This is a genomic window from Paenirhizobium naphthalenivorans, from assembly GCF_007992095.1.
GTDB lineage: Bacteria > Pseudomonadota > Alphaproteobacteria > Rhizobiales > Rhizobiaceae > Allorhizobium > Allorhizobium naphthalenivorans.
Genome location: NZ_BJZP01000005.1, coordinates 169,440 through 225,720, shown reverse-complemented (window position 1 = coordinate 225,720; position 56,281 = coordinate 169,440). Strand labels below are relative to the sequence as shown.

Genomic DNA, 56,281 nt, shown 5'->3' with positions numbered 1-56,281 from the left:
CGGTGATAAACCGCCTGAACCGGCATCCAGAGCGAATCGGGATCCACAATGTCGAATGGGTTGTCGACGCGGCCAAGCGCGGGCCTGTGATCTTTGTCGGAATGCATCTCGGCAATTGGGAAATCGGGCCCATTGTGCTGCACCGTGTCGGGCTCGTGCCCTACATCAACTATACGCCGCCACCGGGACGGGCCAAGGCTTGGATCTCGGAGCGCGTCCGGCGCAAGAACTGGCTCAACTTTCTGCCACCCGGCCTGCAGGGCATCCGCCCCGCCGTCAGCGTGCTGAAGAAGGGCGGCATTGTCTCGGCTTTCTGCGACGAGGGTGTAAACGGCAAGATCCGTGGCCCGCTGTTCGGCCGGCCACCGCATCTTGAAGGCAATCTGGCGATGACCATCCGGCTTGCGCGAATGACCGGGGCGACAATCTGCCCGTGGTACAATCTGCGCACCGAGGGATTCCGGTTCGAGGCCTATGCGTTGCCGCCAATCGTTCTGCCGCCGGAGGCCAAGTCCGGTGCCCGCCTGCTCGACGATATCCAGCTGCTCAATGACGCCATCGAGCCGGTAATCCGCGAGCACCTCGACCAGTGGTTCTTCCTCGACAACGCCTTGCCGAAAGCCTGATAGACCGGTTTGCAAAAAGCCCCGGAAGCGACAGCTTTCCGGGGCTTTTCGATTTCTCGACCTGCAGGCCGGATCAGTCTTTCTTCGGCTGCGGCACGACGCGGAGCGCCAGTTCCCGTAGCTGAGTCGGCGTTGCCGGCGACGGCGCGTTCATCAGCAGATCCTGCGCCTGCTGGTTCATCGGGAAGATCGAGATCTCGCGCAGGTTCTTCGCGCCGACGAGCAGCATGACCACACGGTCGATACCGAAGGCGCAGCCGCCGTGCGGCGGCGCGCCGTACTGGAAGGCGCGGTAGAGGCCACCGAATCGTTCTTCCACGTCGGCCTGGCTCAGGCCAACCTTTTCGAAGGCCTTGACCATCAGCTCCGGCGACTGGTTACGGATCGAACCGGAGGCGATTTCGAAGCCGTTGCAGACCGCGTCGTACTGATAGGCCTTGAGCGACAGCGGGTCCTGGCTTTCCAACGCTTCCAGACCACCCTGCGGCATCGAGAAGGGGTTGTGGGCGAAGTCGATCTTCTTTTCTTCCTCGCTCCATTCGTAGAACGGGAAGTCGACGATCCAGCAAAGCTCGAAACGGTCGCGGTCGACGAGGTTCAGTTCCTCGCCGGCGCGGGTTCGGGCTTCGCCGGCAAACTTGTAGAACTTCGACGGTTCGCCCGCGACGAAGAAGCAGGCGTCGCCTTCTTCCAGACCGAGCTGCGTGCGGATAGCCTCAGTGCGCTCCGCGCCGATGTTCTTGGCAAGCGGACCGGCACCTTCGAGGACGGCGCCTTCCTGGCGCCAGAAGATGTAGCCGAGGCCCGGCTGTCCGGTCGACTGCGCCCAGGCGTTCATGCGATCGCAGAAAGCACGCGAACCACCGGTCTTGGCCGGGATCGCCCAGACCTCGACCTTCGGGTTGGAGGCGATCATGTTGGCGAAGACCTTGAAGCCGGAACCGGCGAAATGCTCGGTAACGGCCTGCATCTCGATCGGATTGCGCAGGTCCGGCTTGTCGGAACCGTATTTGCGGATCGCCACGTCGTAAGGGATGCGCGGCCACTGCTTGGTAACCGGCTTGCCTTCGGCGAACTGCTCGAAGACCTGGGTCATGACCGGCTCGACGGTTTCCCAGATGTCCTCCTGGGTGACGAAGCTCATTTCAAGGTCGAGCTGGTAGAATTCGCCCGGCAAGCGGTCAGCGCGCGGATCTTCGTCACGGAAGCACGGCGCAATCTGGAAGTAACGGTCGAAGCCGGCGACCATCAGCAACTGCTTGTACTGCTGCGGGGCCTGCGGCAGGGCGAAGAACTTGCCTTCGTGGATTCGGCTCGGCACGAGGAAGTCACGTGCGCCTTCCGGCGAGGAAGCCGTGAGAATTGGGGTCGTGTATTCGGCAAAGCCGATATCGCCCATGCGGCGACGCATGTCGGAGACGATCTGCGTGCGCTTGACGATGTTCCTGTGCAGCGTCTCGCGGCGCAGGTCGAGGAAGCGGTACTTGAGGCGCACGTCTTCCGGATAGTCCGGCTCGCCAAAGACCGGCAGCGGCAATTCCTTGGCGGCCGACAAGACCTCGATATCCTGGGCATAGAGTTCGATCTCGCCAGTCGGCATGGCCTTGTTGACCGTGTCTTCCGTGCGGGCCTTGACGAGGCCGTCGATGCGGATCACCCACTCGCCGCGCACGGTTTCGGCCATCTTGAAGGCCGGGCTATCCGGATCGGCCACCACCTGGGTGATGCCATAGTGGTCGCGCAGGTCGATGAAGAGAACGCCGCCATGGTCGCGGACACGGTGGACCCAGCCTGACAGGCGGACGGTCGAGCCGACATCGGATTTTTTCAAGGCGGCGCAGGTGTGGCTGCGGTAACGGTGCATGGTTTTATCCTGCATATTCATTGAGGGAGTTCCGGCAACGGCACGGATTCTCGGGCTTTAAATCGCGCGGACAAGCGCATGGCAGGCCCGATTTGTCAAGGCTGAAGGCGTGTTCGGGCTCCACGGGATCTTCGGACAATCGATTTCGGTGATGACTGCATTCACGACGTGAACTGTTATCGCCGCACCGGCGCAGATACAAGAATATTGGCGCCCGGGAGGATCCGAGTCGTGCCGCACCAGCCGGGATGCACCCTCCATGTCGTCGATCCGTCCACTCATTCCCCTGCTCGCCACCGCCGGCATCCTGATCGGCGGCAACGGTTTGCAAGGCACGTTCATCTCGCTGCGAGCACTCGAAGAGGGCTTCTCGACCTCGATGATCGGCGTGGTCGGTACTGGCTATAATATCGGCTTCGCCCTCGGCTGTATCTACATCACCCGATTGATCCGAGCGACTGGGCATATCCGAACCTTCTCGGCGCTCGCCGCTATCGCTTCGGCCGCTTCCATTTTGATGCTGCTGTTCATCAATCCGACCGCCTGGTTCCTGATGCGGCTGGTCCAAGGCGTATGCTTCGCCGGGCTGTTCGCAGTGGTGGAAAGCTGGCTGAACGCCAAGGTCACCAATTCGACCCGCGCCCGGACGCTGTCGGTCTATCGCTTCGTCGACCTCGGCGCCGTCACGCTCGCGCAATATGCCATTCCAGCCGTCGGCATAGGCGGCTTCGAGCTGTTCGTCATCATCTCCATGGCGCTGACGCTATCGCTCGTGCCGATCTCCCTGACCGACCGGTCCAGCCCCGAAGCGCCGGAGGACGTCCGCTTCGACATCCGCGTGCTGTGGAAAGTATCACCACTCGCCACGGTCGGCTGCATCGTCGTCGGATTGACCAATTCCAGCTTCCGCTCGCTCGGGCCGATCTATGCCGACGGAATCGGCATGTCGATCACCGAGATCGCCACCTTCATGAGCGTCGGGATCTTCGCCGGCGTCGTGCTGCAATATCCGCTTGGGCATTATTCCGACAAGCTCGACCGCCGCCTGATCATCCTCGTCGCGACATTCGGCGCCTTTGCCGCCGGGCTTTTCCTCGCCTTTGTCGCTGGCACCAATCAATGGCTCAATTTTGCCGGCATCTTCGCCTTCGGCGCCTTCGCCATGCCGCTTTATTCACTCTGCTCGGCCCACGCCAATGACCACGCGGCACCTGGCCAGCATGCGCTGGTCTCGGCCGGCACGCTGTTCTTCTGGTCTCTGGGCGCGGTGATCGGCCCGCTGTTCGCCTCCTTCATGCTCGACCTTTTCGGCCCGAGGGCGCTTTTCGTCTACATGGTCGTCGTGCTGGCCGGCTTCATGGCATACACGCTGAGCCGCATGATGGTACGCGAGGGTGTACCGACCGAGAAGCGTAGCATGCGGTTCCGCTCTCTGCTCAGAACCTCCGCCTTCTTCGCCAAGCTTGCCGGCCCGCAGCAGAAGAAGCCGAAGGGTCATTGACGCCGGTCTGCGACAAGATGGAGGACCGGCACTGATTGATGAAAGTAACAATCAGGTTTAAGAGCTCGGAGACATTCTGAACGACAGGAGGCCAAGATGGCTTTGCTCACCCGACGCAACCTGCTGAAGGCAACAGCTGTCGCCGGCGCCTACGGCGCGGGTGTTGGCTTTGCGGGGCGCTTCGGATCGGCGCAGGCAGCCGGTGATCCGACCCTGCTGGAAGCGGTCATGCGGGAGGCCGCCATTACCGGCAATGCAGCGACGCAAGGCGTTCTGACCTATCAGGCATCATTGCCCGGCGCCGGCGTCATGCCCCCCGCGCTGCGGCTGAAACGCGGCGAACCGTTTGCGGCGCAGCTCAAGAATTCGATCGATGAGCCCACAACGATCCACTGGCACGGGATGAGGATCGACAACGCCATGGATGGCGTACCCTTCCTGACACAGCCCTATGTCTATCCCGGAGATACATTCGACTACAGGTTCACGCCACCGGATGCCGGCACCTTCTGGTATCATCCGCATTGCAATACGCTGACGCAAATGGGGCACGGCCTCACCGGCCTTCTGATCGTCGAGGATCCGAAAGATCCGGTCTTCGATGCGGAAATTGCGCTCAACCTGCGCGACTGGCGGCTTGGCGGCAACGGCCAGTTCATCGAGCAGTTCAAGGCCCGCGACGCGGCCAAGGCCGGCACCTATGGCACGGTTCGGACCGCGAATTGGCAGGTCGAACCGGTTTACGATGCGCCGGCGGGCGGGCTGGTGCGTGTTCGCATCGCGGTGACGGACGTCACCCGTATCTACAATCTCCAGCTTGAGGGCGCCGACGCGCTGATCGTGGCGATCGACGGCCAGCCAGTTCCCGTCGCCATGCCACTCGACTTTGCCGTGGTGTCGCCCGGACAGCGACTTGATCTCGTCGTACGCATGCCCGACAGCGAGGGAACGGTTGTTCAGCTCGAGGACATTCGCCCCTCCACGCCCAAGACGGTCGCGAGCTTCCGCAGCATTGGCGCATCGTTGAGGCGCAGCCTTGACGACGTGCCGCCGCTTGCCCCCAACCCGCCGGTGGAGGCCGACCTTTCAAGCGCCACCGAAATCCCGCTGGTCCTGAGCGCCACGGCTGAAAACGCGGCCAAGGACTCGATCTGCGGCTCGCTCGGCTATTCCTTCTGGGCGATCAACAAGAAGCCCTGGCCCGGAGACACTGAAGATCCGACCGCCCCCATCGCGGAGCTCAAGCTCGGGCAAACCTATCTGCTCAATCTGGAAAACGTCACACCGCACGCCCATCCGATCCACCTGCACGGGATGAATTTCCAGGTTGTTTCATCGTCCACCCGGCAGGTCCTGCCCCTCGTGTCCGACACCTATCTGATCCTGCCCGACGAAAAGGTGCAGCTGGCGCTCGTTGCCGACAATCCGGGCGATTGGGTGTTCCATTGCCACATCATCGAGCATCAAAAGACCGGCATGACAGGCTACCTACGGGTCGCGTGAAAGGAACATGACGTTGACAAGCGGCACAGCATCGCGCGGGATATGGTCATAGGCGGCCAGTCAAGCCGCAGCCCCCATGAGGAACAATCCAGTGCCCAATCTCGCCGCCACGATGACAGTCCTCGAGCCCTACCCCGGTCTCTATGCCTACTACGATGGCCGGATCCCGGGAAAACGACTTTATTCCGAAGCCAAAAACTGGCTCGACGATGGCGCCTATTCGCTCGGAATCGCCACCTATGCGCTGGTCTCCGGCCATGAGGCGATGCTATACGACAGCCATACCTCGCTCGACCATGCCCGTGCGGTGCGTAATCATCTCGAGGGGCTGGGTGTCATATCGATCCGCCTCGTGCTCAGCCACTGGCATACCGACCATATCGCCGGCAACGCGATCTTCGCCGATTGCGAGATCATCGCCAACAAGCTGACGGCCAGGACACTGATCGAAAACGTCAAGACGCTCGCCCACAAGACGCCGCCGATCAATCCGGTGGTGATGCCCAACCGCCTGTTTGAGGGGCAGATGACGCTCCAGCTCGGCGAGCGGACGGTCGAACTTCTGCAATTCGACATTCACAGCGCCGACGGCACTGTTCTGTTTCTCCGCGACGAAGGCATCCTGCTGGCGGGCGACACGCTGGAAGACCCGATCACCTATATCTCTGAGCCGCAACATATCGCGACGCACATCGCTGAGCTTGACCGCCTGAAAACCCTGCCGATCCGTCGCATCCTGCCCGATCACGGAGAACGCGAACGGATTGCCTCTGGCGGTTATGCGCCAAGCCTGATCGATGCCAATCGCGACTATCTGCAACGCCTGCTCGGTCAAGTGGAAGACCCTGCGCTCGATAAACAGACCCTTCGCGATTTCGTGGCGCAGGACACCGCCGCCGGCCACATCATCTATTTCGAACCGTATGAAACAGTCCACCGGGCCAACATCGCTGAAGTCCGGCAGGCGCATGGCATTGGCGCGGATCACGCCTGACCCCGGCGTTCGACCGGAATGCCGCAGAGCAAAGGCCGCCGGCATCGCGCAAAAGCCTCCTTGTATTGACATCGCCGGTCGAAAGGGGAACTAAGGTTGATCAACTCTATTTCATGACCGAGCCACAATGATCGAGACCACTGCCGCATTAGAAGAAGCCTGCCTCAAGCTGGCCCAATCGGATTTCATCACCATCGATACCGAGTTTCTTCGGGAAACGACGTTCTGGCCGGAGCTCTGCCTGATCCAGATGGCGAGCCCGGATCTCGAGGTGATCGTCGATCCGCTGGCGAAGGGCATTGATCTGGCGCCTTTCTTCACGCTGATGGCCGATACCTCTGTGATCAAGGTGTTCCATGCGGCGCGCCAAGACATTGAAATCATCTTCCACCTCGGCAACCTGATCCCGCACCCGATCTTCGACACTCAGGTCGCGGCCATGGTCTGCGGCTTCGGCGACAGCGTTTCCTATGATCAGCTCGTGCAGAAAGTGAAGAATGTCCATATCGACAAGACATCGCGCTTCACCGATTGGAGCCGCCGGCCGCTGTCGGAAAAGCAGCTCGACTATGCACTGGCCGACGTCACCCATCTGCGCGACGTCTATCTGAAGCTTAAGGAAGAGCTGGAGCGCGAAGGTCGGGCGGGCTGGCTGACCGAGGAAATGGCGATCCTCGAATCCCGAGAAACCTACGACCTGCATCCCGACGATGCCTGGCACCGGCTGAAAATGCGGCTGCGCAAGCCGCAGGAACTGGCCGTGATGAAATTCGTCACCGCCTGGCGTGAGCGCGAGGCGCGTAGCCGCAACGTTCCCCGTTCGCGCGTGCTGAAGGACGACGCGATCTACGAGATCGCCCAGCAGCAGCCGAAGGACACCGAGGCCCTGGCTCGTTTGCGCACCATACCGAAGGGCTGGGAACGCTCGGCCTCCGGTGCGGCGATTGTCGAACAGGTCAATGCCGCGCTGGACCTGCCGAAAACGGACATGCCGCATGTGCAACGCCACAGCCATGCGCCGGAGGGCGCGCAGGCCGCCGTCGAACTGCTGAAAGTGCTGCTGCGCCTCACCTCGGAAAAGCACGGCGTCGCCTCCAAGGTAATCGCCAATACCGAGGATCTGGAAAAGATCGCCGCCGAGGGAGAAAACGCCGATGTGCCGGCCATGCAGGGCTGGCGACGCGAGCTGTTCGGGGATGTGGCGCTGAAGCTGATCGCCGGTGGTGTCGGCCTGCGTTTCGTCGACAAGCGCGTCGAAGCGGTGGAATTCTGACATCATGGCAGCCGTGACGCTTCGGCGGGCAACCCCGGACGACATCGGCTTTATCATGCGGACGGAACGCCTACCCGGCTATGACAGCTTCATCGGCAAGTTCGACGAGAACGAACACCAGCGACAACTGAACGATCCGGCGTTCCTATACTTCATCGGCGAGCATGGGACCGACTTGCCAGTCGGCTTTGCCATCCTCAGTGGCCTCGATAATCGCGATGGCAATGTGTGCCTCAAGCGCCTCGCCGTCGCCACACCGGACAAGGGCTATGGCTCACACCTCCTCTTGGCCATCATCGAACACACGTTCGAGAACACGCCAGTCCATCGGTTATGGCTGGATGTGGTGAAGGAAAATACCCGGGCCAGCAGCGTCTATCGCAAGGCCGGTTTCAAGCAAGAAGGCACGCTGCGGGAATCGGCGGTCATGCCCGACGGTCGTCGCACGGACCTCGTCATGATGTCGATCCTGCGGCCAGAATGGACCTCGCACATTTAAGGCCTATCCATGGAACTTCCCGCGCCCCTCAAAGCCGCCGTCGAGCAAATGCTGGCGCATGAGCCGATCGAGCGCCTTGCCCGTGCCAGCGAAAAACTCTCCGACCGCTATCGCCGCGAAGTGCGCGACGGCAAGTTCCATCTCGACGGCGAACTGGCCGCCAAGGCCTATCTCGCCACCCGACTGCCGGCCACCTATGCCGCCGTCCGCGCCGCCCTTTCGATGGTTGAGGAGGCCTCCCCCGAATTCCATCCAACGAGCCTTCTTGATTTCGGCGCGGGTCCCGGCACTGTTTTCTGGGCGACCACCGACGCATGGCCGGACCTTGGACGCGCGACCCTCGTCGAGGCAAGTCCCGCCATCCGCTCGGTCGGCGAGGCACTGGCGAAGGCCTCGAACGTGGCAACCGGCTGGCTCGCGGGCGACATCACCGGCACCATTCCGCCGCTCGAACCGGCGGACCTCGTCACACTTGCTTACGTACTTGACGAGATTGCCGGGACGGCCATTCCGAATGTCGTTCGGCGGCTTTGGGACCTCACCGCCCATACGATCGTCATCGTCGAGCCCGGCACGCCGGCCGGCTGGCGGCGCATCATCGCCGCCCGGCAGACACTGATCGAGGCCGGAGCGCAGCTCGTGGCACCCTGTGCGCATGCGAAAAACTGCCCGATCGTCGAGCCCGACTGGTGTCACTTCTCGCGGCGCGTCGCACGCTCGCGGCTGCACCGGCTTTCCAAGGGCGCCGAGGTGCCGTGGGAGGACGAGAAATACATCTTTATCGCCGCTTCCCGCTTTGCCGCGTCGCCCCCGGCCGCCCGCGTGCTTGCGCCGCCGCGCAGCTCGAGCGGGCTCGCCAGGCTCAAGCTTTGTCTCTCTGATGGTCGCGCCGAGGAACTGACGATCAGCCGCCGCGACGGCGCCGTGTTCAAAGCGGCCCGTCGCGCCGACTGGGGCGACGCCTTTGAACCGGAAGTCAGGGATGGCGGCGATGACGACTGAGCTTGATGTCGCGACCGCCGAACGCTTCGCGCGCATCGCCCTTGGCCATGTCGAGAGAGAGTACCCGCACAAGCCCGGTCATGTGCTTGCCTCGGCAAGCGATGTGCACAGCCCGCGCGAAAGCCATCCGGTCTTTTTTGGCAGCTTCGACTGGCATTCCTGCGTCCACGGCTACTGGATGCTGGCCCGGCTGTTGAATCGTTTTCCGGCGATGCGTGCCGCAGATGACATCCGTGCGCTCTTCATCCGCCAGTTGACGCCCGGCAAGGTCGCCGGCGAATGCGCCCTGTTCGAACGACCGATGAACCGCGGCTTCGAACGCCCTTATGGCTGGGGCTGGTTACTGAAACTGGCGGCAGAACTGGAACTTGCCGACGACCGCCGCTTCGCCAATACCTTGCAACCCCTCACGAACCGGATTGTCGCGCGGTTCCGCGACTTCCTGCCGCTGGCCGCCTATCCGGTGCGGGTCGGCACCCATTTCAACACCGCCTTTGCGCTTCGGCTCGCGGCCGATTATGCCGACACGGCGGGCGACGGGACCTTTCGGCGACTGCTGAGGGACACGGCCCAGCGCTGGTATGGCGAAGACTGTGACTGCCCCGCCTGGGGTGAGCCCTCCGGCGACGACTTCCTGTCCTCGACGCTGATCGAGGCGGAATGCATGCGGCGGCTATTGCCGGCGGGCGACTTCTCCATCTGGTTCGATTGCTTCCTGCCGAGGCTTGCGGCAGAGCGGCCGGCCAACCTGTTCACGCCTGTTGCCGTCGGTGATCGCAGCGACGGCAAGATTGCCCACCTCGACGGGTTGAACCTGTCGCGCGCCTGGTGCTGGCGGTCGCTGGCCAAGTCGCTCCCGACTGGAGACCCTCGGTATCACTCAATGTCTGTCATCGCGGAGCGTCACTCGCAGCGGCGCTCTCGCATGTGACAGGGGACTATATGGGCGAACACTGGCTGGCCAGTTTCGCCGTGCTGGCAATGGAGGCGTAGCTGTCAGGGTTCATACGTACGAAGAAGCTTCTCATGTTCCTGGCGATGGTGACGGTTCTGGCGCTGGCTGCAAGTGAGCTTCACCAGCGTGGCCATCTCGAATCCTCGAAGGCGTTTGCAATCGGCGGTTCGCTTGCCCTTGCCAATCTGGCGCTGGGCGTTGCCGGCCTCAGGACTCGGCACAGGATCGCCTGGGGAGTCTATCTTCTGGCAAGCTTGATGACCGTCGTCCTTATAGGGTCAGCCAACCCGGTCAGCGCCCTGGTCACGCTGACGCCGATCTGGATGGGTGCGGGGCTTGAATTTATGAGTGCAACGCCGAGCCTCTTGTGATTTTGTCGGCAATCTTCTTTTCGGCGCGAAGCGCGATGCCGACTACTCTGGCGCTGTCCGGCGCAAACTCGGCGAAAACGGCCCGGTTGGCGGCATCATGCCCGGTCGAGAACATCTCCTCGATATAGAGCGAACTGGTCACGCCACGTTCCAACGAACGACGGTGGATGGTACGTAATGTCGCCTGGTCGGCGGAGAGTATCACAATCGGTTGGACGCTCAACGGATTGTAGACGTTACCGACAGCATCGCGATAAGGTTCGCCGATCACCGTCGGTACCTGGGCCACAATGCCGCTCGTCAGGAAGGCGGTGACGTTGAGCTTCTGCCAGTTGGCCAAATCCTCGCGCAGGACAATGACGATCTTGGTATCGAACATGAATGACAATTCCCTTCGTGGTTTCAAAGGCGATTCCGCCTCGACCTCGCCAATAGCGAAGGATACGGCGAACGGTCTTGAACGATCGTGCATGTCAGTCACCCACGACCGTCTGCGCCTGCTTGGCGGGCTGTCGGGGCTGGAACATATCGAGGCTGCTTTCACCGGAGAGGGATTTGCGCCGCACCGGCACGACACCTATGGCATTGGCGTGACGCTCTCGGGCGTGCAGATTTTCCACTATCGGGGCGCCTTACGCGCCAGCCTACCCGGTAACATCATCGTGCTGCATCCAGACGAACTGCATGATGGAGCCGCCGGCACCGAAACGGGCCTCGTCTATCGGATGATCTATGTTGCGCCAGAGCGGATCGCCGAGGCCCAGGGTATCAAGGGCGGGCTCCCCTTTGTCACGGACCCGGTCGTCAGCGACGGACAGTTTCGCGCGCGTCTCGGGGAAGCACTCGTCCAGCTAGACGACGCGCCTTCCGAACTCGCGGTTTCGGGGATCGTCGCGATGATCGCGGATGGGCTGAGATGCCATTCCGATGTTCGTCCGCTCACCGCAGATCGCGGCCTTTCGGCAGGGATCGCTGCCTGCCGTGATCACCTGTCTGTCCATTGCACCCGCGATGTCGGCTCGCAGGAACTCGAGGCGATCGCCGGTCTCGACCGCTATACGATCGCCCGCCAGTTCCGCCGCGCGTTCGGCACCAGTCCGCATCGGTATCTCGTCATGCGCAGGATCGAGCTCGCGCGCCGCCTGATGCACAGCGGGACCGGGCTGGCAGAGGCCGCCATCGCCTCCGGCTTTGCCGACCAGGCGCATTTCACGCGCCACTTCAAGGCCGCCTACGGCATCACGCCAGGTCGCTGGCTGGCTCTCCTGCGCAATTGACGAACGTCACCGAAACTTCACGCAACAGCAATCCGGTCGACATCAACCGCCTCTAACCATGCCGCGTCCTGAACTTTCACATAAATGGTGACGCCATGAAAAATCATCTCTTTGCCTCCGTATCCCTTTTTCTTCTCGCAACTCCAGCCTTTGCCGAAGAGGTCGTCTTTCCGGCCAAGCTGGTTTCCCACGCCATCCTGCCAGCCAATACGATCATTGCCGCACCGGCCGATGCACCGACCCATCTGAAGACCTCGGCCAAGTTCACCACCGCCGACCGCAAGCGCGCCGAAGGCATCGGCACCCTGCCCGGCAAGGATGGCGTTCGCGCCACCGGCCTTTCCATGCCCTTCGACGGTCAGGCCATGCAGGGCTTTTCCGGCATCAAGACGATGGAGGACGGCACCTTCTGGAGCCTGTCCGACAATGGTTTTGGCTCCAAAATCAACTCCAGCGACTCGATGCTTATGCTGCATCACATCAAGTTCGACTGGGACGCCGGCAAGGTTGAACACCTCGAAACCGTGTTCCTCTCCGACCCGAACAAGAAGGCTCCCTTCCCGATCGTCATGGAAGGTGCAGAACAGCGTTATCTCACCGGCGCTGACTTCGACGTCGAGTCGATCCAGCCGACGGCTGACGGTTTCTGGGTGGGTGAAGAGTTCGGCCCCTACATCCTGAAATTCACCAAGGACGGCAAGCTCACCGACGTGATCCCGACGACCGTCGGCGAAACCCCCGTCAAGTCGCCGGACAATCCAACCCTCGTCGTTCCGGCCAATCCAACGGCCAAGATGCCGGCTTTCAACCTCAAGCGCTCCGGCGGCTATGAGGGCCTTGCCATGTCCAAGGACGGTGGCAGGCTCTACGGTCTGCTGGAAGGTCCGTTGTTCCTAGAAGACGGTTCGGTCGAGAAGGTTGATGGTCTCAGCGCCCTCCGCATCATTGAACTCGACGTGGCCTCCAAGTCCTGGACCGGTCGTTCGTGGCTCTATCCGCTGTCGGAAGGTGGCGAAGCGATCGGCGACTTCAACATGATCGATGACACGACCGCTCTCGTCATCGAGCGCGACAACGGCGAAGGCACGGCCGACAAGGCTTGCGCCGACCCGAAGAAGCCGGAAACGACCTGCTTTGCCTCCCCGGCCAAGCACAAGCGCATCTACAAGATCGAGATGACCGATGAAAACGTCGGCAAGGCCGCCCGCAAGATCGGCTACATCGACCTGATGAAGATCGCCGATCCGGACAACAAGAAGCGCCAGGGCGGCGGCGATGGTTTCTACGACATGCCGTTCGTCACCATCGAAGACGTCGATGTCATCGACGCGACGCATATCGTCGTCGGCAATGACAACAACCTGCCGTTCTCCGCCGGCCGCGCGCTGGACAAGGCGGACGACAATGAGTTCGTCCTGCTCGAAGTCGGCGAATTCCTCGCCGCGAAGTAAAAAGCAGAAGGCCAGCGGCATCCGTGTCGCTGGCCTTTGTTGTCAGAGATAGAATGCGGTGCTTGAACCGCCATCCAGGGACTGTCCGGCGCCAGTCCGATCGTAGACCACAAAGCCGTCGGCAGACCAATTCGACGCAGTACTTCCGCCTGTGGCTGGCTCCGTCCGAGGGATTTTCGCCAGAAAAGCGGCGTCAGTATAGTCTACGACCCAGGAATTCTGTTGAGGCGCTGCCGTTCCACCAGTCCTCCAGGCAATGCTGGACACATCGCTCGCCTGCGGCTGCTTCTGAAAGATCGCATAGTTGCCGGTGTTGTTCGTATTGTTCGTAATATTCACGCTGTATGTCGTCATAATATTGCGCCTCTTGATGTTGAATACCGGAAAAATACATCCAAAGAAGGCAAACTCAACGACCGCATCTGGGCCTATTCTGCCTGTGAAAGCACACAGTTAAGAGGCCCTAAACGAAATCGAGACAAAATGATGGAACGCCCGCGTCGCTTTTCGCCGACGGCGGAGCGATCGGAGCGCCTAGCGAAAACCTACCCGAACCGGAAGGTCAGCCGCTTGCCCGTCAGCCGCGCCAGTTGCTGCAGGCGGCCATCGAGGCGTTCACCGGCAAGATCGCGATGGGCGTGCGGAACGACGAACTCGAGATCGAGGTCGGGACGTGCCGACTTGCGGAAGCCCAATGTGTGGACGATCCCCGGCATGGATGCCGAAAACAGATAGACAACGCGGAGCAGGCCGCCGAGCAGCTTTGCGCGTTCCAGCAGGCGCTCGGTCGCGATCGTGGCAAGAGGTCCGGTCTGACCATCGTCGCGCAGACCTTCGAAACGATAGTAATTGGCAAGGGCGATGAAGGCCCGACCCGGATGAGTGATGCCGACGAAGGAGGAATGGGCGATGATGTTGAGCGCCTGCAGCCCGCGATAGTCCGGATGCGCGCGCCAACTGATGTCGGCAAGCAGACAGGCCGCTTGGCGATACCGGCTCTCCTCCTCCGTCTCGACCACATCGAAGAATGGCATCATCCGCCCGGTCCAGGCAGCAAGCTCGCGCGCGTGTTCGGGTGAACGCGCCCGCAGGATCGCCAGTTCGTCGGCGGCTGTGAGAAGCGGATCGAGTGCCCGGTCATCCTGCGACATCAGCGAGTAGAGATATCCCTCGCGTACGCCCTGGGCCGAGAAGGAAACAGCGGCGGGCTTCATCACCTCCAGCACTTCGCGCATTGCGATCGCGCCGTATGGCAAAAGCGCACGGCGGCTTTTCGAGATCGCACCCCAGGATGCATCGCGGGACGTGGCACCCGTTATGATTTCGTCGAGAAAGCGCGTGATCTCGGCCAGGGGCAGTTCGTAACCCTGCATCATGTGCAGCGGATAACCGCGCGTTTCCATGTGCAGCTTGGCAATGTTTCGCCAAGTGCCGCCGACCGCATAGAACGTCCGCCCCCTGCCCTGCGGCAGCATGGGTGCCGGACGGATAAGCTTGCGAGCGATGGCCGTCGCCTTTTCCAGCGAGCCACCGGCTGTCTCCGACAGACGCAGACCGCCGAGCGGCAGGGTTATTCCTGTCCCGAGCTCGCGTCCCTTGATATCGATGAGCTCCAGAGACCCCCCCCCAAGGTCGCCGGCGATACCGTCGGGTTCATGGAAACCGCTGACGATGCCGAGCGCCGAATAGAGCGCCTCCTGTTCACCTGTCAGGACTTCGATTCCGTGGCCGAGGATCTTCTCCGCCCGCTCGATGAAATCCGGGCCGTTCTGCGCCTCGCGCGCGGCAGCGGTTGCGAGCACATACATGGCGGTGGCACGGGCCTGTTCTGAAAGCGCGCGAAACCGGCGCAGCGACGCCAGCGCCCGCGAGACGCCCTCTTCATCCATTCTCCCGGTGGTGGCGAGCCCCTTGCCCAGTCCGCAAAGCACTTTCTCATTGAACAAGACGGTGGGAGCCCGCGACAGGCCTTCATAAATGACCAGTCGGATCGAGTTCGAGCCGATGTCGACGACGGAGACAGGGGCTATGCCAGGCAGTCGCCCCTGCGCTTCTGATCTTGTCATGAAGTACCAGTTATTGTTTCCTGCCGGAAATAATGCCGGCAATCAGTTTCGGCGCGCTTTCTTTCAGCGATTCTCCCCGCCCCGAAAGGCTCGGATTGGTCATGAAATAGTGCTGCGCGTTAAAAGGCTCCTCGCCGGGCCGCACTTCCATGCGCCGCGACGTCCCGTCGGCCAATATCTCGTAGCTCTGCTGGTTGTCAATCAAGTTACCCAGCATGATCTGTGAAAGAACCTGCTCATGGACGGTCGGGTTTACAAGCGGCACCAACGTTTCGACGCGACGGTCGAGATTGCGCGGCATCATGTCGGCCGAGCCGATATAGACGAGCGCCTTTTCGGATGGCAGGCCGAAACCGTTGCCGAAGCAGAAGATACGGCTGTGCTCGAGGAAGCGGCCGACGATCGACTTGACGCGGATGTTTTCCGACAGGCCCGGCACACGCGGACGCAAGCAGCAGATGCCGCGCACGACAAGATCGATCTCGACACCGGCCTGACTGGCCCGATAGAGCGCGTCAATGATCTCCGGATCGACCAGCGAGTTCATCTTCATCCAGATCGACGCCGGTCTGCCGGACTTCGCATGGATGATCTCTTCCTCGATGTGACGCAGGATGCGGGGCCTCAGCGTATACGGCGAAACGGCAAGTTTCATGCCCTCTTCCGGCTCGCCATAACCAGTGATGAAGTTGAAGACATTCGCCATGTCGTGGGCAATCTTCGGATTGCAGGTGAAGAAGGACAGGTCCGTGTAGATCTTCGCCGTCACCGGATGATAGTTGCCAGTGCCGAGGTGGCAGTAGGTTCTGAGCTTGCCGTCCTCCCGTCGCACCACCATCGACATCTTGGCGTGGGTCTTCAATTCGATGAAGCCGAACACGACCTGCACACCGGCGCGCTCGAGGTCGCGTGCCCAGCGAATATTGGCCTCTTCATCAAAGCGCGCCTTAAGCTCGACCAACGCGGTCACCGACTTGCCTGCGTCGGCAGCATCGATCAACGCGCGCACGATCGGGCTGTCGTTGGAGGTGCGGTAAAGCGTCTGCTTGATGGCCAGAACATCGGGATCCCGCGCCGCCTGCAACAGGAATTGCACGACGACGTCGAAGCTTTCGTAGGGATGGTGAACCACCATGTCCTTTTCGCGGATCGCCGCCAGGCAGTCGCCAGCATGCTCACGCACCCGTTCCGGGAAGCGCGCGTTGTAAGGCTCGAAACGCAGGTCGTCACGCGGCGCCTTGGCGATCTCCGAAATGGTATTGAGGGCGAGCAGGCCGGGCAGGACGGCGACGCGGTTTTCCGGGACGGCCAGTTCGTGCACAACGAACTGCCTGAGCGCGACAGGCATTTCGGAGTCAACCTCGATCCGGATTACCGAACCGCGGCGGCGGCGCTTGAGCGCTGTCTCGAAATAGCGCACCAGGTCTTCCGCCTCTTCCTCCACTTCGATATCGCTGTCGCGGATAATGCGGAAGGTGCCGAAACCCTTCACCTCATAGCCTGGATAGAGACGGTCGATGAACATGCCGACCACGTCTTCCAGGGTGATGTAGCGGATCGTCGACTTGTCGTCGGGCAGGCGAACGAACCGGTCAAGCGTCGGCGGCAGGCGCAGCAAGGCCGTCATCGGTTCGTGGGCGCGCCGGCTTTCAAGTTGCAGGCCCATCGAGAAGCCGAGATTGGGGATGAACGGGAAAGGATGGGCAGGATCGATCGAAAGCGGTGTCAGTACGGGGAAGATTGCTTCCTCGAACTCTCTCTCCAGCCAGACCCTGTCCTCCTCCGAGAGGGCCGCCGGCCTGACAGTCAGGATGTCTTCCTTGGCGAGATACTGCTGAAGAACAGCCAACGAAGCCTGCTGCTCCATTTGCAGGTTGTCGATCTCTTTCAGGATATCGTCGAGCTGTTCGGCCGGCGTCTTGCCGTCCGGGCTCTTGATGGTGATCCCCTCGCGCACCTGACCTTCGAGGCCTGCGACGCGCACCATGAAGAACTCGTCGAGATTGGTGGCGGAAATCGATAGGAAACGCACCCGCTCCAGCAGCGGATGGGCGGTATTCAGGGTTTCCTCAAGCACCCGCCGATTGAACTGCAACCAGGAGAACTCGCGATTGATGAAGCGCAAGGGGCTGTTGGACAGATCTTCCGGCGCCTCCGCCATGATCGCCTCGAGGGTCTTCGTCTCAGTCACCACAGAATCCATTGCCATCCCTCAATTACCGGAGCACCCGCAATTATAACAGTTTGACGACAATCCTGTGACGTTCACTCCACGCCGTCCGGCTCGTAGAGTTCGCCCAGAACTTCCGCCGCAAGCGCCCGTGTGATCTTCGTCCGCCGCGACAGGGCCAGCCGGTCGATGCGATCGACCACTTCCTGCGCTGCGGCGCAAGAGCGCTCCATGCGCTTCACGATATAGTCGACGATCTTGTCGTCAATATTAAGCTGGCGGTCAGCGAACAGTTTGACGATGACCTGGGAAAGAAGAACCTCGTCCGGACTGCCGATTTCGACCATGGTCGCGGCCCTCAGTCGCGAACGAAGGTCGGGAAGCGCCACCGGCCAGGACAGCGGCCAGCTCCGTGAGGTCATCAGAAAGCTGGTGCCGTGCTCGCGCACGCTGTTGATCACATGGAAGAGTTCGACTTCATCAAAGCCGGCACGATCGGCATCCTCGAGTAGAACCGGACCTGCAGCCGCCTGCCGCGCCGCATTTGCGCCGGACACCGGATCAATCGCTGTCGCTCCGGCCTGCTCCGACCAGATTCTGGCCAGATGGGACTTCCCGGATCCGGCCGGCCCCGACAGGATGACGACCGGCGAGGACCACTGCGGCCAGCTGTCGATCAAGGCGACGGCAGCGGCCAGACGGTCGGAGACCAGAAGGTCGTCACGGCCGGTCGCTACGCCATGATCGAAGACGAGCGGCAGTTGTTCGCCCGTCTTGCGACGAGTCACCGCCTTCATTGTTTCACGCATCTAATTCTCTGAAGCACCAGGTTTGGGCTCGCCTTCAACAGTCGGCGCCTGCCCGTAATACAGATCGCTTTGAAGATACCTCGACAGGGCGAAGCGAACAAGCACGCCGACGGAGGCCGCGGCCGGCACGGCGATGAGAACGCCGACGAAACCGAACAATGCGCCAAAGGCGAAAAGCGCGAACATCAGCCAGACCGGATGAAGCCCGACGCTCTTGCCCACCCATTTCGGCTGCAAAATATTGCCCTCGATGAACTGGCCGGAGAAAAAGAACAGGACAACGATGACCAGGTGGACATAATCCGGCCAGAACTGCACCAGCGCCACACCGGCGGCCAGCACCAGGCCGACGGTCGAGCCGACATAGGGGATAAAACTCAGCAGCCCAGTGAGGAAGCCGATCAGCAAGCCGAAGTTCAGGCCGATCAGCGACAGGCCAACAGCATAATAAATGCCAAGGAACAGGCAGAGCGAGCCCTGCCCGCGCACAAAACCGGCGATTGTGCTGTCGAGTTCGGTTGCGATCTCACGCACCGTCGCGACGTTATTGCGCGGGATCCAGCCGTCGACCTTGGCGATCATCCGGTCCCAATCGAGCAGGAGATAAAAGGCGACAACCGGGGTGACGACCAGCAATGAGGCAATATCGATGAGCGCCTTACCCGAATTCCAGATCTGCGCCAGCAGCGTACCGAGAAAGCCAACGCCTTCGGACAGATATTTGGAGAAATTCTCCTTGAGCGTGTCGGTTTGGGTGCTCAGCCATCCCGGCAGCCATGCGGCGTTCGAGGTGGTGATATAGGCCTGCAATTGCGTGACATAACCCGGAATATGTTGAATGAACTCGTTGAGCTGGCTCGCCAGGACCGGAATGATGATCATGAGCGACAGCACGAAAACGACAATAAAGGTGATCAATATGACCACTGTCGCCCACATGCGCGACAGACCTAGAAGCTCCAGCCGGTCGGCAACCGGATCGAGGAAATAGGCCAACGCCATACCCGCGATGAACGGCAGAAGGATGGTGCGGAACATCATCAGGAAAAAGACAAAGACTGCGAGCGCGGCGAGCCAGAAAAGCAATTGCCGCCGAAGCCCGCTTCCGCTGATGTGCTTAACCATTGCGCGATGTCCTCTTTCTTGCCGTGCCACCTGTCCCGGCGGCTCTTCTAGCAGGAAAGCTCAGTTAGGTCAGGCCACAGGGGACGGTCAAGGGCGTCCATAAGACAGCAGTCGGCACTCACGGCAAAAACGCCGGAAAACCGTGCTTTTCCTGTCTCCCGGCTTGCAAATCCGGGTTCTTCATGCAATTCCCACCGGCAATATCGACACCCATCGGAGGCACGAGATGAGCCAGTCTGGACGCAACGGTTTGACCTACAGCGACGCGGGCGTCGACATTGATGCCGGCAACCTCTTGGTCGAGAAGATCAAGCCGGCCGTGCGCTCCACCCGCCGCCCGGGCGCCGACGGTGAGATCGGCGGTTTTGGCGGCCTGTTCGATCTCAAGGCCGCAGGCTTCTCCGATCCGGTTCTGGTGGCCGCCAACGACGGCGTCGGCACCAAGCTGAAGATCGCCATCGACGCCGGCATCCACGATACGGTCGGCATCGACCTCGTCGCCATGTGCGTCAACGATCTCGTCGTCCAGGGCGCCGAGCCGCTGTTCTTCCTCGACTATTTCGCCACCGGCAAGCTCGACCCCGACCAGGGAGCAGCGATCGTCGGCGGCATCGCGGCTGGCTGCCGCGAGGCTGGTTGCGCGCTGATCGGCGGAGAAACCGCCGAGATGCCGGGCATGTATTCGGGCGGCGACTACGACCTCGCCGGTTTTGCCGTCGGCGCCGCCGAGCGTGGCAGGCTTCTGCCGGCGGGCGACATCGCTGAAGGCGACGTGATCCTTGGGCTCGCCTCGTCCGGCGTCCACTCCAACGGCTTTTCGCTGGTGCGCAAGATTGTCGGCCTGTCAGGCCTCGACTGGAACGCAGCAGCGCCCTTCGACACAGAAAAGTCGCTCGGAGCGGCCCTGCTTGAGCCGACCCGCATTTACGTCAAGCCGCTGCTGAAGGCCATCCGCGAGACCGGCGCCCTGAAGGCGCTTGCCCACATCACCGGCGGCGGCTTCCCCGAGAATATTCCGCGCGTTCTGCCGAAACACCTCGCCGCCGCGATCGACCTCAATGCCATCAGTGTCCCACCGGTCTTCTCCTGGCTGTCGCGCACCGGCGGCGTTGCCCAGAACGAGATGCTGCGCACCTTCAACTGTGGGGTCGGCATGATCGTCGTCGTTGCCGAAAAGGATGCCGCCCGCGTTGCCGAAGTTCTCACCGCCGAAGGCGAGAAGGTCGTGACGCTTGGCCGGATGATCGCCCGCGCCGAGGGTGATGCCGGAACCCGCTACGAAGGCAAGCTCGCCCTATGACGACGGCCCGCAAACGCGTCGTCGTCTTCATCTCCGGCGGCGGCTCGAACATGGCGGCGCTGGCGGATGCCTGCGCCGCGCCCGATTTCCCGGCCGAGGTCATCGCTGTCTTCTCCGACAAACCGGCGGCAGGCGGGCTTGTAAAGGCCGCCGAGCGCGGAATCGCGACCTACACGTTCGAACGACGCGCCTATGCCGGCAAGGCCGAGCATGAGGCCGCGATTCTGGTCGCGCTCGACGCGCTTTCGCCCGACATCATCTGCCTGGCCGGCTACATGCGGCTGCTGAGCGCTGATTTCATCAGGGCATACGAAGGGCGGATCCTCAATATCCATCCTTCGCTGCTGCCGCTGTTTCCCGGTCTGCACACCCATCAGCGAGCGCTTGATGCCGGAATGATGGTGGCCGGCTGCACCGTTCACCTGGTGACCGAAGGCATGGACGAAGGGCCGGTTCTTGCCCAGTCCGTCGTGCCGGTCCTGCCCGGCGACACGGTCGATACCTTGGCGGCGCGCGTGCTGACCGTCGAACATCGTAGCTATGCGCTGGCCTTGCGTCTGTTTGCCGATGGAACGGTGCGCATAGGCGCCGATGGCCGCGTCGAGCGAACCGGCTATGCCAGCGACCCCGCGGCAACGCTGATTTCGATCTGAGGGCCTATTTGGCGTTGCTCATGAAGAATGAGGCACCCAGCGCCAGAAGGCTGCGGGGAAAAAGGCGCGTTAACAGCGTGATCAGCTTGTTGACTACCCCCGGGACCACGCTCGGCCGCCCAGCGTAAAGAGCGTTCAGACCCGCCTCAACCACCGCCTCCGGTGTCATCATTACCGCGGCCGCCATCGGGTTGAGCCGATGTCCGGCCCGCTCCCAGAAAGGCGTCTGCGTGGGGCCCGGGCATGTGACGCTGACCACGACCTTGCGGCGGGCCAGTTCGCGATGGAGCGCATGGCCAAAGGCCAGCACATAGGCCTTGGACGCGGCGTAAACGGCATAGCCGGGAATAGGCTGGAAGGCGGCTGTGCTGGCAACCAGCAGGATATGCCCGCCGGCGCGATCCGCCATGTCGCCGGCGAAGATATGGGAGAGCTCCGTCAACGCGCGCACATTGACGTCGACCATGCCGACCTCGTCATCCCGCGATCGGGCGATGAAACGCCCCTGGATGCCGTAACCGGCATTGGCAACCAGCGTTTCGACGAAGATGCCGCGATTATCGATCCGTTGTTTCAGCTGCGTGCAGGCAAGCGCTTCGGCCAAATCCACGGCCTCGACAACCACTTCTGCACCATGCTCCCCTCTCAGTTCAGTCGCCATGGCCTCAAGGGCATCCGCCTTGCGGGCGGTCAGCACGAGGTTGTAGCCGCGCCTGACGAGTGCCCCGGCAAAGGCCCGCCCCAACCCGCCGGTCGCACCAGTGATCAATGCCCATTTGCGCTCGTTCGCCATCAACATCTCCCTCATCACGGCCGTGATCATCGGGAAAAACACCGCCCCCCGCAAGAGATGCCCGTAAGGCCAGCGAAGTCGTGCTTGCCGCTTCTTGCACAACAGTCACAAGAGAGGACCTTTTTTGGGCCCTTTTTTGGCCGACACTAGGCCCAGAAGTGGTCTCTCCAACCCATTGAGGTCATTACATTTTTTCGTACTGTCGCGGTCATTGAACGATCTTACCGAAATGGGGACTTCTCGCATGACCAGATTGTTGACCACGACCGCACTGCTTGGTGCGATGGCGCTTGGCCTTCCGAACTTCGCTTTCGCAGCGGACGATATATTCACGTCGCCGGACGGCGCCTTCTCGGTCTATGGTGGCGTCGGCCTTGCCTATATCAAGGCCGAGGAATTCGTCTATGACGGCTCCCACAAGCTCAGCCAGCTCGACTGGGAAAGCAAGGGCATGACGCTCTACACGCTCGGCGCCGATGCCCAGATCGACAAGAACTGGAAAGTCCGGGCGGCCTTCAACGTCGGTACCGGCGGCAACGGTCACATGGTCGACTACGACTGGATGGACTACGGCATCTCAGACTGGACCGATCGCTCGATCCATCCCGACACCGAACTCGACCACTATTTCAGTGGCTCGATCGAGGTCGATCGCGGTATTTACGAGAACGAGACCACAAGTTTCGATGTCGGCGCCGGCTTCCGTTATACGGACGTCAAGTGGACCGCCTATGGCGGCTCCTATATCTACAGCGGCGGCGGCTTCCGCGACACGGTCGGCAGCTTCCCTGACGGCGAGCGCGGCATCAGCTACCAGCAGAAGATCCCCGTCGGCTTCCTTGCCGTAAACGGCTCCCACACGATCGGCGCCCTGACCCTGAGCGGCGGATTGCAGGGTGGTCTGAGCTTCGGCATTGACGACATCGACGATCACTGGATGCGTGATCTGCGCTTCTACGACAGCATGAAGATCGCGCCAATGCTCGGCGCAAACATCACCGCCAACTATCAGATCAGCCAGATGGCCTCGCTATTCGTCACCGGGTCGTTCGAAAAGGTGTTCCATGAACGCGGCGACATGAAGATCGTCGACACCACGGGTGCAAGCGCCGATTCTCATTCGTCGGATTCCGCTGGCGCGACCTATCAGGCGATGTCGATCTCCTTCGGCCTGAAGGGCACCTTCTGATAAGCAGAGCCCCCCGCAGACAGCTGACAACGCTGTCTGCACGGTCGCGGACGCCCCCCTCTTGCGCGCCCGCGACCCTTTCTGTTTCAGGCCGATAGTGCTGCCGGATTGAGAGCGGCCCACTGCAGCAACATGATGGTCTTGGCGTCGCAAATGCGGCCGTCTCCGACCATCGCTAGCGCGGCATCAAGGGAAACCTCAACGATCTCGATATCCTCATGCTCCTCGGCAAGCCCGCCGCCGTCGGCGACCTTCTGCTCGGCATTGATCTGCGCGAAGTAGAAATGCACCTTCTCGGTCACTGCGCCGGGCGAGGTATAGGCGCTGAACAAATGTCGGGGTTGGTCTACCCGATAACCGGTCTCCTCCATCGCCTCGCGACAGACGGTCTCGGCCGCATCCTCGCCTTGCTCCATCGAGCCGGCCGGGACTTCCAGCAGGAAGGGATGGCTCCCCATCAGATAGACGGGAATGCGAAACTGACGAACCATGACGACGACCCGGCGCTGCGGATCATAGAGCAAAATCGCCACCGCCTCGCCTCGATCGAAGACCTCCCACGTCAACTTGACCTTGCTGTCGTCCGGGCGGATGTAGTCGAAGACGATGCGACGGAAATGGCTCCAGCCTTTCCATAGCGTCTCATCCTTGAGGATGGCGATGCGAACCTTGTCGAAGCGGCTCATTCCGCGACCTTCTCGAGCCACACCTTGTTGTCGTGGAACGCGGCCCCGCCGTGCGGTGCGGGCGAGTCGGCACCGGTCAACACGTTGATCCCCTCGCCGTCGAGATGCGCCTTGTTCGGCCAGATCCCTTCAGCCACCAGGACACCCGGCTTGACCGCATCGGTGACCCGCGCATGGATACGCAGCGAGCCCCGCCCGTTGCCAAGACGGACGATGTCGCCACCAGCGATCGACAGGCGTGCGGCATCGGCCGGATTGACCATCACCTCCGGACGAACCTCCTTCTCGCGCGAGGTCGGCGTCTCGGTGAAGGTCGAGTTGAGAAAATTGCGGGCCGGTGAGGTCGTCAGGCGGAAGGGATGCGCGGCGTCGGCCAGTTCGATCAGATCAACCTGGTCGGGATAGACCGGAAGCGAGGAGACCGGGCCAAGATTGCCGAGCCGCACCGGCGGCTTGTTCGGCGCCTTGCCGTTCTCCCAGTCCGGGCGAAAGCGGAACTTGCCATCGGCATGGGCAAAGCCATCGAGGTAATGGGCGGTACGGAAATCCGGCTGACAGTCGATCCAGCGATCCTCGCGCAGGGCGTCGTAGCCGGGCAGACCGTTCGGCAACAGCATGCGATCGATGTGTTCACGCTCGTTCAGGCCAAAGCCTGAGCGATCGGCGACACCAAGGCGCTTGGCCAGTTCCTCAATGACAAAGAGATTGGTGCGCACCGTTTCCGGCGGCTCGACGAGCTTTGGGCCAAGCAGGATGTGACTGTGGCCGCCGCCACGATAAAGGTCGTCATGCTCGACGAACATGGTGGCCGGCAGCACGATGTCGGCCACCTCGGCGGTCTCCGTCATGAACTGCTCGTGCACTGCGACGAACAGGTCGTCACGGTCGAAGCCCTGTTTTACCAGACGCTGTTCGGGCGCGACATTGAGCGGATTGGTGTTCTGGATCAGCAGTGCCGTCACGGGCCCACGGTGACGCAAAGCCTCGGCGTCTCCAGTCAGCACCCGACCGATCTGCGACTGGTCGAGCATGCGGATTTCCGGATCGAGATACCCCGTGCCCAGCAGCTCGGCCTTGTTGAGCCGGAAGATGTCGCTGTTGCTGTGAAAGGCTCCGCCCCCCTCGTGTTGCCAGGAACCGAGCACCGTGGCGATGGACAGAGCGGCGTGCATGGCGACCGTGCCATTGCGTTGACGGGCAAAGCCGTAGCCGAGGCGGAAGAAACTGCGCTTCGTCGCGCCGACAAGCCGCGCGAAGGCCTCGATTTCCTCGACAGAAAGTCCAGTGATCGCCGCCGCCCATTCGGGCGTGCGGGTCTTCAGATGCGCCTCAAGCCCGGCCGGGTCATCGGCATACCGCGCCATGTAGGCGCGGTCGGCATAGCCGTCGCGGAAGGCGATGTGCATGACCGCACAGGCAAGAGCCGCATCGGTGCCGGGCCGAACGATCAGGCCGAGGTCGGCCTGCTTCATCGTCGCGTTCTCGTAAACATCGACCACGACGATCTTCGCCCCGCGCTCCTTGCGGGCCTTCATCGCATGGGTCATCACATTGACTTGGGTGGCAACCGCATTGGTGCCCCAGATGACGACGCAGTCAGCCTTGGCCATCTCGCGCGGGTCGGGTCCGCGCAGCGTGCCCGTTCCCATGGCATAGCCGGTCCAGGCCATATTGGTGCAGATCGAGCCGAAGAAACCGGAATAGCGCTTGGCGTGGCGCAGGCGCTCGATCGAGTCGCGCTGCACCTGTCCCATTGTACCGGCGTAAAAATAGGGCCAGATTGCTTCCGAACCATGGGCGGCTTCCGCCTTGACGAAGGCCTCGGCGACCTCGTCCAGCGCGTCATCCCAGGAAATCTCCTGCCAGCCACCTGCGCCCTTGGCGCCCTTGCGGCGCTTCGGCGTCAGCAGGCGATCCGGGTGGTAGAGGCGTTCCGCATAGCGGGCGACCTTGGCGCAGATGACGCCGGCCGTGTAGCTGTTATCGGCGGCGCCACGGACGCGGCCGATCCGCCCGTCGCCCCCCAGATCGACATTGAGCGCACAGGCGGATGGACAGTCATGCGGACAGACCGTATGACCAGTGGTTCGGATAGGGCTCGCGATGTTCATGGCCTTTGTATATTGCATGGCCGGACGGCTCAAAAGCCCCATTCAGACAAATCATCAAACCCATCAGGACGACAGATGAACTACCGCCACATCTACCATGCGGGCAATTTCGCCGACGTGCTCAAGCATGCGGTGCTGGCGCGGCTGATCGTCTACATGCAGCAGAAGGACAAGGCCTTCCGCCTGCTCGACACCCATGCCGGCATCGGCCTTTACGACCTTTCCTCCGAGGAGGCGCAAAAAACCGGCGAATGGCGCGACGGAATCGGCCGCCTGCTCGACGCGGAGCTTCCGGCCCCTGTAGCCACCATCCTCGCGCCCTATCTGGACGCCGTCAGAAGCCTCAACCCCGAGGGGGAAATCACCCTTTACCCCGGATCGCCGAAACTCGCCCGCATGCTGTTTCGGCCACAGGACCGGCTTTCGGCCATGGAACTTCACCCCGACGACAGTAGACGGCTTGCCCGTCTGTTCGAGGGCGACTACCAGGTGCGCGTCACAGAACTCGACGGCTGGCTGGCGCTCGGTGCCCATCTGCCGCCGAAGGAGAAGCGCGGCATCGTGCTGGTCGATCCGCCCTTCGAACTGGAGGGCGAGTACGAACGTATCGTGGACGGGCTGGCCCGCGCCTATCGCCGCTTCTCGACCGGTGTCTACTGCCTCTGGTATCCGATCAAGAGGGGCGCACCGATCGCCGCGTTCCACGAAGCCCTGAAGGCGCTGGAGATCCCGAAGATCCTCTGCGCCGAACTCTCGGTGAAAAGCGACCGCGACCTGACGGGGCTTTCCGGCACCGGCCTCATTATCGTCAATCCGCCCTTCACGCTGAAGGACGAGTTGCATGCGGCCCTTCCTGAGCTGAAGCGTGTGATGGCGCAGGATCGCTATGCCTCGCATCGGTGCTTCTGGCTAAGGGGTGAGACCACCGAGGCGGAGCGGCAGCGCGACTAGAGCCTCCGCACCACGCGCTTGACCTCGCACGGCTTTGCCAACATTCTGACGGCAAAGAAGGAGAGCATCCATGGCCACCCGCCTGCTGATCCGCACCACGCTTTCGCTCGCCGCCTTTCTGTTTCTTGCCATAGAAAGTCAGGCCCTCGCCGGCACACCGTCCTGTGAGCAGGTGACCGGCACCGTTTCCGGGCGGTTTGCCGCGAACATGCGCGGCTTCCTCGGTCTCGACCTGTCGATTGCCGAATACGGCATGATTTCCGAGAACAGGCTCGAGACGCGTGACGGAACCCATCGGGTGGAGCGGCGCTATTGTCATGCGAAGATCACCACGACCGACGGCGCGCGCCGCCAAGTCTGGTATCTGATCGAGAACAATTGGGGCTTCGCCGGCCTCGGCTCGTCGGTCGAATTCTGCGTCAGCGGTCTCGACCCCTGGCACGTCTATGGCGCCCGCTGCAAATCACTGCGCTGAAAAGCACTCGCCTCCCGACGCCTAAGACTCCTGGTCGGCGTGGAACTGCGTGCGTTCGAAGAGCAGAACGACCATGAGCGCGATTGCCAGCGGGATCAGCAGATAGAAAAGCCGGAACACCAGAAGCGCGGCGATCACATCCGCCTGTTCCAGATCCGGCAACCCCATGACGAAGACGAGCTCAAGCACGCCAAGCCCGCCCGGTGCATGCGAGATCAGGGCCGCAGAGAACGACACCAGAAAAATGCCAAGGACGACGACGAAGCCGGGATTACCCACCTCAGGCAGGGCGAAATAGATGATGCCGGCGGCACCGATCAGTTCCATCGGTCCGACCAGCAGTTGAGGCAGCACCACACGCGGCGCTGGATAGGTTATCTGGAACGAACCGATGCGCAACGGAGGAAGCCGCAGCAGGCTGGCAAGCGCATAAAGGCCGACAAGGCCAAGGATGGCATAGCCGGTCGCAGCCGAAGCGCCGATCGGCAAGAGGTCACCGAATCGTTCGGTAATATCGGGCTCAAGCACCAGCACAAGGCCAGCGAGAAGCAAAGCACCGAGCAGGAAGGTAAAGGAGCAAAGGGCGATCAGACCACCAATCTCGCGGGCGCTGAGCCCTTTGGACGTATAGGCCCGATAACGCACCACGCCGCCAGAAAGGACCGAAGCACCGACATTGTGTGACAGGGCATAGGCGGTGAACGAACTGACAGCGATGAACAACCAGCCGACCTTGCGCTCGAGATGCATCAACGCGATGCGGTCATAGCCGGCAAGTGCTGCGTAGGCCACCAGCGAGCAAAGACCAGCCATCACCCAACCGTGGGCAGGTATCTGCGCCAAACTATGATGCAGGTCGTCAAGTGACAGCCCGCGTAATTCCTTGTAGAGAAGCCAGCCGGAAACCGCTATCGTTGCAGCACCGATCACCGGCCAGAAAAATTTCTTCAGGGTCATCCAGTCTTGCCGATCTTTTCTCCTCGAAACAGAACAAGCTGTCACCACCTTGCCGGCGACCGCCCTAGTCTGGGGATGAAGAGTTAATGCTTCAATCCCTGCGCGTCGGAATGATACTATTGTTCAGTGTTGGGACCTGGCTTGAGGCGACAGGCGCGAGAGCACAGACGCGCGATTTCGATTTCTACGTCCTCTCTCTTTCCTGGTCTCCGACCTTCTGTGCATCGCCGGACGGCGCGCGCAATCGCGAACAGTGCGGAACCTTGCGCCATTACGGCCTGGTCGTGCACGGGCTCTGGCCGCAATACGAGCGCGGCTATCCGCAATCCTGCCCGACCGACCAGCCACAACGCGTGTCATCAAGCCTTGGCCGGGCCTATTTGGATATTATGCCGTCGATGGGTCTCATTGGCCACGAATGGCGTAAGCACGGCACTTGTTCCGGCCTCAGCCAGGGAGACTATTTCTCCACAATCCGTGCCGCGTTCGAGCGTGTGCAACTGCCCACGCCTCTGAAGCGATCCGCGCGGGAAACGCGGATCTCTCCCATCGAGCTGGAACGGCAGATCATTCGCGCCAATCCCGACTTGAGCCCGCAGGGGGTCGCCGTCACCTGCCAGGCGGGCAAACTGGACGAGGTGCGGATCTGCCTGACGAAGGACCTTCAGTTCCGCAAATGCCCCGAGATTGACAGAAACGGTTGCCGCCAACGATTGATTTCCGTTCCGCCGCAGAATTAGGTTTGCGGCGAACAGACTTCCACAGCTCCACGAGGACCATATCGATGAAACTGCTATGCTCGCCAACCTCCCCCTATTCCTCCAAGGTCCGCATGGCCGCCCGCCACCTCGGGGTCGAGCTCGAGGAAGTGATGGTCAACACCAGCGAGGATCCGATCGAACTGACCGGAAGCAACCCACTCGGTAAAATCCCGACCCTCATCACCGACGAGGGTCGGGCGATCTTCGACAGCCGGACGATCATGCACTACCTGCACCGGACAGCGAAGAAGCGGCTCTATCCGAAGAAAGACGCGAAGCGCACCGAGGCGGAGGTGCTGGAAGCACTGTGCGACGGCATATGCGACTGCCTGCTGGTGATCGTCTATGAGAAGCGTTTCCGGGCACCGGAACTGGTCAGCCAGGATGCAATCGACCGGCAATGGTCGAAGGTCGAGCGCAGCCTCGACCATCTTGAAGCGCATATGCCGAAGTTCGGCAAATCGCTGCACGGCGGCCATTTCGCGCTGGCGGCACTGCTCGGCTACCTGATGCTGCGCTTTCCAGGAGAGTGGGAAAACGGCCGTACCCGGCTGGCGGCCTGGCCGGGGAAATTTACCGAGCGCTTCAAGCCCTACCCCGATCTTCGGCCGCAGGCCTGAGCGACGGCGTCGCCGCTTTCGCGCCGACAACAAAAAAGCCGGGCGTCTCCGCCCGGCTTTTCCACATCCGCATATCGGGCGGATCAGAACTTCATGCCGATACCGACCTTGACCGAGTGATCGTCGAAACCACGCGACACATTTGCGCCGTCAATCTTGAAGTCACGCGAGGCGTAGTCGGTGTAGCGATATTCGACGCGGGCCATGATATTGTCGGTCACCAGCGCTTCGACACCCGCGCCGACGGTATAGCCAACTGCGGCCTTCTCGTCTTTGTCGGTCGCGCTCTCGATCTTGTGGTTTGCGGCGGCAATACCACCGGTACCGTAGATCAGGAAGGGGTTCATGTCGTAACCGACGCGGGCGCGCAGCGATCCGTTGACACCTTGCTTGCCTTCGAGACCGGCACCGGCCGAACCTTTTTCGCCGTTGTAGCCAATGTCGGCTTCTGCACCGTAGACAATCTGGCCGTTCTGCATGTTGTAGCCGCCATAGAGCGAACCGCCGGCAGCATCGGCATCACGAGAGTTGCTGCCGTCGAAGCGACCCCAGTCGTAGGTCACAGCGCCACCGACATAGGCGCCCGTCCAATTGCCCGCCGGAGCGGCGTAGGATTCGGTGGCGACCGGAGCTTCCGGGATCTGGTCGACAGCGTCGGCGGCTCTGGCAGCCTGGGAGGCCATCAAGGCCGTGGCGGATGCCAGAAGAATCATAGTGAGGGTACGCATACTTGTCTCCTTTCAGTTCAGAGCCGCGTCAAATCTAAACAGCGGCGGCTCGAACGATCGATGTAATTCCCTGCCCGTTCCGAGCTGAAGATGGACGTCAATTGCGGACTTGAAAGAGCCGAAATGTGAATTGATTGTGTCATCGGAGTGACAAGAATTGGATGTTGCTTTAAAGCAACAGGAAATTCATTAACCATAACAGTGTGTAAACAAATTTATACATAGAAATTTCAAAGTTAAACTCAAATCAAAGCCAACATACCGCCCGAAGACACAAAGAAGAGAATTAACGCATACCTATGCAAACCGTGCCACCGCACCCTATATGCCAAGCACAACCACAGAAGACCAAGCCGGATTGCTATGAACGACAACATTCCTAAGGTAGCCCTCATCACCGGATCGGCCGCGAGACTTGGGCGAGCCATCGCTCTCGACTTGGCACATCATGGCTTCGCCGTAGCCGTCCACGCCAATCACTCGCTTGCACAGGCCGCAGCGCTTGTCGACGAGATCGGAGCGTTCGGAGGCCGCGCCGTCGCCTTGCAAGCCAACCTTCGCGACGGGCAGGCAACGGCCGGCCTCATGGCGGCGGCGACCGACGCACTCGGCCCGATCGGCGTTCTGGTCAACAATGCCTCCATCTTCCTGGACGACAGCGCCGAGGTTTTTGACGCCGAGATCTTCGACCAGCATTTCGACCTGCACGTCCGGGCCCCGGCAATCCTCGCGTCAAGCCTGTTGCGACAATTGCCGGAGGATGGGAACGGACTGATCGTCAACATCATCGACCAGCGCGTTCTGGCACCGACGCCGCGCTTCTTCTCCTATGGCCTGTCGAAGGCGACACTGCTTGCGGCCACACATACGATGGCGCAGGCCTTCGCCCCACGGGTGCGCGTCAACGGCATAGGCCCCGGCCCAACGCTGAAGAGCACCCGACAGACGGAAGAGGATTTTCACGCGCAGATCGACGCCCTGCCGCTTGGTCGCGGACCCAGGCTCGAGGAATTCGGCAGAACGATCCGCTTTCTTTTTGACACACCGTCGATCACCGGCCAAATGATTGCCCTCGATGGTGGGCAGCATCTTGCCTGGCGTCTGCCGGGTGCAATGGAGATCAATGAATGACTGGAGGAAAGCTGCCGGATGGCGGCATTCTCTATGACGGCACGGAAGAAGAGGACGATGACATCGCGCCCGCTTCCGACACGCAGCGCTCGGTCGCCGCGGTCGACTGGAGCGTCACCAATCTTAACGAAACGGGCCTGACCGGCGCCGAACTGATTGGCGAATTCGTCAAGCAGTTGCCGAACAGTCCCGGCGTCTACCGCATGCTGAATGCCGACGGCGAGGTGCTCTATGTCGGCAAGGCGCGCAGCCTGAAGAAGCGCGTGACAAACTATGCCCAGGGGCGGCTACACTCCAACCGCCTGACGCGAATGGTGCGAGAGACGGCGAATATGGAATTCGTCACGACCCGCACCGAGGTCGAGGCGCTGCTGCTCGAAGCCAATCTCATCAAGCGCCTGCGGCCGCGCTTCAACGTGCTGCTGCGCGACGACAAGAGCTTTCCCTATATCCTGATCACCGGCGACAGCCGGGCGCCGGCGATCTACAAGCATCGCGGCGCGCGCGGCCGCAAGGGCGACTATTTCGGCCCCTTCGCCTCGGCGAGCGCCGTCGGACGCACGATCAACTCGCTACAGCGGGCCTTCCTGCTTCGCACCTGCACCGATAGCGTGTTCGAGAGCCGTACCCGCCCCTGCCTCCTCCATCAGATCAAGCGTTGTTCCGCGCCCTGCACGCACGAGATCTCCGACGCCGACTATGCCGTGCTGGTGCGCGAGGCCAAGGATTTTCTGTCCGGCAAGAGCCAGAACGTCAAAGCCTCGATCGCCGAGGCTATGAACGAAGCGGCGGAGAACCTGGATTTCGAGCGCGCCGCAGTGTTCCGCGACCGTCTCGCGGGCTTGAGTCATGTGCAGAGCCACCAGGGCATCAATCCGGCGAACGTCGAGGAGGCGGATGTCTTTGCCATCCATCACGAGGGCGGCCTCACCTGCATCCAGGTGTTCTTCTTCCGTGCAGGACAGAACTGGGGCAACCAGGCCTATTTCCCCAAGGCCGACCCGCAGATGACGCCGCCGGAAGTACTCAATACCTTCCTCGCGCAGTTTTATGATGACAAGCCCCCCCCGAAGCAGATCCTCCTGTCCGAGACGATCGAGGAGCAGGACCTGCTCGCCACGGCGCTGACCGAGCGGGCCGGCTACAAGGTGCAGGTGCTCGTACCGCAGCGCGGCGACAAGAAGGACGTCGTCGACCATGTCGCCGCCAATGCGCGCGAGGCCCACGGCCGCAAGCTGGCAGAGACCGCCTCGCAAGCGCGCTTGCTGCAAGGCTTTGCCGAGACCTTCGGCCTCCCCTACGTGCCGCGCCGCATCGAGATCTACGACAACTCGCACATCATGGGCACCAATGCGGTCGGCGGCATGGTGGTCGCCGGACCCGAGGGGTTCGTGAAAGGCCAGTATCGCAAGTTCAACATCCGTTCGACCGACATCACACCCGGCGACGATTTCGGCATGATGCGCGAGGTGATGACCCGCCGTTTCTCGCGCCTTCTCAAGGAAGAGGGAAAGCCCGATCGCAGCACAGCGTCGGACGATTCGGCCGACACCACCTTCCCTGCCTGGCCGGATGTGATCCTGATCGACGGTGGCCAGGGCCAGATGACGGCGGTGCGCGCCATTCTCGATGAACTCGGCATTGCCGACTGTGTCATCGCGATCGGGGTCGCCAAGGGCGTCGACCGCGACGCCGGGCGCGAGCGCTTCTTCGCGCTTGGACGCCCCGATTTCACACTGCCGCCGCGCGATCCTGTGCTCTACTTCATCCAGCGCCTGCGCGACGAGGCCCATCGCTTCGCTATCGGTTCGCACCGGGCACGGCGCAAGAAAGAGCTGGTAAAGAACCCGCTCGACGAAATCGCCGGCATTGGCCCAACCCGCAAACGGGCATTGCTTCAGCATTTCGGCACGGCAAAGGCCGTCTCTCGCGCAGCGGTATCCGACTTGACCGCGGTAGAGGGAATCTCCGAGGCTGTCGCAAGGCTTATTTACAATCACTTTCACGAAAGCGCCGCAGATTGACGTCAGGGGGAACGCATTCTTGTCTCCACACCTTACTGACAATTAAGAAATCTTGTGTTGACGGTCGCGTCGGTAAACCGTCATCTACACTCGAAAATCATCCGACAGACAGGGCATCATGGCTTCGCGCGCTTACAACATTCCAAATCTCCTGACCTATGCCCGCATTGTTGCCGTGCCGCTGATCGTCCTGTGCTTCTTTGTCGAGGGGCGATTGCAGAGTTCGGAATTCGCCCGCTGGACCGGACTTGGCATCTTCGTCGTCGCGTCGATCACCGACTATCTCGACGGCTATCTCGCCCGGATCTGGAACCAGACCTCGAATATCGGCAAGATGCTCGATCCGATCGCCGACAAGCTGCTGGTTGCTTCGGTCCTGTTGCTGATGGCGGCCGACGGAACGATTGCCGGCTGGTCGCTCTGGGCCGCAATCACCATCCTTTGCCGCGAGATCCTGGTCTCCGGCCTGCGCGAATATCTTGCGGCCCTGAAGGTCAGCGTTCCCGTCACCCAGATCGCCAAGTGGAAGACCACCGCGCAGATGTTCGCACTTGCCTTCCTGCTCGCGGGTCCCGCCGGTGACAAGGTCCTGCCTTTTACGACTGAGATCGGTATTGGCCTTTTGTGGATCGCAGCACTTCTGACCATCTACACCGGCTACGACTATTTCCGTGCCGGCCTGAAGCACATGGTCGATTGATATGGTCAAGCTCGTCTATTTCGCCTGGGTGCGCGAACGGATCGGCAAGGGCGAGGAAGAGCTTGAACTTCCCGCCCACGTCAAGACGGCCGGCGATCTGATTGCCTATCTGACCACGCTCGGCGAGGAATACGAGAACGCGCTACAGTTTCCCCAGGCGATCCGGGTTGCCGTGAACCAGGAGCATGTCGAGCACGACGAACCGCTCACCGGCGCTGGCGAAATCGGCCTTTTCCCGCCGATGACGGGCGGGTAAGACACTCTTGCGAAGAGAGTGCCATCACCTCGTGAAATGATCGCAGGCACGAAGGCCATGCGACGGGTCGGAAGACGTTGCTGAGGACAAATCGATGACCTGCCCTGCCCCCACCATTCGCGTCCAACATCAGGACTTCGACCTTTCGACCGAAAGCCGCGCGCTTACAGACGGCCGCGCCGACATCGGTGCAGTCGTCTCCTTCGTCGGCCTTTGCCGCGACGAGGCGGGCACGCTTTCGGCGCTCGAGCTCGAGCATTATCCCGGCATGGCAGAGGCGGAGATCCGCCGCATCGGAGAGCAAGCGATCGCCCGCTTCGACCTGCTCGGCCTCACGGCCATCCACCGCTTCGGCAAGATCGCGCCCGGCGAGCAGATCGTACTTGTCATCGCCACCGCCCCGCACCGCCAGGCGGCCTTCGACGGCGCCAATTTCATGATGGACTACCTGAAGACCTCGGCTCCCTTCTGGAAGAAGGAACACCGCAAGGATGGGACGGCTGGCGACTGGGTCTCGGCCAAGGATGCCGACGACCACGCCCGTGACAAGTGGCGCTGATCAGACCAACAGGAACAGAAAAGCCGGGATCTTAGACCCCGGCTTTTCGCTATACATCGACGCCGCAGGAGGTGCGGCTCAAGGCTTCATTCAGCCGACGATTTCGGTGTCCGAAAACCAGTACTTGATTTCCTCGGCAGCGGTTTCCGGAGCGTCCGAGCCGTGGACCGAATTTTCGCCGATCGACAGGGCGTAGGTCTTGCGGATGGTGCCTTCATCGGCGTTAGCCGGGTTGGTCGCGCCCATGATCTCGCGGTTCTTGAGGATGGCGTTTTCGCCTTCGAGAACCTGAACCACGGTCGGGCCCGAGGTCATGCCTTCAACCAGTTCGCCGAAGAAGGGGCGTTCCTTGTGAACGGCGTAGAAGCCTTCGGCTTCGCGCTGGCTCATCCAGACGCGCTTGGAAGCGACGACGCGAAGGCCTGCGTCTTCCAGCATCTTGGTGATGGCGCCCGTCAGGTTGCGCTTCGTTGCGTCCGGCTTGATCATCGAAAAGGTGCGTTCAATCGCCATCGGTCTAGTCCTTTTGTCTTAAGGGGAAAGTGGGCGGTTTCTAGCCGTGTCAGGCCCTGAAAACAAGGGGGATGGACGAATTTCACGCTCACGTCACACAAGGACATCAGGCGACCCGCCGCGCCTCCCCATCATAGAGGTCGAGGCAGCGCTCGAACCATTCGCCAACCGGGTCTCCGGCCGGCAGATGAATAGAGCCGCTGACAATCCTCAGCCATTGCAGCGCGCCAAAGACGATGAAGTCGGCAAACAAGGGCGCCGCGCCACCGATGAAGGGCTGATGGCTGAGCATGTGACGTAGAGGCTTCAGTGTTTCCGGGAAGGCTTCGATCTCCGCATCGCGGCCAGCCGCCACCTCCTCGACGGTCTTGCCAAGCCGTTCTTTCCGGCTCTCGCGGAAATAGACCTGATCCTCGGGGTCCAGCATGTCATGGATCTGCTTGATGGCGATCCGCGTGGCCGCCGGGTGAATGGTGGTCTGCGAATACCCCTCGACGAAGCGAGAAAGCGCCTTGCCGCCCTCGCCAGCAAACAGCGACGGGCGGGTCGGGTAGGTTTCCTCCAGGTAGAGGGCAATGGCAAAACTGTCGGCGATCAACCGATCGCCATCGCGCAGGATCGGCACGGTCTTCGACACTCCACCCTCAATCTCGCTGATCGCGGTGAAGGGCATCGGCTGCTCGACATAGGAAAGCCCCTTATGCTTGAGCGCCATGACCACCTTCCAGCAATGCGGAGAAAAGGGACGGTCGCGATCGCTACCGCACAGGGAGTAGAGGGTGATGGACATGAGGTTTCTCCGGAAGGCTGAAGGGGACGGCCAATGTGGGGCGGCAGGCACTCGCGATCAAATCAAGATATTTCATTGATCATATCAATCCCTCTGCATCATTTCTGCCATAGGCTTGCGCTTTGCCCACTCGATAAGGAGACCCGAAATGCTGCAAAACCTTCAGATGCTTGCCGCCTACAATGAGTGGGCCAACCACCGCCTCTATGCCGCCGCGCAACAACTGACGCCGGAGGAATTGAATGCCGATCGCGGCGCTTTCTTCGGCTCCCTGTTCCTCACCCTCACCCATCTGCTGGTCGCCGACCGTATCTGGTTACGCCGCTTCACGGGCGAAGGCCCCAGCCCTTGCGCGCTTGACGAAAAACCGTTTGCGGCGTTGGCAGACCTTACGGCAGCGCGTCAGGATGAGGATCGCCGCATCATCGACTGGTGCGCGACACTGACGGAAGAGCGGGTCGCCGCTCCCTTCAGCTATACGCCGATCACCAATCCCACGGTAATCGCCCACAAGCTCGGGCCGGCGCTTGTGCATTGCTTCAACCACCAGACCCATCATCGCGGCCAGGCACATGCCACCCTCACCGCGCTCGGCAAGCCGTCCCTCACACTCGACCTCATCTACTTCCTCCGCCAAGAGGGGCAGCAGTGGCTGTGACGGCGTTGCGCAAGGACTGACATGGAAAGATCGGAGCGACGGTCACCGGCAAGAGTAGGTCCGTCGGAATAAGTGGTCGAGATCCGGGCAAATCGCCCGGTGCGATCGGGCGCGCCCGAACCACCACGTTCAGCAGCAGGAACTCAAGCGAAAATTAACCCAGACTGCAATGTTGCGGATCAGTGCCCAGCCATCGGTTGCCGGCTTAACGGAATCCAGAAGATTCAACGGCACGATCGCCCGAAAAGCCGGAACCTCAGGGCCTAAGGGGAAGAACATGCAGCAGGACGTCAGCATCGCGCATCAGAAAGCTCACCCGCATCAGACCAGCCACAAGCCGGCATCGGGGGCGGACGCACTGCAGAAGGTTGCGGGCTTCATGGCTAAGCATGGCATCGCCGGGCTGCCGCGCAACTATCATCTCGTTCACGAGGCAATCACCGGTCACAATGCCGGGCTGGCCCGCGACCTTGGCGCCCTTGGGCAGCGCGCCACGCAGCACGCCCTCGACCAGCTCGGGCTGAAGCACCGTCTTGCCAGCCACTGCGGACTTGCCGAGGAACGGATGCAATCCGAAAGCGTCGCCCTGCTCGGCAAGCTGGGCGAACACGTGGGGCTGGGCATCCTGCACAAGCAAACCTTTGCGCGAGCCCTGGAAACCATCACCCGGTCGATCCGCGAGGACGAGACACGCGGCATCGGCGACCTGCTGGCCGAACTCGACTTCCTGGGAGCTTCAGCAGCAGACCTGCTCGAGGCGGAAACGGACCTGGCCCTGAAGCTGAAGAACGGCCTGCAGCAGATCGAGGCGGCAAACCGCGCAGCCGAGGCAGCCAAGGCCATGATGAACAAGGACGGCCTGACCGGTCTGCCTAATCGCCTCGCCTTCATGAACCGGCTCGAAGGGCTGTTTGCCGAAGACGGCACCACGCCAGCGACGGCGCTGATCATCGTTGATGTCGACGACTTCCGCTCGATCAACCACCAATTCGGCGAGGATGCGGCCAACCGGCTGCTGAAGCGCATGGCCGCGATCTTCCGCAAGACAATCAAGAAGAATGACTTCCTGGCGCGCATCGACGGCGACGACTTCGCCTTCCTGTTCTCAGACGTCACGGCTGAAGACGCCCACGCCATCGCCGGGCGCCTGCATGCCGCGATCGAGAACAGCCTCGTTTTCGCTGCGGAGCAAGGCGCGCACAAGGGCGGGCTCGGTCTTTCGGTCGGGATTGCCCTCAGCCATACGGCGGAGGCTCCCATGCAACTGCTTGCCCATGCCGAAGCGGCGCTCCACGCCGCCCGCGCCAATCCCCGCCAGCCGATCGCGGTCTACCCGGGACCTACCGGCCGAACTGCTGGATGGCACGTCGCCTGACGGAAGGCCGGCTGTCGGGGCTGTTGCCGTGAAGCAACCATAAGACCGGCTCCCTCTTTCCTGGCGACTGCCTTCCCGGCGACCGCTTGCCTTTGCCTGACAGTTCGGCCAAAACGCCAGTCATGATCTCAATTAACGACGTTTCCGCCCGCATTGCCGGCCGCCTTCTCATCGACCACGCCACGATTTCGTTGCCTACTGGCACGAAAGCCGGACTTGTGGGCCGCAATGGTGCGGGCAAATCGACCCTGTTCAAGGTCATCACCGGCGATCTCAGCCCCGAGTCCGGCTCGGTCTCCATTCCCAAGAACGCCAAGCTTGGGCAGGTGGCGCAGGAAGCCCCTGGCACCGAAGACAGCCTGATTTCGATCGTGCTGGCCGCAGACAAGGAACGTACAGCCCTGATGGCTGAAGCGGAAACGGCCACCGATCCCCACCGGATTGCCGATATTCAGATGCGGCTCGTCGATATCGATGCCCATTCGGCGGAAGCCCGCGCCTCCAGTATTCTGGCCGGCCTTGGTTTCAATCAGGAAGCCCAGCTTCGCCCGGCCTCTGCCTTTTCCGGCGGATGGCGCATGCGCGTGGCGCTGGCGGCCGTGCTGTTTGCCGAGCCTGATTTGCTGCTCCTGGACGAGCCGACCAACTATCTCGACCTTGAAGGTACGCTGTGGCTGGAAGACTATATTCGCCGCTATCCGCACACTGTCATCATCATCAGCCATGACCGTGACCTGCTGAACAATGCCGTCAACGCCATTGTCCATCTCGATCAGAAAAAGCTGACCTTCTATCGCGGCGGCTATGACCAGTTCGAGCGCCAGAAGGCCGAGAACGACGAACTGCAGATGAAGTCCAAGGCCAAGAATGACGCGGCCCGCAAGCATTTGCAGAGCTTCATCGACCGCTTCAAGGCCAAGGCCACAAAGGCAAAGCAGGCCCAGAGCCGCGTCAAGGCGCTTGAGCGCATGGGCACGGTTGCGGCGGTGATCGAGGATCATGTTCAGCCGATCACCTTCCCGGAACCGGAAAAGCAGCCTGCCTCGCCGATCATCGCCATCAACGGTGGCTCCGTTGGCTACGAGCCGGGCAAGCCGATTCTGAAAAACCTCAATCTGCGTATCGATGCTGATGACCGCATCGCCCTGCTTGGCTCGAACGGCAATGGTAAATCCACGTTCGCCAAGTTCATCTCCGGTCGTCTGTCGCCGGAGAGCGGTGATCTACGTCTCGCCCCCAGTCTGAAGATCGGCTTCTTCGCCCAGCACCAGTTGGATGATCTGGTGCCGGAAGACACTCCGGTGGAACATGTTCGCCGGCTGATGCCGCAGGCGCCGGAAGCCAAGGTCCGCGCGCGCGTCGCCCAGATGGGGCTTACCACAGAAAAAATGAACACCGCCGCCAAGGATCTATCCGGTGGCGAGAAGGCCCGCCTGTTGATGGGTCTGGCCGCCTTTCATGCGCCGAATCTCTTGATCCTCGACGAGCCGACCAACCACCTGGACATCGACAGCCGCCGCGCATTGATCGAGGCGCTCAACGATTATGATGGTGCCGTGATCCTGATCTCCCATGACCGGCACTTGATTGAAGCAACCGTAGACCGGCTGTGGCTGGTCAATGACGGCACCGTCACCACGTTTGAGGGTGACATGGACGAATATCGAGATCTGATTGTCTCTTCCGGTAAAAAAAAAGAAGAAAAAAATGAAGTAGCGGTTGAGGTCGGAAAAAAAGCCGACCAACGCAAACTCGCCGCCGAACGCCGTGCGTCGCTCGCTCCGCTGAAGAAAAAGATCAATGAAATCGAGTCCCTGACGAAGAAACTGGAGACATTGATTCAGGCCCTTGATGCGGAACTTGCGGATCCCGCGCTCTATGAAAAAAGTCCGGCCAAAGCGGCGGAAAAGGCCAAGCAGCGTGGTGAGGCCGCAGCGAAGCTGAATGCCGCCGAGGAGCAGTGGCTGGAGTTGTCGGCCGAATATGAAGAGGCGATGGCGGGGTAACGCCGGCCGTGGTGCTACGCGTAGCAATAGATTTAAATCAGTTTTTAACTATAAAAGACGAATTCTCTACCCGGTCATTTCGCCTCGGGTAGAATTCATGAAAATCTTAAGAAATCTTGTCGGCGCAGTTCTGGCCGTTTCGCTTGCATCTTGCGCTACGACAAAGCCTGACACCCCCTCGGCGAAAACGGCGTTCGTCGCCGCTCCGGACAAGCCCGCGACGAAAAGGCTGAAGGCGGATGAGCCGGTGCCGATGGAGCCGGCAGCCTGGTTGCGCCCGAACCGGCCGCTCGGCCAGTTGGGCGGTCGGACCATCACGGCTTCTTCGATCTCCGACATCCATCTGGCGCCTCGCGAAGTTGTTCTCACCTTTGATGACGGTCCCATGCCCGGCAAGACCGAGCGGATTCTTGCGACCCTCGATCGCTATGGAGTCAAGGCGACATTTCTGATGGTCGGCCAGATGGCCAAGTCCTATCCTTCGATCGCGAGAAAGGTGGCGGAGCAGGGCCACTCGATCGGCAGCCACACCTGGGGGCATCCCAATCTCAAGGGCATCGCCTACGACCAGGCGATCAACCAGATCACCAAGGGGGAGCTTGCCGTACGCTCCGGTGCAGGGGTACAACCCGGCTTCTTCCGCTTTCCCTATCTCGCGGACACGCCGCGACTGCGCTCAGCACTCGCGCATCGCGGAACCGTGGTGCTGGACGTCAGCATCGACAGCAAGGACTATTTCACATCTCAACCGTCCGAGATCGTGGAACGGACGATGGCAGCCCTCCATCGTCGAGGAAATGGCGTCATCCTGATGCACGACATTCATTCGCGCACCGTCAATATGTTGCCGATGCTCCTGCAACGACTGAAATCCGAAGGATACAAAGTCGTGACGCTCCAATACGCGCGATCGCGCATGCCGATGCTCGCCGCCGCATTCTGAGGCTTATGGGCGCCACATCCTGGCGCCCCCGGCCATCAGGCCTTCTTCTCCCAGCGCCCCTCGTGCGTCTGCTGCCAATAGGTCAGCTTGTGGCCCTCGGCCTTGAGCCTCTTCCAGTTGCCGCGCGCGCCTTCGAGCTGTTCCTGATTGTGCCCGTCGAAGACGAAGACGACACGCTCGTAATCGAGCGTGTCGGGCGCCACGGCGCCGTCAACCAGAAAACGAACGGTCGCCTTGTTGGCGTTGGCCGGCTCGGTGGTGATCAGCACCGGCTGTCCCTGTGCCCCCTCGCTCACATCGGTGCCATGCGGCAGGAAGCTGTCGTCGCGATAGGTCCACAAATGTGTGTCGAGCGCGTCACGGCGAGAGGGTTCGACGGTCTGCACCGCCACCTTCCAGCCGCGCTCGAGGCTCTTTTCGAGAAGTGGCGGCAAGGCATCCTCAAGCTTTGATTCCGTAAGGTGATAGAAGAGGACCTCGGCCAAGGTTTCCTGCCTTTCCCGCGTCACGCTTCGTAGTTGGCACGAACCAGTTCGTCGAGCAGGCGCACGCCGAAGCCCGAGCCCCAGGATTGGTTGATCTCATCCGCAGGCGAGGCCATGGCCGTACCGGCGATGTCGAGATGGGCCCAGGGCGTATCCTTGACGAAGCGCTTGAGGAATTGCGCCGCGGTGATCGAGCCGGCATGACGGCCGCTCGAGTTCTTCATGTCCGCGAACTTCGAGTCGATCATCTTGTCGTAGTCTTTGCCCATCGGCAAGCGCCAGAGGCGCTCGTTGGTGGCCAGACCGGCTGCGAGCAGCTTTTCCGACAGCCCGTCGTCATTGGAGAACAGGCCGGCATGCAGGTTGCCAAGCGCCACCAGGACCGCGCCAGTCAGCGTGGCAAGGTTGACCATGAATTCCGGCTTGAAACGGTCGTTGCAATACCAGAGCGCATCGGCCAGCACGAGTCGGCCTTCGGCATCGGTATTGATAACCTCGATAGTCTGGCCCGACATCGAGGTGACGATATCGCCCGGGCGCTGGGCGTTACCATCGGGCATGTTCTCGACGAGACCGATGATGCCGACGACGTTGGCCTTGGCCTTACGGGCAGCCAGCGTGTGCATAAGACCGGTGACGGCGGCGGCTCCCCCCATATCGCCCTTCATTTCCTCCATGCCAGCGGCTGGTTTGATCGAGATACCTCCGGTGTCGAAGACGACGCCCTTGCCGACAAAGGCGATGGGCTTGTCCTTGGACTTGCCACCCTTCCAGTGCATGACGACGAGACGCGGCGGACGTACCGAGCCCTGGGCCACGCCGAGCAGCGCGCCCATACCGAGCTTCTTCATATCCTTTTCACCGAGGATCTCGACCTCGACGCCGAGCGTTTCGAGCTTCTTCGCGGTGTCGGCGAATTCTTCCGGTCCGAGTACGTTGGCGGGCTCGTTGACGAGATTGCGGGCGAGGATAACGCCCTCGGCCACCGCTTCGGCATCGGCGAAGGCCTTCTTGGCAGCACCCGCGTCGGCCGTGACGATCGTGACCTTGGTGCCCTTGTCATTTGCCTCGTCGTCGCCGTTTGTATTGTCGTTCTTCTTTTTGGTTTTGTAAGTGTCGAACTTGTAGGCGCGCAGCAGCATACCAAGGGCGAAATCGGCTGCGGCCTTGGGCGAGACCTCAAGGTCTGGAACGTCGAGGAAGATGGTGGCCTTGTCGGCCCCCTTGAGCGAGGCCGCCGCCTTGCCGCCGGCCTTCAGCCAGTCATGGGCAGACAATGCCTCGGCCTTGCCGAGCCCGAGCACGACGATGCGATCGGCCTGGGATCCATAGGGCGTGACGATGTCGAGCGTCGCTGCGGCTTTTCCAGTGAATTTGCCGACCTTCGCGGCCCGCGCGTAGACGCCTGCCGGATCGGCTTCCGCAATGCCCGAGGGTAGATCCGCCTCGACCGATTTCAACAGCACGGCGACACCTCCCGTAACGGAATGAGATTTGGCGAAAGTGATGTCGATCTTGCTGGTCATGGGGCACTCCATCGGACGCGGACGAAAGGGAAGAAACGGACCGCGATCTTCTCCTTTTCCGCTCGGAAGGCAAGGAAAACCGATGCGGGGCACCAACAATCCCGATGGAAGCAACGTGATCGCCGCCCCCTTGTCAGGTCGAGCAGACTACGGATAGGTTCCGCCCGCTCCCCCGCCAGACCGGCGAACGGAGAATGAATGAGATGGAAGCGCCCTTGCCGAAAGCAGAACATCACACCCTGATCGATACGCTTCGCCGCGACCCGGACGCTTATCACGCCAGCGTTCTGGCGCTTTGCCTGTTCACGCTCTGGTGGCTACTGCTGGCGATCTTCCATTTTGTCCCAATGCTCGACATCGCCACGAGTGCTGCCTTCTTCCAGAGAACCAGCTGCCCGGGGGGAACGGCGGCAGGCATCATCTGTGGCGATTTCCCCTATCGGCTGGACGCGCTCTTCATGTTCCTGCGCAAGGTTCTGTTCTACGCACCATCCGCCGCCGCCGTGGTGGTCGCAATCGCCCTTATCAAGGCCCTGCAACACCACGGCGCGACCTACGAGCCAGCCAAGGTGCAGCGTTACAGCCTGTCACTGCTCGCGTTCTTCCTCGGCCCCTATGTTCTGGTCAATCTGCTGCTCAAGAGCTTTTCTGGCCGCCCCCGGCCGCACCAGACAGACCTGTTCGGCGGAGAACTACCGTTCATGCCCGCAGGCTCGTTTTCAGGCCAATGCCCAAACAATTGCTCTTTCGTGTCAGGCGAGGCCGCCGGCGCCGGATGGCTGATCTGCCTGATCCCGCTTCTGCCGGGAAGACTGCGAGCCATCATGGCGCCCGGCATCATCGCCGCGTCGCTCGTGACGCCAGCTTTCCGGCTAAGCTTCGGCGGGCATTATCTTTCCGATGTGGTACTCGGTTGGCTGTCCTCTCCAGTCGTCTTCGCCGCACTGGTTGCCGTGCTCGAAATAACGCGGGCGCGGAAAAACACAACGTGATCCTGCGGAAAACCGGAATCTTGCTGTCGCCAAAAAGCCGCAAGCGTCGTAGAGAAGGCCAATCCACTAACGCGGGCGCGCTCCGATCACTGCGCCTTCAGGGAATGGCATGAAGCTTCTCGAACTGTACATCCTGCGGCGGGTCGGCCAGATGTTCCTCACCGCGCTTTTGCCGGTGCTGGCGATCATCTGGACTACGCAGGTGCTGGCGCGAATCAATCTCGTCACCGACAGCGGCCAGTCGGTCGGCTCGTTCATGAAGCTTGCGACGCTGATCCTGCCGACCATCGTCCCCGCGGTTCTGCCTTTCGCCCTGGTCATCGGCATTACCCAGACGCTGACGGCGATGAACAATGATTCGGAACTGGCGGTGATCGATGCTGCCGGCGCGCCGCGCCGCACGATCAACCGCCCCCTGTTGATCGCCGCCGCGGTTCTCAGCGTATTCTCATTCTTGATGGCGAATTTCGTCGAGCCCAAGCTACGCGTCAGTACCCGCGAAATGATCGCGGCCGCCTATGCAGACCTGCTGTCGACGGTGATCGAGGAAAAGAACTTCCGCAGGATCGAGGATGGTCTCTACGTCCAGATCTCCGAGCGCCTCTCGGGCCGCGTGCTGCGCGGGCTGTTCGTCGCCGATTCGCGCGACCCGGCCTTCTCGCTCATCTATTATGCGCGTGAGGGTGCGGTCGACGAAAGCGGCACGGCCCTGGTGATGAAGGATGGCGAGGTCCAGCGGAAGACACCCACGGGCGAAGTATCAATCGTTCGCTTCGACTCCTATTCTTTCGACCTTTCCGACCTGTCGCAGACGCGCAGCCAGGCCCGGCTGCACGCGATCGACCGGGACCTTTCGTTCCTGCTCAATCCCGACCCCAGCGACCCGGACGTGCAGAGGAACGGTGGGGAGTATCGCAGCGAATTGCATCGCCGCATGAGCACCTGGGCCATGCCTCTGGTGTTCGCGCTGATCTCTCTGGTAATCTGCGGCAATGCGCGCTCTCACCGGGAAGCCAGACTGCATCCGATGGCCTCTTCGCTCGTCATCGCCCTTGGTCTTTACTGGCTGTCGAACTACACGGTGAAGCTTACCGAGAGTGATGCGATCTTCGTCCCTCTCATCTATGCCGTACCGCTCCTCGGTGGTGGCCTTTCGGCATTTCTGTTGTTTTCCGGGTACCAGTTGCGTCTGCCGTGCGCCGTCCGCAATGCCATGTCGCGGCTGTGGCACGCGCTCACCTCACGCCTGCCCCGTCGCCAGTCAATCGGCAAGGGATCCGCTCCATGATCCTGACGCTCGGCCGCTATTTCTTCCGCCGGTATCTGACGACCATGCTCTGGTTTCTCGCTGGCGTGATCGCTATCGGCTTCCTGATCGATTTCAGCGAGAACTCCGGACGACTGGCCGGGCGCGGCGTCCTTTCCGTCTGGGGATTGCTCTGGCTGACGACGCTTCGTCTGCCTCTCATTCTCCAGCAAACGATTCCCTTCATCACGCTGTTCGTCGGCATGACGACGCTGATCGCCCTCAACCGGAAATCCGAACTCGTCGTGGCAAGGGCCGCCGGCATTTCCGTCTGGCAGTTCATGACGCCTTTTCTGGTCGGCGCATTCCTCATCGGGCTGACCACGTCCTTCGTCATCAATCCGCTCGCAGCCTGGGGCCAGCGGCAGGCATTGCAGATCGAGGCCAGCGCGCGCGAAAGCAGTAGCCGCCCCTCGTCCAACGCAGTGCCCTGGCTGCGGCAGATCAGCGGCAAGACGGATGTCATCATCGGCGCGGAGACGGTTTTAGAGGATGGAACCTTCCTCGTCGGTGCCGTGTTGATCCACTTCGACAGCGACGGGCGCATCATCCTGAGACAGGATGCGCAGTCGGCGAAATTGAAAGATGGTTACTGGATGCTTACCGACGTGACGGAAACCCGTCCCGGTGAGATACCCACAAGGCTCGCCACAGCCAAAGTCAGTACCAATTTGAAACAAGAGTTCGTCCAGGAGCGTCTCGCGCAGCCGGAGACCGTTGCTTTTTATGATCTTTCTCGAAAAATCTCCGTGGCGAAATCGTTTGGGGTGTCGACCAAGGCGCTCGAGACGCAGTTCCATTCGCTGCTCTCGCTTCCTTTCCTATTGGTCGCAATGACGCTAATTGCTGCAACCGTTTCATTAAAATTCAGCAGGTTCAACCAGTCGCGTGCGGTGATTCTGGGTGGAATCCTGTCCGGCTTCGTGCTTTATGTTGTGACCGTGCTTGTCAAAGCATTCGGAAGCAGCGGTGTTGTACCGCCGTTCGTTGCGGCCTGGGTCCCAGTCGTCGTGGCGACGGCCTTGGGAGCGACAATTCTGCTTCATCAGGAGGATGGTTAGTGGCGGTAAAAGACCGCGAGAATATCAGAAGGCTAGGATTAGCCCTGCTGACCAGCGTTGCTGTGTGTGCGGTACTGTCGCCGGCGGTTGTCGCTCGCGCCCAGGACAGCCAGGCGGCCGGTCCGCTCACTGCTGGTATTCCCGACGATGCCAAGCTCCTGCTGGCAGCCAATGAACTGATCTATGACCGTGACGCCGAACGCGTGACGGCGATGGGCGCTGTGCAAATCAACTATGGCGGCTACCAGATGGTCGCCCGCAAGGTTGTCTACGATCAGAAGACCGGACGCATGACTGCGACCGGCAATATCGAACTGATCGAGCCGAGCGGCAACCGCATGTATGCCGAAACGCTCGACGTGACCGACAACTTCGCCGAGGGCTTTGTCAATGCACTGAGAATCGAGACCACCGACAATACCCGACTGGCCGCCGAGAGCGCCGAACGGGTCAACGGCACGGACATGATTCTCCACAAAGGCGTCTACACAGCTTGCCTGCCTTGTGCCGACCATCCGGAACGCCCGCCGCTCTGGCAAGTCAAGGCCGAGCGCGTCATCCAGAACGGTGAAAAGCACACCGTACGCCTGGAGAAGGCCCGGTTCGAGCTGTTCGGACGAACCATCGCGGTCCTTCCGGCGATCGAGGTGCCCGACCATACCATCAAGCGCAAATCCGGGTTCCTTTTCCCCGAGATGCGCACCTCTCAGAACCTCGGCTTCGGCCTGACGGTTCCCTATTATTTCGCTATTTCGAATCAGCAGGATGCGACTGTGAAGGCGACAGGCTTCACCAGTCAGGGCGTTCTGATCGATGCCGAAATCCGCCAGCGATTCGAGAAAGGCACCGCTTCGGTGCGCATCGCGGGCATCGACCAGCTTCACAGCAAGAGCTTCGACGCCGGAACAAGCGACGCAAACCGAGACCTGCGTGGCATGATCGCCTCCGAGGGCAAGTTCGAGATCAATCCGCGCTGGACATTCGGCTGGGACGTCATGTTCCAGAGCGACAACAATTTCGCCAGAACCTATAGCCTCGATGGCCTCGACGACACGACCCACACCAATCAGGTTTACCTGACCGGTCTAGGCAAACGAAACTCCTTCGACATGCGGGGCTACTATTTCGACGTTCAGGACGCCGATACGGAGAACACCGCCGAGAAGAAGCAGCCGACCGTGCTGCCCTCGGTCGACTATGCTTATTACGCGCCGGAACCCATCGCAGGCGGCCAGCTTTCCGGCAACCTGAACTTCACGGCCCTGTCGCGCTTCAAATCGGATGAACTCAACGTCGACACCAACGGCGACGGCATCGACGACCTGACCCGTTACCGTGGGATCGACGGCACGTCGAGCCGACTGACCGGTGATCTGGAATGGAAGCGAACGCTGAGCGTGCCGGGTGGCCTGCAACTGACGCCCCTCTTTGCCGCACGCGGCGACGCCTACGGCCTCGACCTCGCCCCGCCGACTGGTTACACTGGCGACCTCACCTCCGATGCGACGGCAACCCGCTACATGCTGACGGCAGGGCTAGAGGCCCGCTATCCGGTGCTGATAACGACCAATAACAGCAGCCACATCATTGAGCCGATTGCCCAGATCTATGCCCGTAACGACGAGCAAATGGCCGGGCGGCTGCCCAATGAAGACGCGCAGAGCTTCGTTTTCGACGCGACCAATCTTTTTGAGCGCGACAAGTTCTCCGGCTATGACCGGGTCGAGGGCGGCACCCGTGCGAATGTCGGCGTGCGCTATGTCGGTTCGTTCGACAACGGTTTCGGCCTGCGCGGCATTTTTGGTCAGTCCTATCAGATCGCAGGGCTGAACTCCTTCGCGACCGACGACCTCGTCAATGTCGGTTCAGGCTCCGGTCTTGAGACCGCTCGATCGGATTTCGTCGGCATGGCAGGTATCGACATGCCGAACGGCATGTCGGTGGCAACCAATGTTCGGCTCGATGAGCAGACGCTGGACCTGCGCCGAACCGATGCGAACCTCTCCTTCTCCAACGAGAAGCTCCAGACGAGCCTCACCTATTCGCAGATCGCCGCTCGACCGGAATATGGCTTCACGAAGCGCAACGACGAGATCCAGTCAGCGAGCTCGATCAAGATCGATGAATATTGGTCGCTGTTCGGCTCGGTCACCTGGGACATCGACGACAGCATCATCAACCGCAAGGGAATTGGCATTTCCTACGCCGACGAATGCACTATATTTTCGCTCGTCTACTCCGACAAGTACGACCCAGCAGAGGAATCGGCCAGCGACTGGTCGATCGGAGCCCGCCTGACCTTCCGCACCCTCGGAGATGTCAAGGTCGGCAATGCTCAGCTTGCCGGCTTCAACTGAGCCGGCAAGCCTACCCCCCTCCGGTATTTCGGCTTTGCGTCATTGTTTCGCCGCATGGATTGTGCAATCGGTGCGGCAGCTTATACTTTCACCGAACTATACGTGAGCGAGAGCGTGGCACACTAATGCTCTCGCTGGAAAGGAAACGGATGGCCATGGCAATCAAGGGAAAGCGGATGCTGGTGGCCGGCGCGCTTGCGCTGGCGCTTATTTCCGGTGATGCATTCGTCGGCGTCAACGTTGCGCAAGCGGCGAGCCAGGTTGTCGCCGTTGTCAACAAGCAAGCGATCACCAATGGCGACGTGGCCCGCCGCGTCGCTTTCCTGCGCCTGCAGCGCCGCAGCGGCAATCTCAACCAGATTGCCAAGGAAGAAATGGTTGAAGAGGCCATCAAGCGGCAGGAAATCGCCCGGGTCGGGATGTCGGTCAGCACCGCCGAGGTCGATGCCGCTTACCAGCGCTTTGCCTCTGGCAACAAGCTTACGCCCCAGCAGATGGACAAGATTCTTGCCCAATCGGGTGTCGGCGTCGAGCATTTCAAATCCTATATCGCCGTTTCGATGAGCTGGCCGCGGCTTGTCAACGCCCGCTATGGCTCCAAGGGCAAGTTGTCGAACCAGGAGTTCGTCACCCGACTGTTGGAACACAAGCAAAAGCCAGTGACCACCGAGTATTTTCTGAAACAGGTCATCTTCGTGGTACCAGCTGCAAAGAAGGGCATAGTCGGCAAGCGCAAGGCGGAAGCCGAAGCCTCGCGCGCCAAGTTCCCGGGCTGCGACGGCGCGATGGGATTCGCCAAGAATTACCTCGACGTCTCCATCCGCAATCTCGGCCGCGTACTCGAACCTGAACTGCCGCCGGAATGGAAACCGCTGATCGAGAAGGCCAAGGGCGGAACGACCGGCACCCGTGTTACCGATCGTGGCGTCGAGTTCCTGGCGATTTGCAACCAGCGCCAGGTATCGGATGACGTCGCCGCAGAGGTCGTCTTTCGCTCCGAGGATCTCGGCAAGGCAAAACAGGACGACAATCCGAACGCCAAGAAGTACCTCGAAGAACTGCGCTCCAAGTCACAGATCACATTCAACTGAGCAGAGAACCGCATGAGCGCCGCTGATTTCCTTCCTCTTGCGCTTAGCCAGGGCGACCCGGCGGGCATCGGGCCCGATATTGCGCTTGCGGCCTGGACGAGGCGGGCGGAATTTGACTTGCCGCCCTTCCTCTTCATCGGCGACCCGGCGGTGCTCGCGGTGCGGGCGCGGCAGCTGGACCTTGAGGTCCCATTCCGGGAGACCGACGCGGCTTCGGCGGCTGGTGTCTTCGAGCACGCCTTTCCTGTCCTGCCGGTGCCGATTGGCGTCGATGTCGTTGCGGGAGAGCCGCATGTGGCCAATGCTCGGGGCACGATCACGGCCATCCAGACCGCAGTCGACCTCTGCTTCGATGGCAAGGTCCGGGCCATGGTCACCAATCCGATCGCGAAATCCGTGCTCTATGAAGCGGGTTTTGGCTTTCCTGGACACACCGAGTTCCTCGCCGATCTGGCGAAGCGCCACACCGGTCAAAGCTATCGGCCGGTGATGATGCTGGCCGGTCCGAAGCTGCGCGCCGTGCCGGTGACGATCCATATTCCGCTCAAGGATGTTCCTGGCGCTGTTACCGAGGCGGCGATCCTTGAGACCTGCCGCATCGTCGCAACCGATCTCAAAAACCGTTTTGGTCTTGCCCATCCTCGCCTTGCCGTCGCGGGGCTCAATCCGCATGCCGGAGAGGGGGGCGCGATCGGCCACGAGGACGAGGACACCATCCATCCGGCGATCATGACGCTGCGCCGAGAGGGCATCGACGCCTTTGGGCCGCTTCCGGCCGACACCATGTTCCATGACGATGCCCGTCGGCGCTACGATGTGGCGATCTGCATGTATCACGATCAGGCGCTGATCCCCGTCAAGGCGCTCGGCTTCGACGATTCGGTCAATGTCACGCTCGGCCTGCCCTTTGTGCGAACCTCGCCCGACCATGGCACGGCCTTCGGCATCGCCGGCCAGGGCATCGCGCGCGAGGACAGTCTGATTGCGGCACTGAAGCTTGCCGACGAGATCAGCCGGCCAAGCGAAACCAAATCCTGATGGCAGCGATTGACGGACTACCGCCGCTGCGCGACGTGATCGCGCGACACGGGCTCGACGCCCGCAAGGCGCTCGGCCAGAACTTCCTGCTCGACCTGAACCTCACCCAGAAAATCGCCCGCACGGCGGGACCGCTCGAGGGTGTCACCGTCTTTGAGGTCGGCCCCGGCCCCGGTGGTTTAACCCGGGCTATCCTGTCGCTTGGCGCTGCCAAGGTCATTGCCGTCGAACGCGATGCCCGCTGCCTGCCGGCGCTCGCAGAAATCGCCGACTACTATCCCGGCCGGCTTGAGGTGATCGAGGGCGACGCGCTGAAGACCGACTTCGAGGCGATGGCGCCGGAAGGCCCGGTCAAGATCATCGCCAATCTGCCGTATAATGTCGGCACGCAATTGCTCATCAACTGGCTGTTGCCCAGAAAATGGCCTCCGTTCTGGGAGTCCCTGACCTTGATGTTCCAGCGGGAAGTGGGCTTGCGCATCGTCGCCGACGAAAGCGACGATCACTACGGGAGACTCGGTGTCCTGTGCGGCTGGCGCACCCAGGCGCAGATGGCCTTCGACGTGCCGCCACAGGCTTTCACGCCGCCGCCCAAGGTAACGTCGTCCGTCGTGCATCTGCTGCCGCGATCGGAGCCTCTTGCCTGCGACGTCGCCAAGCTGGAGCGCGTCACCCAGGCGGCCTTCGGACAACGTCGCAAGATGCTGCGCCAGAGCCTCAAGTCGCTTGGCGGCGAGGCGCTGCTCGCCAAAGCCGGGATTGATCCGGCACGCCGGGCGGAAACGCTGTCGGTCGAAGAGTTTTGCCGTATCGCCAATTTGCTGTAGCGGCCAAACACCAGGCCTAATCCTGTTTCCCTTCCGGGAAAACCGGCGCCTTTGGGTCAACCGCCGCCGACGAACCGCTCACTTCCGTCACCAGCCATGCAGCCAACTGGCCAATGCGCGTGTTTCGAGACCGGGGGGCCAACAGCCAATAGCCGCGCTCCGGCCCTTCGAGAACTGGTCCCGCGCGGCATAGAAGCCCACTATCAAGCAGTTGGTCGACAACGCCGAGCCAGCCGAGTGCAACGCCCTGCCCGCACAGAGCTGCCTGGATGACCATGGCATAGGTGTTGAAACTCATGTCCCCCAACACCGCCTCGGCTTTTCGGCCGGTTCCGGTCTCTGGGAGATAGGTTGACCATTCGAACCAGGGTGACGGAGCGACCGCGTCCAGATGGATCAGCGGAATGGCCGACAGAGCACCGGAAGCCTCGAACGGACCATGACGCTCAAGGAAGGCCGGCGTGCAGATCGGCACGACACGTTCGGGCATCAACAGCACGCCATCCTGCCCGAATTCTCCGCGCGAGCCGAAAGCGACCGCAATGTCGGCGTCCTCCTCCCAGTGGTGGGCGAGACGCTGCGTCGCGACAATTTGCAGTTCCAGGTCCGGATGGGACTGGCGAAAGGCCTGCATGCGCGGGATCAGCCAAAGGCTGGAGAAAGCGTAATCAGTGCAGAGCCGGATGACCGGTCTGCGGATGCCCGCCCGGATGCTGCGTTCCAACTCATCGACCTCGGATACTGTGCGTTCTGCGATGTCACACAGCCGCCTCCCCTCATCGGTCACTGCGACACCCCGATGCAGCCGACGTAGCAGAGGGATGCCGAAGGCCTGCTCCAATTGCCGGATCTGATAGCTGACCGCAGGCTGGCTCAGCCCCAACACTCGGGCAGCGGCCGACAGCGAGCCGCGCCGGCTAATCTCGACCAGCAGCCGCATCCATCCAAGATCGATCGGCGTCTCTGCCATAGACAGCTCCTATACCAAGTATCAGAATTTTCCAGCTTCACAGGCTAATGGCGTTTCAGCTTCAATAAACATAGTAAATATCAAAGAAGGAGGGAACGCAGATGAGTAACAGCAGAAAGCGCGGCACACATAGTGTCCGCGGCGCAGTCCTGGCCATCGCAATGGCTGCCGCCGCCCCGGCCGTGGCCGCTGATGCGGAGACCTGCAAGTCGATCCGCCTGTCCGATCCGGGCTGGACGGATATTACGGCGACCAATGGCTTGGCGAGCGTGCTGCTCGAAGCGCTCGGCTACCAGGCGGAAGTCAAGACGCTTGCCGTACCGATCGGATACCAATCGATGAAGAACGGCGAGATCGACGTTTTTCTCGGTAACTGGATGCCTGCGCAGCAGGCCTTTGTCGACGACCTCAACGCGGCCAAGGCCATCGAGGTGATCAACAAGAATCTCGAGGGCGCCAAGTTCACCCTGGCCGTCCCAACAGAGCTTGCCGAGAACGGCGTGAAGGACTTTGCCGATCTTGAAGCGCATGGCGACGAATTTGACCACAAAATCTATGGCATCGAACCCGGCGCGCCGGCCAATCTGAACATCCAGAAGATGATCGACGCCGGCGAGTTCGGACTGAAGGACTGGAAGCTGGTCGAGTCGGGCGAACAGGCGATGCTGTCCCAGGTCGAGCGTGCGACCAAGGACGGCAAGGGCGTGGTCTTCCTGGCCTGGGCGCCGCATCCGATGAACGAACGCTTCCACATCACCTATCTGTCGGGCGGGGATGCTTATTTCGGGCCCAACTATGGCGGCGCGAAGGTCTATACGCTTGCCCGCACGGGTTGGTCCGAGAGCTGCCCCAACGCGGCGAACCTGTTCAGGCAACTGCGCTTCGAGGTCAGCATGGAAAATGTATTGATGGGCGAAATTCTCGGCGGCAAGGATGCTAGGGAGGCCGCGACAACATGGCTCAAGGCCAATCCTTCCGCCCTCCAAACATGGCTGTCCGGCGTCACCACCTTTGACGGCAGGCCTGGTCTGGAAGCGGTCAAGTCGGCACTGGCGCTATAGGATGGTCAGTACTGTGCAGTCACGTCCGAATATCCTGATTGTGATGGTGGATCAGCTCAACGGCACACTCTTTCCCGACGGGCCGGCCGAATTCCTCCACGCACCCCACCTGAAGTCCCTGGCGAAGCGCTCCGTGCGCTTCGCCAACGCCTATACGGCCAGCCCGCTTTGCGCGCCCGCCCGCGCTTCCTTCATGTCAGGACAACTGCCAAGCCGCACCCGGGTTTATGACAATGCGGCGGAATTCGCCTCCGACATTCCGACCTTCGCCCATCATCTGCGCGCCGCCGGCTACCAGACAAGCCTGTCCGGCAAGATGCATTTCGTCGGCCCGGACCAGTTGCACGGATTCGAGGAGCGACTGACCACCGACATCTATCCAGCGGACTTCGGCTGGACACCGGACTATTCCAGGCCAGGCGAGCGGATCGACTGGTGGTATCACAATCTCGGCTCGGTCACCGGGGCCGGTGTGGCCGAGATCACCAACCAGATGGAGTATGACGACGAGGTCGCCTATCATGCGACGCGTCGGCTCTATGACCTCGCGCGCGGACAGGATGATCGGCCGTGGTGCCTCACTGTGAGCTTCACCCACCCGCACGATCCCTACGTGGCACGGCGCAGGTTCTGGGATCTTTATGAGGATTGCCCTCAGCTTGATCCAAACATTCCCGCAATCCCCTACATCGAGCAGGATCCGCACTCCCAACGATTGATGGATGCCTGCGACCACACGGCCTTCACCATCAGCAACGAGGATGTCCGGCGCGCGCGACGCGGCTATTTCGCCAATATCTCCTATGTCGACGACAAGATCGGCGACATTCTCGACGTCCTGGAGCGAACCCGGATGGCCGAGAATACTGCCATACTCTTTGTCTCCGACCATGGCGACATGCTGGGCGAGCGTGGCCTTTGGTTCAAGATGAACTTCTTTGAGGGTTCGGCGCGGGTGCCGCTGATGCTCTACGCGCCGGGCGTTCCCCCCCGGCTTGTCGACAAACCTGCCTCGACGCTCGACGTGACGCCGACGCTCGCCGGCCTTGCCGGCATCGACATATCCACCCTCAAGCCGTGGACGGATGGGGAAGACTTGATGCCACTCGCCTTGGGCGGCGCGCAACGAGGCGCGGTTCCCATGGAATATGCCGCTGAAGGATCGGTTACACCGCTCGTCGGACTACGCGACGGTCGTTTCAAGCTCACCCTTTGCGATCAGGATCCACCAATCCTTGTCGATCTGGGGAGCGATCCACACGAACTGCAGAATCTGGCACTCGATCCGGATCATGCGGAGACGCTCGCACGCCTCACCGAGGCCGCTGCCAAGCGGTGGGACCTCAAACGGTATGATGCAGCCGTGCGCGAGAGCCAGGCGCGCCGTCACGTCGTCTATGCGGCGCTGCGCAACGGCGCCTATTTTCCCTGGGACTACCAGCCCCTGCAGAAGGCATCGGAGCGCTACATGCGCAATCACATGGATCTGAACGTCCTGGAGGAAAGCCAGCGCTTCCCGCGCGGCGAGTAATGCGGTGTCCTGTCGTCAGACCGACCACTTCGCCGCACCAAACGCTCGTGAATAGAAAATGCTCCTACACATGAATACGGGGGACCGCTGCCCCCGTAACCTCGACAGGTGTTTTGCGCCTTGATCGTGCGACAGCCAACCATATGGCTGTTACGGGCACAAGGAATGCACTAAACGCCCCCGGCCGAGGCCTATCTTATCTTCTCCAGGCGTTCGGCGCGCGGAGTACGAAGATCGCACTCAGCGCCCCTCCGACGCGACGAGCGTGCTGACGAAATCGAACAGTCCATGACGTCGATCACGACGCAACCTCTCCGCCTTGACGATGGACTGCACCGCATCAAAAGCCGCGTCCAGATCATCGTTGACGA

Annotated in this window: 53 protein-coding genes and 1 pseudogene (2 of these 54 only partly in view); 36 read left to right on the top strand and 18 right to left on the bottom strand. The window is 61.4% G+C overall.

Going from position 1 to position 56,281, the window contains the following annotated elements:
• Positions 1 to 626 carry the 3' portion of a lysophospholipid acyltransferase family protein gene (locus RNA01_RS07605; protein WP_147179362.1) on the top strand. 382 nt of this gene lie to the left of the window's left edge, so the window shows 626 of its 1,008 coding nt (coding positions 383-1,008); its start codon lies beyond the left edge, outside the window; its stop codon occupies positions 624 to 626.
• A gap of 73 nt (positions 627 to 699) precedes the next feature.
• On the opposite strand, the gene aspS is transcribed toward RNA01_RS07605, so the two are convergent.
• Positions 700 to 2,490, bottom strand: a complete 1,791-nt coding sequence (gene aspS / locus RNA01_RS07600) for an aspartate--tRNA ligase (protein WP_147179361.1) — start codon at positions 2,488 to 2,490, stop codon at positions 700 to 702.
• Positions 2,491 to 2,749: 259 nt separating this feature from the next.
• Here aspS and RNA01_RS07595 point away from each other — a divergent pair, with 259 nt between their 5' ends.
• The 8 genes and pseudogenes from RNA01_RS07595 to RNA01_RS07560 all read left to right on the top strand — a co-directional run bounded on the left by RNA01_RS07595 (position 2,750) and on the right by RNA01_RS07560 (position 10,588).
• Entirely contained in the window at positions 2,750 to 3,991 is a 1,242-nt protein-coding gene (locus RNA01_RS07595; RefSeq protein ID WP_147179360.1) for an MFS transporter, read from the top strand.
• Positions 3,992 to 4,087: 96 nt separating this feature from the next.
• Complete coding sequence (locus tag RNA01_RS07590) at positions 4,088 to 5,494, top strand: multicopper oxidase family protein (RefSeq protein WP_147179359.1); 1,407 nt, start codon at positions 4,088 to 4,090, stop codon at positions 5,492 to 5,494.
• Between the two features lie 91 nt (positions 5,495 to 5,585).
• Positions 5,586 to 6,488, top strand: coding sequence for an MBL fold metallo-hydrolase (locus RNA01_RS07585; protein WP_235916485.1), 903 nt, complete (start codon positions 5,586 to 5,588; stop codon positions 6,486 to 6,488).
• 127 nt (positions 6,489 to 6,615) lie between these two features.
• Entirely contained in the window at positions 6,616 to 7,761 is a 1,146-nt protein-coding gene (gene rnd, locus RNA01_RS07580) for a ribonuclease D (RefSeq protein WP_147179357.1), read from the top strand.
• A gap of 4 nt (positions 7,762 to 7,765) precedes the next feature.
• Positions 7,766 to 8,260: a GNAT family N-acetyltransferase gene (locus RNA01_RS07575; RefSeq protein WP_147179356.1), complete on the top strand. Its 495-nt coding sequence runs from the start codon at positions 7,766 to 7,768 to the stop codon at positions 8,258 to 8,260.
• 9 nt (positions 8,261 to 8,269) lie between these two features.
• Positions 8,270 to 9,262 (top strand): small ribosomal subunit Rsm22 family protein, encoded by a 993-nt coding sequence (locus RNA01_RS07570; protein WP_147179355.1) that lies wholly within the window; start codon positions 8,270 to 8,272, stop codon positions 9,260 to 9,262.
• Positions 9,252 to 10,255 (top strand): annotated as a pseudogene (locus RNA01_RS07565) (DUF2891 domain-containing protein). The gene RNA01_RS07570 and the pseudogene RNA01_RS07565 overlap by 11 nt, the downstream one beginning before the upstream one ends.
• Positions 10,256 to 10,288: 33 nt before the next feature.
• Complete coding sequence (locus RNA01_RS07560) at positions 10,289 to 10,588, top strand: hypothetical protein (RefSeq protein ID WP_147179354.1); 300 nt, start codon at positions 10,289 to 10,291, stop codon at positions 10,586 to 10,588.
• Here the strand turns inward: RNA01_RS07560 and RNA01_RS07555 are convergent.
• Complete coding sequence (locus RNA01_RS07555; protein ID WP_147179353.1) at positions 10,560 to 10,967, bottom strand: DUF2000 family protein; 408 nt, start codon at positions 10,965 to 10,967, stop codon at positions 10,560 to 10,562. The two genes, RNA01_RS07560 and RNA01_RS07555, sit on opposite strands and share 29 nt — an antisense overlap.
• Between RNA01_RS07555 and RNA01_RS07550 the strand changes: the two genes are divergently transcribed.
• Positions 10,966 to 11,865, top strand: coding sequence for an AraC family transcriptional regulator (locus RNA01_RS07550; RefSeq protein WP_235916484.1), 900 nt, complete (start codon positions 10,966 to 10,968; stop codon positions 11,863 to 11,865). The two genes, RNA01_RS07555 and RNA01_RS07550, sit on opposite strands and share 2 nt — an antisense overlap.
• Positions 11,866 to 11,960: 95 nt before the next feature.
• Entirely contained in the window at positions 11,961 to 13,316 is a 1,356-nt protein-coding gene (locus tag RNA01_RS07545; protein WP_147179351.1) for an esterase-like activity of phytase family protein, read from the top strand.
• A 42-nt stretch (positions 13,317 to 13,358) separates the two neighbouring features.
• Here RNA01_RS07545 and RNA01_RS24545 read toward each other — a convergent pair whose 3' ends face one another.
• The 5 genes from RNA01_RS24545 to RNA01_RS07525 all read right to left on the bottom strand — a co-directional run bounded on the left by RNA01_RS24545 (position 13,359) and on the right by RNA01_RS07525 (position 19,486).
• The gene (locus tag RNA01_RS24545) at positions 13,359 to 13,670 is read right to left on the bottom strand and encodes a hypothetical protein (protein ID WP_488803418.1); all 312 of its coding nucleotides are present in this window, start codon (positions 13,668 to 13,670) and stop codon (positions 13,359 to 13,361) included.
• A 191-nt stretch (positions 13,671 to 13,861) separates the two neighbouring features.
• Positions 13,862 to 15,382, bottom strand: a complete 1,521-nt coding sequence (gene ppx, locus RNA01_RS07540) for an exopolyphosphatase (RefSeq protein ID WP_147179350.1) — start codon at positions 15,380 to 15,382, stop codon at positions 13,862 to 13,864.
• A 10-nt stretch (positions 15,383 to 15,392) separates the two neighbouring features.
• The gene (locus RNA01_RS07535; RefSeq protein WP_235916494.1) at positions 15,393 to 17,543 is read right to left on the bottom strand and encodes an RNA degradosome polyphosphate kinase; all 2,151 of its coding nucleotides are present in this window, start codon (positions 17,541 to 17,543) and stop codon (positions 15,393 to 15,395) included.
• Between the two features lie 104 nt (positions 17,544 to 17,647).
• The gene (gene hdaA, locus RNA01_RS07530) at positions 17,648 to 18,361 is read right to left on the bottom strand and encodes a DnaA regulatory inactivator HdaA (protein ID WP_147179349.1); all 714 of its coding nucleotides are present in this window, start codon (positions 18,359 to 18,361) and stop codon (positions 17,648 to 17,650) included.
• A complete protein-coding gene (locus RNA01_RS07525) occupies positions 18,362 to 19,486 on the bottom strand; it encodes an AI-2E family transporter (protein ID WP_147179348.1) in 1,125 nt (374 codons plus the stop codon). It lies immediately after the preceding gene.
• 226 nt (positions 19,487 to 19,712) lie between these two features.
• Here RNA01_RS07525 and purM point away from each other — a divergent pair, with 226 nt between their 5' ends.
• Together purM and purN are read left to right on the top strand one after the other, a co-directional pair.
• A complete protein-coding gene (gene purM, locus RNA01_RS07520) occupies positions 19,713 to 20,786 on the top strand; it encodes a phosphoribosylformylglycinamidine cyclo-ligase (RefSeq protein ID WP_147179347.1) in 1,074 nt (357 codons plus the stop codon).
• Complete coding sequence (purN, locus tag RNA01_RS07515; protein WP_147179346.1) at positions 20,783 to 21,439, top strand: phosphoribosylglycinamide formyltransferase; 657 nt, start codon at positions 20,783 to 20,785, stop codon at positions 21,437 to 21,439. Before purM ends, purN begins: the two co-directional genes overlap by 4 nt.
• Positions 21,440 to 21,443: 4 nt before the next feature.
• Here purN and RNA01_RS07510 read toward each other — a convergent pair whose 3' ends face one another.
• The gene (locus tag RNA01_RS07510) at positions 21,444 to 22,232 is read right to left on the bottom strand and encodes an SDR family NAD(P)-dependent oxidoreductase (protein WP_170253390.1); all 789 of its coding nucleotides are present in this window, start codon (positions 22,230 to 22,232) and stop codon (positions 21,444 to 21,446) included.
• A gap of 244 nt (positions 22,233 to 22,476) precedes the next feature.
• Between RNA01_RS07510 and RNA01_RS07505 the strand changes: the two genes are divergently transcribed.
• The gene (locus tag RNA01_RS07505) at positions 22,477 to 23,421 is read left to right on the top strand and encodes an omptin family outer membrane protease (RefSeq protein ID WP_147179344.1); all 945 of its coding nucleotides are present in this window, start codon (positions 22,477 to 22,479) and stop codon (positions 23,419 to 23,421) included.
• An 86-nt stretch (positions 23,422 to 23,507) separates the two neighbouring features.
• Here RNA01_RS07505 and RNA01_RS07500 read toward each other — a convergent pair whose 3' ends face one another.
• Positions 23,508 to 24,107 carry an NUDIX domain-containing protein gene (locus tag RNA01_RS07500; protein ID WP_147179343.1) on the bottom strand — a complete coding sequence of 200 codons (600 nt, stop codon included), beginning with the start codon at positions 24,105 to 24,107 and terminating at the stop codon, positions 23,508 to 23,510.
• A complete protein-coding gene (locus RNA01_RS07495) occupies positions 24,104 to 26,236 on the bottom strand; it encodes a molybdopterin-containing oxidoreductase family protein (RefSeq protein WP_147179342.1) in 2,133 nt (710 codons plus the stop codon). The genes RNA01_RS07500 and RNA01_RS07495 overlap by 4 nt, the downstream gene beginning before the upstream one ends.
• A 57-nt stretch (positions 26,237 to 26,293) precedes the next feature.
• Here RNA01_RS07495 and RNA01_RS07490 point away from each other — a divergent pair, with 57 nt between their 5' ends.
• Together RNA01_RS07490 and RNA01_RS07485 are read left to right on the top strand one after the other, a co-directional pair.
• Positions 26,294 to 27,169 (top strand): 23S rRNA (adenine(2030)-N(6))-methyltransferase RlmJ, encoded by an 876-nt coding sequence (locus tag RNA01_RS07490; RefSeq protein WP_147179341.1) that lies wholly within the window; start codon positions 26,294 to 26,296, stop codon positions 27,167 to 27,169.
• A gap of 70 nt (positions 27,170 to 27,239) precedes the next feature.
• Entirely contained in the window at positions 27,240 to 27,644 is a 405-nt protein-coding gene (locus tag RNA01_RS07485; RefSeq protein WP_147179340.1) for a hypothetical protein, read from the top strand.
• Positions 27,645 to 27,665: 21 nt separating this feature from the next.
• Here RNA01_RS07485 and RNA01_RS07480 read toward each other — a convergent pair whose 3' ends face one another.
• Entirely contained in the window at positions 27,666 to 28,601 is a 936-nt protein-coding gene (locus tag RNA01_RS07480; RefSeq protein ID WP_147179339.1) for a lysylphosphatidylglycerol synthase domain-containing protein, read from the bottom strand.
• Between the two features lie 86 nt (positions 28,602 to 28,687).
• Between RNA01_RS07480 and RNA01_RS07475 the strand changes: the two genes are divergently transcribed.
• Positions 28,688 to 29,341 (top strand): ribonuclease T2 family protein, encoded by a 654-nt coding sequence (locus tag RNA01_RS07475; RefSeq protein WP_147179338.1) that lies wholly within the window; start codon positions 28,688 to 28,690, stop codon positions 29,339 to 29,341.
• Positions 29,342 to 29,385: 44 nt separating this feature from the next.
• Positions 29,386 to 29,982, top strand: coding sequence for a glutathione S-transferase (locus tag RNA01_RS07470; protein ID WP_147179337.1), 597 nt, complete (start codon positions 29,386 to 29,388; stop codon positions 29,980 to 29,982).
• An 83-nt stretch (positions 29,983 to 30,065) separates the two neighbouring features.
• Here the strand turns inward: RNA01_RS07470 and RNA01_RS07465 are convergent, their stop codons facing one another.
• Positions 30,066 to 30,710 carry an outer membrane protein gene (locus tag RNA01_RS07465; RefSeq protein ID WP_147179336.1) on the bottom strand — a complete coding sequence of 215 codons (645 nt, stop codon included), beginning with the start codon at positions 30,708 to 30,710 and terminating at the stop codon, positions 30,066 to 30,068.
• Positions 30,711 to 31,073: 363 nt separating this feature from the next.
• Between RNA01_RS07465 and RNA01_RS07460 the strand changes: the two genes are divergently transcribed.
• The 5 genes from RNA01_RS07460 (at position 31,074) to RNA01_RS07440 (ending at position 35,380) form a co-directional block, all read left to right on the top strand.
• Positions 31,074 to 31,841 (top strand): SDR family oxidoreductase, encoded by a 768-nt coding sequence (locus RNA01_RS07460; RefSeq protein ID WP_147179335.1) that lies wholly within the window; start codon positions 31,074 to 31,076, stop codon positions 31,839 to 31,841.
• Positions 31,838 to 33,865, top strand: coding sequence for an excinuclease ABC subunit UvrC (gene uvrC, locus RNA01_RS07455; RefSeq protein ID WP_147179334.1), 2,028 nt, complete (start codon positions 31,838 to 31,840; stop codon positions 33,863 to 33,865). Before RNA01_RS07460 ends, uvrC begins: the two co-directional genes overlap by 4 nt.
• 118 nt (positions 33,866 to 33,983) lie before the next feature.
• Positions 33,984 to 34,565: a CDP-diacylglycerol--glycerol-3-phosphate 3-phosphatidyltransferase gene (pgsA, locus tag RNA01_RS07450; protein ID WP_147179333.1), complete on the top strand. Its 582-nt coding sequence runs from the start codon at positions 33,984 to 33,986 to the stop codon at positions 34,563 to 34,565.
• Between the two features lies 1 nt (position 34,566).
• Complete coding sequence (moaD, locus tag RNA01_RS07445) at positions 34,567 to 34,821, top strand: molybdopterin converting factor subunit 1 (RefSeq protein ID WP_147179332.1); 255 nt, start codon at positions 34,567 to 34,569, stop codon at positions 34,819 to 34,821.
• Between the two features lie 94 nt (positions 34,822 to 34,915).
• The gene (locus tag RNA01_RS07440) at positions 34,916 to 35,380 is read left to right on the top strand and encodes a molybdenum cofactor biosynthesis protein MoaE (RefSeq protein ID WP_147179331.1); all 465 of its coding nucleotides are present in this window, start codon (positions 34,916 to 34,918) and stop codon (positions 35,378 to 35,380) included.
• 90 nt (positions 35,381 to 35,470) lie between these two features.
• Here RNA01_RS07440 and ndk read toward each other — a convergent pair whose 3' ends face one another.
• Positions 35,471 to 35,893 carry a nucleoside-diphosphate kinase gene (gene ndk / locus RNA01_RS07435; protein ID WP_147179330.1) on the bottom strand — a complete coding sequence of 141 codons (423 nt, stop codon included), beginning with the start codon at positions 35,891 to 35,893 and terminating at the stop codon, positions 35,471 to 35,473.
• A gap of 106 nt (positions 35,894 to 35,999) precedes the next feature.
• Complete coding sequence (locus RNA01_RS07430) at positions 36,000 to 36,683, bottom strand: glutathione S-transferase family protein (RefSeq protein ID WP_147179329.1); 684 nt, start codon at positions 36,681 to 36,683, stop codon at positions 36,000 to 36,002.
• A gap of 148 nt (positions 36,684 to 36,831) precedes the next feature.
• Between RNA01_RS07430 and RNA01_RS07425 the strand changes: the two genes are divergently transcribed.
• The 4 genes from RNA01_RS07425 (at position 36,832) to RNA01_RS07410 (ending at position 41,665) form a co-directional block, all read left to right on the top strand.
• On the top strand, positions 36,832 to 37,341 hold the full coding sequence (locus RNA01_RS07425; RefSeq protein WP_147179328.1) for a DinB family protein: 510 nt from the start codon (positions 36,832 to 36,834) through the stop codon (positions 37,339 to 37,341).
• Positions 37,342 to 37,618: 277 nt separating this feature from the next.
• A complete protein-coding gene (locus RNA01_RS07420) occupies positions 37,619 to 38,716 on the top strand; it encodes a GGDEF domain-containing protein (RefSeq protein WP_147179327.1) in 1,098 nt (365 codons plus the stop codon).
• Between the two features lie 122 nt (positions 38,717 to 38,838).
• Positions 38,839 to 40,722: an ABC-F family ATP-binding cassette domain-containing protein gene (locus RNA01_RS07415; RefSeq protein ID WP_147179326.1), complete on the top strand. Its 1,884-nt coding sequence runs from the start codon at positions 38,839 to 38,841 to the stop codon at positions 40,720 to 40,722.
• A 97-nt stretch (positions 40,723 to 40,819) separates the two neighbouring features.
• Positions 40,820 to 41,665, top strand: coding sequence for a polysaccharide deacetylase family protein (locus RNA01_RS07410; protein WP_147179325.1), 846 nt, complete (start codon positions 40,820 to 40,822; stop codon positions 41,663 to 41,665).
• 35 nt (positions 41,666 to 41,700) lie between these two features.
• Here the strand turns inward: RNA01_RS07410 and RNA01_RS07405 are convergent, their stop codons facing one another.
• Both RNA01_RS07405 and RNA01_RS07400 read right to left on the bottom strand, forming a co-directional pair.
• Positions 41,701 to 42,150, bottom strand: coding sequence for a DNA polymerase III subunit chi (locus RNA01_RS07405; RefSeq protein ID WP_147179324.1), 450 nt, complete (start codon positions 42,148 to 42,150; stop codon positions 41,701 to 41,703).
• Positions 42,151 to 42,170: 20 nt separating this feature from the next.
• Entirely contained in the window at positions 42,171 to 43,676 is a 1,506-nt protein-coding gene (locus RNA01_RS07400; RefSeq protein ID WP_147179323.1) for a leucyl aminopeptidase, read from the bottom strand.
• Positions 43,677 to 43,870: 194 nt separating this feature from the next.
• Between RNA01_RS07400 and RNA01_RS07395 the strand changes: the two genes are divergently transcribed.
• The 7 genes from RNA01_RS07395 (at position 43,871) to rsmA (ending at position 52,348) form a co-directional block, all read left to right on the top strand.
• Positions 43,871 to 44,668 (top strand): phosphatase PAP2 family protein, encoded by a 798-nt coding sequence (locus RNA01_RS07395; RefSeq protein ID WP_235916480.1) that lies wholly within the window; start codon positions 43,871 to 43,873, stop codon positions 44,666 to 44,668.
• Positions 44,669 to 44,777: 109 nt separating this feature from the next.
• Positions 44,778 to 45,956 (top strand): LptF/LptG family permease, encoded by a 1,179-nt coding sequence (locus tag RNA01_RS07390; protein WP_147179322.1) that lies wholly within the window; start codon positions 44,778 to 44,780, stop codon positions 45,954 to 45,956.
• Complete coding sequence (lptG, locus tag RNA01_RS07385; protein WP_147179321.1) at positions 45,953 to 47,035, top strand: LPS export ABC transporter permease LptG; 1,083 nt, start codon at positions 45,953 to 45,955, stop codon at positions 47,033 to 47,035. The genes RNA01_RS07390 and lptG overlap by 4 nt, the downstream gene beginning before the upstream one ends.
• A complete protein-coding gene (locus RNA01_RS07380) occupies positions 47,035 to 49,392 on the top strand; it encodes an LPS-assembly protein LptD (RefSeq protein WP_235916479.1) in 2,358 nt (785 codons plus the stop codon). The genes lptG and RNA01_RS07380 overlap by 1 nt, the downstream gene beginning before the upstream one ends.
• A 149-nt stretch (positions 49,393 to 49,541) precedes the next feature.
• The gene (locus tag RNA01_RS07375; RefSeq protein WP_147179320.1) at positions 49,542 to 50,483 is read left to right on the top strand and encodes a SurA N-terminal domain-containing protein; all 942 of its coding nucleotides are present in this window, start codon (positions 49,542 to 49,544) and stop codon (positions 50,481 to 50,483) included.
• 12 nt (positions 50,484 to 50,495) lie between these two features.
• Positions 50,496 to 51,521 carry a 4-hydroxythreonine-4-phosphate dehydrogenase PdxA gene (gene pdxA / locus RNA01_RS07370; RefSeq protein ID WP_147179319.1) on the top strand — a complete coding sequence of 342 codons (1,026 nt, stop codon included), beginning with the start codon at positions 50,496 to 50,498 and terminating at the stop codon, positions 51,519 to 51,521.
• A complete protein-coding gene (rsmA, locus tag RNA01_RS07365; RefSeq protein ID WP_147179318.1) occupies positions 51,521 to 52,348 on the top strand; it encodes a 16S rRNA (adenine(1518)-N(6)/adenine(1519)-N(6))-dimethyltransferase RsmA in 828 nt (275 codons plus the stop codon). The genes pdxA and rsmA overlap by 1 nt, the downstream gene beginning before the upstream one ends.
• Before the next feature lie 16 nt (positions 52,349 to 52,364).
• On the opposite strand, the gene RNA01_RS07360 is transcribed toward rsmA, so the two are convergent.
• Positions 52,365 to 53,318 (bottom strand): choline sulfate utilization transcriptional regulator, encoded by a 954-nt coding sequence (locus tag RNA01_RS07360; RefSeq protein ID WP_147179317.1) that lies wholly within the window; start codon positions 53,316 to 53,318, stop codon positions 52,365 to 52,367.
• A gap of 161 nt (positions 53,319 to 53,479) precedes the next feature.
• On the opposite strand from RNA01_RS07360, the gene RNA01_RS07355 reads away from it, so the two are divergent.
• A complete protein-coding gene (locus tag RNA01_RS07355) occupies positions 53,480 to 54,379 on the top strand; it encodes a choline ABC transporter substrate-binding protein (RefSeq protein ID WP_235916492.1) in 900 nt (299 codons plus the stop codon).
• Between the two features lies 1 nt (position 54,380).
• Complete coding sequence (gene betC / locus RNA01_RS07350) at positions 54,381 to 55,910, top strand: choline-sulfatase (RefSeq protein ID WP_147179315.1); 1,530 nt, start codon at positions 54,381 to 54,383, stop codon at positions 55,908 to 55,910.
• 240 nt (positions 55,911 to 56,150) lie between these two features.
• On the opposite strand, the gene gmk is transcribed toward betC, so the two are convergent.
• Positions 56,151 to 56,281, bottom strand: partial view of a guanylate kinase gene (gmk, locus tag RNA01_RS07345; protein WP_147179314.1) — the end only. The gene runs 529 nt beyond the window's last position; 131 of the gene's 660 nt are visible here — the last part of the coding sequence; its start codon lies off the right edge, out of view; its stop codon occupies positions 56,151 to 56,153.

Bases quoted from the DNA above. Each gene is read 5' to 3' on its own strand.
- aspS (WP_147179361.1), bottom strand. From the start codon at position 2,490: ATGCACCGTTACCGCAGCCACACCTGCGCCGCCTTGAAAAAATCCGAT.
- RNA01_RS07595 (WP_147179360.1), top strand. From the start codon at position 2,750: ATGTCGTCGATCCGTCCACTCATTCCCCTGCTCGCCACCGCCGGCATC.
- RNA01_RS07590 (WP_147179359.1), top strand. From the start codon at position 4,088: ATGGCTTTGCTCACCCGACGCAACCTGCTGAAGGCAACAGCTGTCGCC.
- rnd (WP_147179357.1), top strand. From the start codon at position 6,616: ATGATCGAGACCACTGCCGCATTAGAAGAAGCCTGCCTCAAGCTGGCC.
- RNA01_RS07575 (WP_147179356.1), top strand. From the start codon at position 7,766: ATGGCAGCCGTGACGCTTCGGCGGGCAACCCCGGACGACATCGGCTTT.
- RNA01_RS07570 (WP_147179355.1), top strand. From the start codon at position 8,270: ATGGAACTTCCCGCGCCCCTCAAAGCCGCCGTCGAGCAAATGCTGGCG.
- RNA01_RS07560 (WP_147179354.1), top strand. From the start codon at position 10,289: ATGTTCCTGGCGATGGTGACGGTTCTGGCGCTGGCTGCAAGTGAGCTT.
- RNA01_RS07550 (WP_235916484.1), top strand. From the start codon at position 10,966: ATGAATGACAATTCCCTTCGTGGTTTCAAAGGCGATTCCGCCTCGACC.
- RNA01_RS07555 (WP_147179353.1), bottom strand. From the start codon at position 10,967: ATGTTCGATACCAAGATCGTCATTGTCCTGCGCGAGGATTTGGCCAAC.
- RNA01_RS07545 (WP_147179351.1), top strand. From the start codon at position 11,961: ATGAAAAATCATCTCTTTGCCTCCGTATCCCTTTTTCTTCTCGCAACT.
- RNA01_RS24545 (WP_488803418.1), bottom strand. From the start codon at position 13,670: ATGACGACATACAGCGTGAATATTACGAACAATACGAACAACACCGGC.
- ppx (WP_147179350.1), bottom strand. From the start codon at position 15,382: ATGACAAGATCAGAAGCGCAGGGGCGACTGCCTGGCATAGCCCCTGTC.
- RNA01_RS07535 (WP_235916494.1), bottom strand. From the start codon at position 17,543: ATGGCGGAGGCGCCGGAAGATCTGTCCAACAGCCCCTTGCGCTTCATC.
- hdaA (WP_147179349.1), bottom strand. From the start codon at position 18,361: ATGCGTGAAACAATGAAGGCGGTGACTCGTCGCAAGACGGGCGAACAA.
- RNA01_RS07525 (WP_147179348.1), bottom strand. From the start codon at position 19,486: ATGGTTAAGCACATCAGCGGAAGCGGGCTTCGGCGGCAATTGCTTTTC.
- purM (WP_147179347.1), top strand. From the start codon at position 19,713: ATGAGCCAGTCTGGACGCAACGGTTTGACCTACAGCGACGCGGGCGTC.
- purN (WP_147179346.1), top strand. From the start codon at position 20,783: ATGACGACGGCCCGCAAACGCGTCGTCGTCTTCATCTCCGGCGGCGGC.
- RNA01_RS07510 (WP_170253390.1), bottom strand. From the start codon at position 22,232: ATGGCGAACGAGCGCAAATGGGCATTGATCACTGGTGCGACCGGCGGG.
- RNA01_RS07505 (WP_147179344.1), top strand. From the start codon at position 22,477: ATGACCAGATTGTTGACCACGACCGCACTGCTTGGTGCGATGGCGCTT.
- RNA01_RS07500 (WP_147179343.1), bottom strand. From the start codon at position 24,107: ATGAGCCGCTTCGACAAGGTTCGCATCGCCATCCTCAAGGATGAGACG.
- RNA01_RS07495 (WP_147179342.1), bottom strand. From the start codon at position 26,236: ATGCAATATACAAAGGCCATGAACATCGCGAGCCCTATCCGAACCACT.
- RNA01_RS07490 (WP_147179341.1), top strand. From the start codon at position 26,294: ATGAACTACCGCCACATCTACCATGCGGGCAATTTCGCCGACGTGCTC.
- RNA01_RS07485 (WP_147179340.1), top strand. From the start codon at position 27,240: ATGGCCACCCGCCTGCTGATCCGCACCACGCTTTCGCTCGCCGCCTTT.
- RNA01_RS07480 (WP_147179339.1), bottom strand. From the start codon at position 28,601: ATGACCCTGAAGAAATTTTTCTGGCCGGTGATCGGTGCTGCAACGATA.
- RNA01_RS07475 (WP_147179338.1), top strand. From the start codon at position 28,688: ATGCTTCAATCCCTGCGCGTCGGAATGATACTATTGTTCAGTGTTGGG.
- RNA01_RS07470 (WP_147179337.1), top strand. From the start codon at position 29,386: ATGAAACTGCTATGCTCGCCAACCTCCCCCTATTCCTCCAAGGTCCGC.
- RNA01_RS07465 (WP_147179336.1), bottom strand. From the start codon at position 30,710: ATGCGTACCCTCACTATGATTCTTCTGGCATCCGCCACGGCCTTGATG.
- RNA01_RS07460 (WP_147179335.1), top strand. From the start codon at position 31,074: ATGAACGACAACATTCCTAAGGTAGCCCTCATCACCGGATCGGCCGCG.
- uvrC (WP_147179334.1), top strand. From the start codon at position 31,838: ATGACTGGAGGAAAGCTGCCGGATGGCGGCATTCTCTATGACGGCACG.
- pgsA (WP_147179333.1), top strand. From the start codon at position 33,984: ATGGCTTCGCGCGCTTACAACATTCCAAATCTCCTGACCTATGCCCGC.
- moaD (WP_147179332.1), top strand. From the start codon at position 34,567: ATGGTCAAGCTCGTCTATTTCGCCTGGGTGCGCGAACGGATCGGCAAG.
- RNA01_RS07440 (WP_147179331.1), top strand. From the start codon at position 34,916: ATGACCTGCCCTGCCCCCACCATTCGCGTCCAACATCAGGACTTCGAC.
- ndk (WP_147179330.1), bottom strand. From the start codon at position 35,893: ATGGCGATTGAACGCACCTTTTCGATGATCAAGCCGGACGCAACGAAG.
- RNA01_RS07430 (WP_147179329.1), bottom strand. From the start codon at position 36,683: ATGTCCATCACCCTCTACTCCCTGTGCGGTAGCGATCGCGACCGTCCC.
- RNA01_RS07425 (WP_147179328.1), top strand. From the start codon at position 36,832: ATGCTGCAAAACCTTCAGATGCTTGCCGCCTACAATGAGTGGGCCAAC.
- RNA01_RS07420 (WP_147179327.1), top strand. From the start codon at position 37,619: ATGCAGCAGGACGTCAGCATCGCGCATCAGAAAGCTCACCCGCATCAG.
- RNA01_RS07415 (WP_147179326.1), top strand. From the start codon at position 38,839: ATGATCTCAATTAACGACGTTTCCGCCCGCATTGCCGGCCGCCTTCTC.
- RNA01_RS07410 (WP_147179325.1), top strand. From the start codon at position 40,820: ATGAAAATCTTAAGAAATCTTGTCGGCGCAGTTCTGGCCGTTTCGCTT.
- RNA01_RS07400 (WP_147179323.1), bottom strand. From the start codon at position 43,676: ATGACCAGCAAGATCGACATCACTTTCGCCAAATCTCATTCCGTTACG.
- RNA01_RS07395 (WP_235916480.1), top strand. From the start codon at position 43,871: ATGAATGAGATGGAAGCGCCCTTGCCGAAAGCAGAACATCACACCCTG.
- RNA01_RS07390 (WP_147179322.1), top strand. From the start codon at position 44,778: ATGAAGCTTCTCGAACTGTACATCCTGCGGCGGGTCGGCCAGATGTTC.
- lptG (WP_147179321.1), top strand. From the start codon at position 45,953: ATGATCCTGACGCTCGGCCGCTATTTCTTCCGCCGGTATCTGACGACC.
- RNA01_RS07375 (WP_147179320.1), top strand. From the start codon at position 49,542: ATGGCCATGGCAATCAAGGGAAAGCGGATGCTGGTGGCCGGCGCGCTT.
- pdxA (WP_147179319.1), top strand. From the start codon at position 50,496: ATGAGCGCCGCTGATTTCCTTCCTCTTGCGCTTAGCCAGGGCGACCCG.
- rsmA (WP_147179318.1), top strand. From the start codon at position 51,521: ATGGCAGCGATTGACGGACTACCGCCGCTGCGCGACGTGATCGCGCGA.
- RNA01_RS07360 (WP_147179317.1), bottom strand. From the start codon at position 53,318: ATGGCAGAGACGCCGATCGATCTTGGATGGATGCGGCTGCTGGTCGAG.
- RNA01_RS07355 (WP_235916492.1), top strand. From the start codon at position 53,480: ATGGCTGCCGCCGCCCCGGCCGTGGCCGCTGATGCGGAGACCTGCAAG.
- betC (WP_147179315.1), top strand. From the start codon at position 54,381: ATGGTCAGTACTGTGCAGTCACGTCCGAATATCCTGATTGTGATGGTG.